This window comes from Acidocella facilis ATCC 35904 (genome assembly GCF_000687875.1).
GTDB lineage: Bacteria > Pseudomonadota > Alphaproteobacteria > Acetobacterales > Acetobacteraceae > Acidocella > Acidocella facilis.
This window is the reverse complement of record NZ_JHYG01000016.1, coordinates 1-42,554: the sequence shown is the minus strand read 5'-3', so window position 1 is coordinate 42,554 and position 42,554 is coordinate 1. Positions and strand designations below refer to the sequence as shown.

The window sequence follows — 42,554 nt, the reverse complement described above, 5'->3', positions numbered from 1 at the left end:
CCAACGCCGGAACCGCGCATGTACCGCCGTCCATTTGCCAAACATCTCCGGCAAATCTCGCCAACGCGCCGCATTGCCAGCCATCCATAAGATCGCATCAACAAAAAGTCGGTTGTCCACCCCGCTTCGGCCAGGGGTGCCAACACGGCCAGGCAAGTGACCCTCAATGCGGTTCCATTGTTCGTCCGTCAGTGTCCGTCTGCTCAAGGCAAGAACCCTCCTCAAGCCTTGAATCAGAAATCACAAACAAAGGGAATCTATGAATGCAGACACGACCTAGACCCTCAAAAACTTTTGCGACTTCAGAGCCGGGGGTTAGCGGCCGTTGGCCTTGCGCCAAGCTTCGTAGGCGGATTGGTTCTCGTCTTTCGTGCAGGGATAAAGCCCGATGATGCCGGCTCCCGCCTGCACCTGCTCCAGCACGAAATCCTCGAAACTTTCCATACCAATGCACTCATCGGCAATCTCATCGACGATCTCAGCCGGGATCACCATCACCCCATCCTTGTCGCCGACCAGCACATCCCCGGGAAATACCGGCGCGTCGCCGCAGGAGATCGGCACGTTGATGTCGATCGCCTCATGCAGCGTCAGGTTGGTCGGCGCCGAGGGCCTGGCGTAATAGGCCGGCATGTCCAGCTTGCCGATGCCCTCCGCATCGCGGAAGCCGCCATCAGAGACCACCCCCGCCGCACCGCGCAGCGCCAGGCGGGTGATCAGGATGGAGCCCGCCGTCGCCGCCCTGGCATCCTTCCTGGCATCCATCACCAGCACATGGCCGGGCGGGCAGGTCTCGATCGCCACGCGTTGCGGATGCTGCGGGCTGCGGAACACCGTCATCGGGTTGCGGTCCTCCCGCGCCACGATATAGCGCAGCGTGAAGGCGGGGCCGACCATGTTGCCCTCCTTCGGCGCCACCGGCACCACACCCTGGATAAACTGGTTGCGCAGGCCGCGCTTATAAAGCGCGCTGGCGATGGAGGCGGTGGAGACCTTGCGCAATTTCTCGCGCGTGGCGTCTGACAATGTCGGGTTGCTCATCATATCCTCAGAAAATATCCGGCTCGCCGGCGGCGGGGCCGAAATCGGATTGCAGGAAGTCGAAATCGCAGCCTTGGTCGGCCTGGGTCACATGGTTCTGGAACATGTAGCCATAGCCACGGGAATAGCGCGGCGCGGGGGCCACCCAGGCGGCTTTGCGGCGGGCGATCTCGTCCTCATCCACCAGCATATCCAGCCGGCGATTGGGCAGATCCAGCTTCACGATGTCGCCGGTCTGCAGCAGCGCCAGCGGCCCGCCGATGAAGCTCTCCGGGGCGACATGCAGCACGCAGGCGCCGTAGGAGGTGCCGGACATGCGCGCATCCGAAATCCGCAGCATATCCCTGTGGCCTTGCTTGATCAGCGCCTTCGGGATCGGCAGCATGCCCCATTCCGGGAAGCCCGGCCCGCCTTGCGGCCCGGCATTGCGTAGCACCAGCACATGGTCCGGGGTGATGTCGAGATTCTCATCATCGACCGCCTTCTTCATCTCCGGATAGCTGTCAAACACCAAGGCCGGGCCTTGATGGACGTGATATTTCGGATCGCACGCCGCGGGCTTGATCACCGCCCCATCCGGGCAGAGATTGCCGCGCAGCACCGCCAGCGATCCTTCCTCATAGACCGGGTTGGAGAGCGGACGGATTACGTCGTCATTATAGACCTTGGCCCCTTCCAGGTTTTCGCTGAGGCTCTTGCCGGTGACGGTGAGCGCACTGCCATCCAGCCGCGCCTCGATCTGCTTCATCAACGCGCGCAGACCGCCCGCATAGAAGAAATCCTCCATCAGATAATCCTTGCCCGAAGGGCGGATATTGGCGATCAGCGGGGTGACGCGGCCCAGCGCGTCGAGATCATCCAGCGTCATGTTCACCTTGGCCCGGCGCGCCATCGCGATCAGATGCACCACCGCGTTGGTGGAACAGCCGGTGGCCATGGCGACAATCGCGGCGTTGCGGCAGGAGGCTTCGGTGATGATCTTCTCCGGGGTCAGATCCTCCCACACCATCTCGACAATCCGCCGGCCGCAGGCGGCGGACATGCGTTCATGTCCGGAATCCACCGCCGGGATGGAGGAGGCGCCGGGCAGGCACAGCCCCATCGCCTCGGCAATCGCCGTCATCGTGCTGGCGGTGCCCATGGTCATGCACACGCCCGGCGAGCGGGCGATGCCGCCCTGGATGCCGCGCCATTCATCGTCCGAGATATTGCCGGCCCGGCGCTCATCCCAGTATTTCCAGGCATCGGAGCCCGAGCCCAGCCGCTTGCCGGCATAATTGCCGCTCAGCATCGGCCCGGCGGGCAGGAAGATCATCGGCACACCGGCCGAGATCGCCCCCATCACCAGCCCCGGCGTGGTCTTGTCGCAACCGCCCATCAGCACCACCCCGTCCAGCGGATGGCAGCGGATCATCTCCTCCGCCTCGATGGCGAGCAGATTGCGATAGAGCATCGAGGTCGGCTTGATGTAGCTCTCATCCACCGAGAGCGAGGGCAACTCCACCGGCAGCCCGCCCGCCTGCAACACGCCGCGCTTCACATCCTGCACCCGCTCGGGGAAATGCGAATGGCAGGTGTTCAGCTCCGACCAGGTATTGAGAATGCCGATCACCGGCTTGTCCTTGAAGTCCGGCTCATCGAAGCCGAGCTGCATCATCCGGGAGCGATGCCCGAAGCTGCGCAGATCATCCGGCGCGAACCAGCGCGCGGAGCGGAGTTGAGCGGGGGTTTTACGGCTCATGGACAAGGGCCTTTACGATAATGCCAAACCAACAGCGCCAAGCCGCGCGGGCCCACGATGCCGAGACACCCGGCATGACATGTTTCCTCCTGGCTCGTTTCACGCCTTGGACCCAAAAATGCACTAATATATTAGCTTGTCAAGCGCCCTGACATAACCGGCGGCCATTTCGTCCCCCGGAACGCGTTTTCCGCATTGAGCTTTTATTTGGCGAGCCATTTCAAGGGGTTTTCCCGGCCAGCGCCTGGGCGATCAGCCCCAGCGGGTGGCGCAGTTGTTTGCCTGCGAGCCGCTCCGCCTGGCAGCGGCAGGAGAAGCCGCTGGCCGCCATTTCTGCCCCGCCCTCCAGTTTTTCCCGCCAGGAGAGATCGAACAGATGCCGCGAGACGCGCTGATGGCGCTCCTGGTGTCCGAACAGCCCGGCCATGCCGCAACAGCCGGTGGACGGCGTCTCCACCTCCAGCCCCAGCGCCTCATAAACCCGCCGCCACAGCGCCCCGGCGGCCGGCACGGCGGTGCTTTCCGTGCAATGGCTGAACAGCCGCATTGGCGCGCTGCCGGCGGCCTGCGGGAATACCCGCCCTGCCTCCAGCTCCCGCACCAGAAACTCCTGCGGCAAGGCCACAGACGGCGGGATGAGCCCGGCCTTCGGGTAATCCTGGCGCAGCTGCATCACCAAAGCCGGGTCCAGCCCGACCAACGGCACCCCCAGCCGCGCCAGCGCCGAGAGCGCCGCGCATAGCCGCGTCGCCATCGCCATGAAGGCGGGCAGCGCCCCGAATGTCTGCGCCACCTTCCCCGCCGGATGCAGCTTGAGCAGCCAGGGGCGATAGCCCAGTGCCTCCAGCCCGGCGATGGCATCGCGCTGCGCGGCGCCGTCGAACAGGACACTGAACCAGTCCTGCACCAGCACCACCGGGCGCGCGCCCAAAGCCGTGGCATCCTGCGGCAATTTGTCCAGCCGGTAGCGGCGCAGCGGCTTCGGCGCGTAATGCCCCGGCAGATCCCGCATCCCCAGCCCGCCGCCCAATTTCGCCAGCATTGGCCAGAGCGGGCGCAGCACCGGCGCGCAGGCGGCCAAGGCGGGGCTCAGCCGCTCGCCCAGCAGCGCCAGCCGGTCGGCCAGCGGGCGGGCGTGGCGGGCGTAATAATCCGCATAGAAGGCGCTGCGCAGCCCCGGCACATCCACCTGCACCGGGCAGGTTGAGGCGCAGGCCTTGCAGCCCAGGCAGCCATCCAGCGTTGCCAGCAGCCCGGCCTCCAAAGCTGGGTCTGCTGGCCCGCTCTGGCGCTGGCGGTGCCAGTCCCGCAGCGCGTCCGCCCGGCCTTTCGGGCTCTGCCGCAAATCCGCCGTCGCCTTGTAGGAGGGGCACATCGGCGTGCTCGCCTCATAGCTCAGACATTGCGCATTGCCGTTGCAGCGAAACGCCCCGGCCAGCGCATCGCCCTCCGGCGCGTTGAAGGGCCGGAACGGGGTGGTGAGAATGCCCAGCGCCCCTTCATCCCCGGTGACGAGCTTGCCAGGATTGAACCGCCCTTGCGGGTCGAACGCCGCCTTCACCTGGCGCAGCGCCGCATAAGCCTCCTCGCCGATCCACGCCCGCAGATAAGCACCGCGCACCCCCTTGCCGTGCTCGCCCCAGAACACCCCGCCATATTTACGGGTGAGCGCGAACACCGCATCCGAGACCGCGCCCAGCTTTTGCCGGTCCTCCGCGCTGTCGATATTCAGCGCCGGGCGCACATGCAGGCAGCCGACATCAACATGCCCATAAATGCCGAATTCCAGCCCCTGCCCCTCCAGCACCGCCAGGAATTCATCCAGGAAGGCCGGCAGGTTTTCAGGCGGTACCACGCAATCCTCGACGAAGGCCACCGGCCGCGCCGCGCCCTGGATTTTGCCCAGCAGCCCGACGCCGGCGGAACGGATCGCCCAGAGCGCTTTGATCTCCGCCAGCCCCTGCGCCATATGCACCGCCCGGGCGCCTTCCAGCCCCTCCAGACAGGCCAGGCAGGCTTCCAGCCGCGCCTCCAGCGCCGGCCCGTCAGTGCCGTTGAACTCGATGAACACATAGGCCAGGCGCTGCCCCGCCCCGGCGCGCAAGCCGGGCGGCAGACGCGCCAAGATCCCGGCCTCGCCGGCCAGGGCCTGAACCCGCTCATCCATCACCTCGATGGCGGTGGGCGCGAACGCCATCAGCGCCCCGGCGGCGGCCAAGGCCTGGCGGAACCGGCCGAAGCCCACCACCAGCAGCCGCTTCTCCGGCTCGATCCGCCGCAGCTTGACCCGGATGCGCGAAATCAGCCCCAGCGTGCCCTCCGCCCCCAGAAACAGCCGCCACCATTCGAACCCGCCCGCCTCCGGGCAGGCGCGCTCCAGGTCATAGCCGGTGAAGCGCCGGTTCAGGCGTGGCGTATGGGCGATGAAGGCCGCCCGCCCGGCCCGCGCCGCCGCCTCTGCCCGCGCCAGCATTCCGGTCGCCCAGTCCGGCGGCGCAGCGAGGCTGGAGAGCAGCCCTTCCGGGCGCGCCAGTTCCAGCCCGATGATATTGTCGCTGGTCTTGCCATAAACCCGCGAGCCCTTGCCCGAGGCATCGGTGCTGACCATGCCGCCGATGGTGCAGCGTGTAGAGGTCGAGGTTTCCGGCGCGAAAAACCAGCCGCTCGGGCGCAGCGCATCGTTCAACGCATCCAGCACCACGCCCGGTTCCACATCCGCCCAGCCTGCCTGCGCATCCACCGCCAGCACCCGGTTCATATGCCGCCTGGTATCGACGATGACGCCCCGGTTCAGGCTCTGCCCATTGGTGCCGGTGCCGCCGCCGCGCGCCGTCACCCCCAGGCTGTGAAACGCTGGCTGGTCCAGCACCGAAGCCAGCCGCGCCATGTCCGCGGCATCGCGCGGGGCGACGATGACATCCGGCATGATCTGATAAACGGAATTATCGGTGGACATCGCCACGCGCAGCGCAGCCTCGGTCTCGACCTCGCCGCCAAACCAGGCCTGGCGCAGGGCAGAGGCGAAGCGCTTCACCTGATCCATCTCCACCCCCATACCGTCCATGCCCGCCTCCCGTTTACAAGTCTCTTGAAACATGAACGGAGTGTTCGTAAAAATAGAAAAATATGAAGCTAAATTCAAATAATATGAACATAAACCTGCGGCATCTGCGGGCGCTGCACGCAATCTGGGCGCAGGGCAGCTTCACCCGTGCCGCCGCGGCGCTGGGCATTGTGCCCTCCGCCCTCACCGAGACCATCCGCCAGCTGGAAGCGGAAGCCGGCGCGCCGTTGTTCGACCGCACCACCCGCCCGCCTGCCCCCACCTTGCTCGGCCTCGCCTTCCTGCGCGAAACCGCACCGCTGCTGGCCGGGCTCGATGATGCGGTGGAGAGACTGTGCGATCAGGCCCGGCTGCGAACCGGGCAGCTGGCCATCGGCGCCGCGCCTTCGGCCATCTCGCGCCGGGTCGCCCCGGCGCTGGCGCGGTTTCGCCAGCTCAATCCCGGCATCGCCTGCCAGCTGCATGATGATGTCGCCGAGGCGTTGGCGGATATGGTCTCCGATGGGCAGCTGGATCTGGCGATTGCCGGGCGGGCCAGGTCATCGCCGGATCTGCGGCAGACGAAAATCGCGCGCGACCGCTTCGGGCTGGTCTGTGCCGCCGCGCATAAGCTGGCCGGGCGCGCACAAGTACGGCTGCAGGAGATCGACCCTGCCAGCCTGATCTCGCTCTCCGCCGCAACCGGCACCCAGCAATTGCTGCTGCATTGTCCGCAGCTGCCTGAAGCCTACCGGCAGACGACGCTGCTGGCCCATTCCACCATCGCCCAGCTCTGCATGATCCGCGCCGGGGTGGGGGTTTCGCTGATGCCCGAGAATGCCGCGTCGCTGTTCGAGGATCGCTCGATCCGCTTCGTGCCGATCGAGGATCTGGAGCTGTGGCGCACGCTCTATCTGCTGGAACCGGCCTTGCGCCTGCCTTCGCCGGCCGCCGCCCAGTTCGCCGCCCTGCTCCTGCAGGATAGCGGCGCCGCGGACCGGCAAGCCCCTCACCCGTAACCGCGGCGGCGCATGGCCAAATCCCGTCAGGCCTGGCCGTGCTCGTCGCGCAGCGCCACCCCGGAGCGCCGGGCGGTGAGAGCGCTGACAATCCCCAGCGCGATCAAATTGACGATCAACGCGACGATGCCGACATTCAGATCCCGAACCATTTCCGGCAAGGCGGGGAAGAGCGTGCCCATCGTCTGATGCGCGAGGGAGAGATAGACCACGGTGGCGACACCGGCGGCGATGCCGGCAAAGGCGCCCCATTTTGTCACCGGGCTGTTCGGCAGCAGGCTGCTGACCAGTGCGGGAAACAGCTGGGTGACGAAGCTATAGCCCATCAGCAGCAACGCCACGATGGTGGAATTCCCGGCGATGGCAAAGCCAGCGCCGATCAGCGCGATCACCGGCACCAGGATTTTCGCCAGCAGCACCGTGGTCTCGTCGCTGATCTGCGGCCAGAGCGGCGCCACCACGTTACGCGCGCACAGTGTCGCCGCACTCATGATGATCAGCGAGCCCGGCACCAAAGCCGTCAACACCCCGGCGGCGCCGACAATGCCGACCACCGCCGGTGGAAAGCTGGCGACGACGATTTTCAGCAGCGCCGAATTCGTCGCCCCGCCTTTCAGCCCCGGCACCTGCAGAAACGCCGTGAACCCGACAAAGATGATGAACAGCATCACCAGCTGGTAGAGCGGCAGCACGATCGCGTTCTTGCGGAACACGTCGGCATTGCGCGCGGTGTAGCAGGCCCCCATGGCTTGCGGCCACATGAAGAAACCAAGTGCTGTCAGCAACACCGTGGAGACGAACCAGGACACGCTCTGCCCGCTGGCGGCAAAGGCCAGGAAGCCCGGCCGCGCCTTGTCCACCGCCTCGAACATATGCGTGATGCTGCCGTAATAATGGATCGGCAGGTAGAAGCCGAGAAAGGCGGCGACCGAGAGGATCATCACATCCTTCACCACCGCCGTCCAGGCGGTGCCGCGCACGCCGGAGGTGATCACATACAGCACCACCACCGCCGCGCCGATCAGCACGGAGGCGGTCTTGTGAATGGAACCGTAACTCGCCGCCTCGACAATCACGCCAAGACCGACGAATTGCAGCACCAGATAGGGAATCAGCGCCACGATGCCGACCAGGGCGACGAAGATTCCCAGCGGCTTGCTCTTATATTTATGCGCGAAGAAATCCGGCTGCGAGACCAGATTATGCTCGCGCGCATAGGTCCAGACCGGCGGCAGGATGAAATACGAGATCACGTAGGCCAGCGTGCCGTAGGCGACGATGTAGTAGCAGGGCGCGCCGAACCCGTAGGCATAGCCGGCGGCGCCGAGGAAGGTGAAGGTGGTATAGATCTCACCGGCCAGCAGCAGGAAGACGAACAAGGTGCCAAGCCCGCGCCCGGCCACCGTCCATTGCTGCAGCCCCATCTCATGGCCGCTGCGCGCGGAAACACCAAGCCCCAGCGCCACCAGGGCGGCCAGGGCCAGCAACAGCAGAGCGATGCTCATCGGCCAGCCCCCTCTTTGCGCGATTGCAGATGATGGATCAGCGCCATGATGGCGGAGGTGAGGAACACCCAGAGCACGATCCAGCCGAGGCTGAAGGGCATTCCTAGAATATAGGGTGTGACACTGTTATGGACGATCGGCCCAATTAACATGCCAATAAATGGAATAACAGCAAGCAGCCCGGGATGTTTCATCATCTCGCCCCGTTGAAAATTTTATTGATGACGCGGGCCGTGTTGCCAAGCGCTCCCCGCTGAGTGGCTCACACCATCAGCCTTCCTCGGCAAATTTAGTCTGCGGCGATTAGGGATGGGATGCAAGCCTTATTTCAACGGGATAAAGGCAATTGCTAGGGCCGAATCACAGCAGCCCCGCGCGCGGCGGCGGGGAAAGCAACCCTGCCGACGCCGCGATCCGACCAGAGAGAGCCCGGCAAAGATCGGCTGATTGGAGTTACTGCCCGAAATTGCCCGTCCCGCGCTTGCCCCGCGCGGGAGTGAACCGCGCCAGCTTTGCCGGAGGCGCCACCGCTTGAGAGATTTGAGTGGGCTAGCTTCCCAGATATAGCCGGGGCGGCGGTTCAGCATTAAGGCACGCACAGAATATCGCCGCGCCCCACAGCGCCAAGGAGACAAACACGGCCCAATGGCCCGTCCGGACTTCGTCGTTGGAGGCAAGCTGCGGCGAAAGATATCGCCTGTTGAACCAGATTGCGTTCGCAATACCAAGGGCAATGAATAGCAGCTTCGGCGTCAGCCAGTCATGGCTGCCAACCGCAACAGGATCGTAAAAGAACAATGTGAAGCCGGTTAGCAAGGCAAGTCCGAATGCCGCGTACACAACCGGCAACACCAAACGCAGCAATGGCCGAACCGGCAGGTCGGGCGCAAAACCCAGCAAACGCAGATCCAATATGCATAAGGCGCCAAAAAACACGCAAACCGCCGCCACATGCAGGGCCCGAATCAAGAACTGCCAGGGCTGAAGCGCCACCGTGATATCGCGATTATACAACGCCACCAGCCAGTTGGCCGGAATCCGATAAGGATCGAGCGCGTTCGCAACCTCAACACCAAAAGTCATACTGCATTATCCCAGGATAATATTTGCTCTAGCCACTTGATAACGAGAATCGTTTTCAATAAGTAGCTCTTACAGCAATCGATAATTATTTGCAATTGATGGAGTGCGGCTCTCATGGCAAGCAAAGCCATTTATTTCAGGTGTCTGGCCGTTGGGGTTGTAGCATCGCTGTTGCCCGTGGCCGGCATGGCAGCACCGCTCAGCTTGGTGCTGGAGGCTCACCACTTCACGCCGGACCATATCGTCGTGCCGGCGGGCAGCCGGTTTAAATTGCTGGTGACCAGCCACGATACCACGCCGGATGAATTCGAAAGCCCGGATTTGCGGGTCGAGAAAATTCTCCTACCTGGCCAAACCATCTCTGTGATGGCTGGGCCATTGAGCCCCGGGCGGTACAAATTCTACGATGATTACCACCCTGAAGCCGCGCACGGCATTGTGGAAGCCAAATAGATGCTGGCCAGCTTCATCATTGTGTTTCGTGAGGTCTTGGAAGCGGGGCTCATCGTTGGCATCGTCATGGCCGCGACAGCAGGGGTGCCGCGCCGGGGACGCTATCTTTGGGGCGGATTGTTCGCCGGTCTGGCCGGAGCAGGATTGCTCGCAGCCCTACTGGGCGAGCTTACCCAGATGTTCGCCGGCAATGGACAGGACGTATTCGACGCGGCGATTCTGATTTTTGCCGTGCTGATGCTGGCCTGGCATGCGGCCTGGATGGCCCGGCACGGCCGGGAAATGGCCACGCAGATGCGCGACATGGGGGCTGAGGTGCTGGCTGGACAGCGCACCATGAAGGCCATGGCCGTGGTCATCGCCATCGCGATTTTGCGGGAAGGCTCGGAGGTGGCGCTCTTTCTGTACGGCATTGCCACGGCGGCGAACCTCAGTGCCGCGTCGCTCATCAGCGGCGGCATTCTGGGCGTTCTGGCGGGCGGGGCGGTGTCCTGGACGCTTTACCGGGGGCTGCTGGCCATCCCGTTGCGGCATCTGTTCGGTGTCACCTCCACGCTGATTTCCCTGCTCGCCGCGGGGATGGCGGGGCAGGCCGCCGCCCTCTTGGCCAATGACGATTATATTCCGGCATTGGGCTATCAGCTGTGGAACAGTTCCCGGCTGCTCTCCACAGGCTCCATTGCCGGCAAGGCTGCCCAGGCCCTTCTTGGGTATTCAGACAGACCGATGGGGATACAGCTGCTGGCCTGGATTGTTACGCTTTGCGTGCTGCTCTGGCTGTCTCACCGGCCTTCAAAATCAAAACATTCTTCTGCAGGAAATTTGAATCATGCGTAAGCTTATCCCACTCGTCTCGCTGTTCAGTCTCGTCGCCATGGCTGCCCACGCCAAGGAATATTATATCGGCGGTCCTGACCACCAGGACGATATGGAAATCGTTTCATCCTATCTGCTCGGCGTGAAGATGGACCCGATGCCACCCGACATGCCGATGGGGCCGGATACGATTCATCTGGAAGTGGATCTGCACGCCACCGCGAATAATCGCTGGGGTTACGCTGATCAAGCTTGGATCCCCTACGTCAAGATAAGCTACACGCTCACAAAGGAGGGAACGAATTGGAGCCATAAGGGTGTGCTTCTGCCGATGTCCGCCGATGACGGGCCGCATTATGCGGATAGCCTGGCAATGGACGGCCGGGGAACATATCACGTTCTCTACAGCTTCGAGCCGCCCTCAGTGAACGGATATTACCGCCATACGGACGCCGCGACCGGGATTCCGCCCTGGTGGAAACCTTTCACGGAAAGCTTCAACTTTACCTATCCGGCCAAAGGCTGATCAGACCCAACGCCCCGCTTCGCCGGGGCGTTTTGGTATCTGTCCGACACCGGGGAGACGTTGGTCATTCCTTCGCGAATCAGTTCCGACGTCTCCCTACCCCACACTTTCAGAAAAAATTCAGGTATGATGCTTATCGGTCTCATCAGCCGTGGCCTTGAGGCGGTCAGTTGCCCAGAATATCGCGCTTTTTCTGCAGATATTCTTCGCGCTTGATTTCGTCGCGCGCGTAACGCTCATCGAGCGCGTGCAGGCCCGGCCCCCCGCCGCCGGTGGAGCGCATTTGCTGATGCGGTGCATGCGCCGTCCAGGTGAGTGCCCGGAAGATGAACAATAGAAGTGCCGCGATCAGAACAGCGGCAAAGATCATCATGAGCCATCCGCCGCCGCCCCAACCGCCATAGCCCATCATCGGCACACCACCGCCCCATCTGCCCATCATCCAAGGCCCTGGCCCGTAGCCGTTACAGCCTTGCCCTTGGAAGGCGGCATTGGCGTCGGCCGCCATATTCGCGGCTGGAGAATCAGCCCACGCGATGGGCGCGGTGATGGTGAATGCCAAGACTGTGGCGCTCGCTTTCCGAAAGAAACCAGACATGTTTGGGTCCCATCTTTTGAAGGATTCAGAGCGTGAGTTCTATATCGCGCGCCTAAAAGCCGCGCATTGATCTTGCTCAATGCGCGGCCCAGTCGCCGTCGTGAGAATATCAAGCTCTTTGCTTCATGCTTGCCGCTTCGGCTTGCGCCCGGTGAGATACAGCGCCGGCAGCAGGTTGGTGCAGAGCAGCGCGCTCCAGAGAATGCCGCCGCCGATGACCACCGCCAGCCCCTGCTCAGGCGCGGCGCCTGTGCCAAAGCCCAAAGCGGTGGGCAGCATGCCCAGGATCGCAACAGCGGTGGTGAGGAAGATGGGGCGGAACCGCACGTTCAGCGCCTCGTCCACGGCCTCCTCCGGGCTCATTCCCGCCGCCTCGTTGCGCTGGGCGCGGTCCAGCAGCACGACGCCGTGATTCAGACTCACCCCCGCCAAGGCCAGGAAGCCGATCAACCCGATGCCGTTCAGCCCCAGCCCGCTCGCCGCCAGGGCCAACCCGCCGCCGGTCATCGCCAGCGGAATCTGCGCCAACAGCAGCAACGGTACGCGCCGGCCAGAGAAGCGCAGAAACAGCACCCAGGCCAAAGCCGCGATGGCGGCGATGGCGGCTATGCCCACCCCCAAAGCAGCGCGCTCCAGCATCGGGTACAGCCCACCGAAAACGATCCGCTCGCCCGGCGGCAGCTTCAGCCCGGCCAAGGCGCGCCGCGCCTGGGCGATGGCGATATTGGGCGCTGTGGTGGGGGTGGCGAGAATTTCCAGCGCCCGTGCGCCATCAATATGCATGAACTGGTTGGGGCTGGTGGTGAGGGAGATATCCGCCAGCGCGCCCAGGGGCGTGGCGCTGTTTGGCCCCACCGGCAATGCCGCGAGCCCTTGCTGGGAGAGCAGGCGCGGATCTGGCAGGCGCAGATAAAGCGGCAGTGGCGCGGCGCCATCCGGCAGTTCCGTCACCACTTGTCCCGCCATCAGGGCGGAGACCTCACCGCTCAACACCGAGGGCGTCATCCCGGCCGCGGCGAGCGCCGCCGGGCGTGGGGTAATGCGCAACTGCGTTTCGGGATAGCCCTGGTCGTTGAACAGATCGCTCAGCCCCGGCACGCGGCCAAGGCGCTGGGCGATGGCCTGGGCGGTAGCGGACATCTGGGAAAGATCATCGCCGTATAAATCCAGGGCGAAGGGCTGCGGCAGGCCGTTCAGGCTCTCGCCCAGCCGTTCGATGGTGGGCGTGTCAATGCCGGTTTGCAGCGAGGGGAATTGCGTTTCCGCCTGCACGCGGTTGGCGATGGCATCCAGGCTGGCACCACCCGCACCTGGCTTGAGCCGGATGGTGATCTCCCCGGCATAGGCAGGTTCGGTATAGGTGGAGCCCGCCGCCGAGCCGATGCGTGCCAGCACGTGCTCAACCGCCTTGTCTTTCGCCAGCCGGGCGGAGAGACGGCGCATCACCGCGTCCGAATCCGCAAGCGAGGTGCCGGGGGCGAGGGTAAAGGATTCCAGCAGTACACCCTCATTCGGCAAGGGCAGCACATTTACCGAGACCAGGCTCATCGCGCCGAGGCTCGCCAGCAGCAGCGCCACGCAGGCCAGCACGACGCGTTTCGGGTAGGCCAAGGCGAGGCGGAACAGGCGGCGGTTCCAGCCCATCAGCCGGGTGAGCAGCACATTTGCCGCGCGCGGCGGGCGCACGGCATGGCGCGGCAGCAGCCCCAACCCCAGCGGAATCAGCGTCAGCGACACCAGCAGCGAGGCGCCGAGCGCGAAAATCATGGCCAGCGCGAAGGGGACGCAGAACAGCCCCGCCAGCCCGCCGGTAAAGAGCAGCGGCACGAACACCAGCGCGGTGGTAAGCGTGCCGATCATGTCAGGCGCCATGATCTCCCTTAAGCCGCGCCAGATGCCAGGCCAGGTTGCGTCGCCCGCTTCCCAGCGGTGGAAAATGCTCTCCAGCACGATGATGGAATCATCCGCCACCAGCCCGAGCGCCACGATGATGGCGCCGAAGGTGAGCAGGTTGAGGCTCTGCCCGGTGGCGTACAGCCCGGCGATGCCCAGCAGCAGCGATGTCGGCAGAGACAAGGCCAGCAACCAAGCCCCGCTGCCTGCCCCCAGCACCGCGAGCAGCCCGGCAATGGCCAGCACGCCGCCAATGAGCAGATTGCGGCGCAAATCATCGCTCGTGGCCCGCACCAGATGGCCCTGGTCGTAAATCCGCAGCACGGAAACGCCGTCCGGCAGAGTCACGGATTTGATCGCCCGCGCGAGGGCTCGCGCCACCGGTAAGGTGGAGGCGCCCTGCTGCTTGAACACAACAAGCGCAATCGCGGGGGTTCCATCCAGCAATTCGCGCTGATGCACCGGTTCCGTGCTGTGCAGGACGCGCGCCAGCGCGCCCAGCGGAATCGGGCCGTGCGGCCCCATCACCGGCGTTTGCGCCAGTTTTGCAGCGCTCGGCGCATTGCCGAAAGTGATGAGGGAGTCGACATGGCCAAGGCTGAGCGTGCCGCCCGGCACCAGCATGGTCTGCCCAGCCAGCGCCTGTTGCAAGGCCTGCACGGAGACCCCGGCCTGTTCCATGGCGGTGAGGTTGGGTTGTACCCATAGCGCCTCGCCGCCGAGCCCGGCGGAGGTGACGAGCTGCACCCCCGGCACGGCGCGCAAGGCCGGGACCAATTGCATCGCCACCGCGCGGGCCGCCCGCGCCTGTGATATGCCGGGGGCAATGCGAACCGCATAATCCGCCACCTCATTGATGGCATTGCCCATGATCTGCGTGAACGGCTGCACGCCCGGCGGCAGGCTGGTCTGGGCCCGCTCGATGGCGCCGTTCACCGCCTGCAAATCCGCCTGGGCGTTGGTGGTGGCGGCAAAACGCAGATCGGTCTCCACCAGCCCGTCGCTGATGGTGCTGCGGACATTCGAGACACCAGGTAAGCCGAGCAACACACCTTCCAGCGGGGTGGCAACCATCGCCTCCATATCCGTGGCGGTGGTGCCGGGCAGATGCGCCGTCACGCTGATCTCGGGATAGTTGAAGGCGGGCAGCACCTCTTCGGGGATATTGAACTGGGCGAACAGCCCGTAGCCGAGCAAGGCGGCATAGATCATCAGCCACAGAGCCGGGCGACCCAGCAGGCGGCGTAAAGCGGCGGGCATGGCGTTAATCCGGCGGCTGGTAAAGGCCAGCGATGCCGCGATGATACAGCAAGGCGGCATCCTGGACGATGACCTGATCCCCGGCCTTGAGGCCGGAGAGAATAGGCGTTTCAGGGCCTTGCGTTGCGCCCGGCACGACCGGGGCGGCGTGGTCGCCCTGTGCGTCATGCAGCATCACCCACCAGCGCCCGTTATCCAGCACCAGCGCTTCGCTGGGGACCAGCAGGACAGGGCGGGGCGGCAAGGAAAGACTGACCGCGCCGGATTCGCCGGGCTGAAGGCCGTGGCCCGCGAAAGCAAGGACCAGCCCGCCATCGGACTGCGTGGCTTGCACCCCGCGCAGCGTGATCGGCATAGCCGGCGCGCCATCGGCGGGCGTGAACCGGGCCGCCATACCGGGGGCAAGCGTTTCCGCCTGCGCGCCATACAGCACCGCCTTCACCCATGCGCCGGCGGCGGGTTGTATCACGGCCACTTCCTGCCCCGGCGCCAGGGCGGCGCCTGGCCCAACCGCGAGGCTTTGCACCTGCCCGGCCACCGGGCTTTGCAGGCGGGATGCGGCGCGCAACGCCAGGAGGCTGGCCCGCGCTGAAACCGCCGCCGCGCGTGCCTGCGCCACCGCGGCTCTCGTCCCGAGATGGTCCGCGAACTTACCCTGTTCTGCCGCCAAGGCGGCATTGGCGGCGTTGCTGGCCCCTTGCGCTGTAGCCAGTGCCGCGGCGAGCTGCGCCCCGCCAAGCAGGCCTATGGGCTGGCCAGGACGCACACTTTCGCCCGGCACCACGGCGAGGCTGGTGAGCACGCCGGCTTGCAGGGCGGTAATGGGGACCGGCGCGCCCGGTTGCACGCTGGCGAAACCGGAAAGAACCGGGGCGAATTGGCTGGTCCGTACTGTCACCCAGCCCCCAGGTGCCTGGGCGGTAAGCGCCAGCAGCGTCAGGACAAGGCCGAGCGGCGCGGATCGTAAGCGTCGAATCATCAGGCCTTGATAAGCGCGCCCTCTGGACGAAACGGCGCCATTTCGATGATAATTTTATCATTTTCACGCCTCCATGGACGGAAACTGCAAGCTCACGCATGTTCCCTGCCCTGGCACGCTCTCGATCGTCACCCGCCCGCCATGCAGCTCCATGATCGAACGCACGATAGACAGCCCCAGCCCTGAGCCTTGCGCTGCCTTGTGGCCGCGCGCCGGGTCGGTCTGGTAGAAGCGGTCGAACAGCCGGGGCAGATGCTCTGGCGCGATACCCGGCCCCTGGTCGGAAACAGAGATGTCCACGCCGCTGGCCGGGCTGCCCGAAATGGCCAGAACGATCTCCGAGCCCGGTGGCGCATGGCGCACGGCATTGGCCAACACATTGCCCAACGCCTGGCGGAGCAGCAGCGTATCCGCGTAGAACGTGGCCGCACCTGCGATGCGCAGGCGCAAATCCTTGGGGCGAGACTGAGCCTCATAGTGCGCCGCCACCCAGGCGCAGATTTCACTGGCCTCGCAACGCTCAAGGCGCAACGCGTGTCTGGGGTTCTCCACCCGGGCCAGAAACAGCAAATTCTCGATCAGCCCGGTGAGGCGCTGCGCGTCCTCGATCGCGGAAGCGATGGCGGCCCGGTATTCCGCCTCGTCACGGGGGCGGATGAGGCAGACCTCCAGACTCCCGGTGAGATTGGAAAGCGGGGTGCGCAGCTCATGCGCGATATCCGCCGAGAAACGGGAGAGACGCTCGAAACTGGATTCGAGATTATCCAGCATCTGGTTGAACACCTGCACCAGCCCGGTCAGCTCGCGCGGCCAGGGCGGGTCCTGCGGAATGCGCCGGGACAGCTGGGCGGGGGTAATGCTCTGCGCCACCTTGGCGATGCGCGTCAGCGGCGCCAGGGCATGGGTGGCGGCCAGCCGTCCGGCTCCCAGCAAAAGCGGCACCATCAGCAGGAAGAACACGGCCAGCGCGCGGTGAAAATCAGTCAGCAGGGCTTCATCCCGCGTGATATCCAGTCCGATTTGAAGGCTGACATTCTGTGGCCCTTGCAGGGGCAGGCTGGTCAGCAGCCAGGAGCTGTTGCCGGTTTGGTCGCGGATGAGGGTTAGAGCCTGCACGCCACGCTCGGCGGGAAATAAGCGCGCGGGCAGCAAGGCGGCCATGCCTGGCGTTTCGCCTGCCTGCTTGCCCGCCACCAGCACCCTGGCTTCATAGGAACGCAGGCGCGCGCCGTCGGTTTCCTTCAAGATCTCATTGATGAGCCGGTCTGGCTGGCCGCCGCCATCATTCAGATCATCCTGAAACTCCGCCGCCTTGGCCTGGAGAAAATCCCGATGCGCGACAGTGAAATTCGCCTCCAGCTTCCAGTTTGCCAGCAACGCGAACAGCCCCACCGCGAGGAGCGCCCCCAGCGTGTAGAGCAATGCGAGCCGCCCGCTGATGGAGGCGGGAGGAAGGACACGGCGCATCATGTATCCAGCACATAGCCGGTGCCGCGAATTGTGTGCAGCAAGGCCGTATCAAAAGGCGTGTCCAGCTTGGCGCGCAGGCGGCGGACCAGCGCGTCCACCGCATTGGCTTGCTGGTCGTGGAACAGGCCCCAGATTGCCTCGGCGATGAGCGTGCGCGAGAGCACCCGCCCCTGGTTGCGCGCCAGCAACAGCAGCAGCGCATATTCCTTGGAGGTCAGCTGCAGCCCCATGCCGGCACGGCTGACACGGTGGCGCAGCGTGTCGATCTCCAGATTCCCCACGGTCATTAGGCTGGAGCCGGGTGCCGCCTTGGGCAGACGCGCCAGATTACGCAGCCGGGCCAGCAATTCCGCGAAGGCAAAGGGTTTGATGAGATAGTCGTTGGCGCCGAGATCAAAGCCGCGCACCCGGTCCTCCACATGATCGCGCGCCGTCAGGAACAGCACCGGCGTGGCCCGCCCGGCGGCACGCAGACATTTGAGCACCTCCCAGCCATCGAGGCCGGGCATCATCACATCCAGGATGATCGCGTCAAATTCGCGGGCCAGCGCCAGGGCAAGCGCGTCCGCGCCGTTGCTGACGGCGTCCACAACATGACCTTCCTCACGCAACCCCTTGGTGAGGTAGTTGATCGTCTTCTGCTCATCCTCGGCTAATAGCAGCTGCATGGCCCGTTCCGTGAAAACATGGTGTCGTAAGCATACCAGCCCGCGCGCCCGTAGGAAGCAGGAATGAACAAACCCCTATTTCAGCTAGAGCAATATGTGTTGAGCTTGATGCGACAGCAAGTTAAGCCAACACGGCTTTGTCATCGAACTCCATAGGGCTGACATACCCTCCGCAGCATTCCAGCGGTGCTTAGCACCGCTGGAACCTTGGCTGCACCGCCTCGTTTCGAATGCCTGCGCCGTGGATGGTAGAATCGCTCGATATAGTCGAACATATCCGCCCTGTCCCCCCGTAAGCGCCCATGAGACAAACCTGTCATCTTGGATAGCGAAGCACAGTCTACGATCTTTGAGGCCCTCAAAGCGAATTAGCGGGGCAGGACCTTCGATCGGCTCCGCCTATGAATGGCCTTTCCCGACGGTTTCGTCCGAGCGTCGACTGGCGAAAACACCACTAGGATAAGGTCATTCCTCTTCCTCGCTTTCATGCGGGGGTTTGGGAAGCGCTCTTCAAAACCCTAACCAACACGCGGATTTTGAATATGTCCTGATTGATAGCACCATTTCGAAAGTCCATGCCGATGCGGCAGGGGCAAAAGGGGGGGGGCTGAACCTACCACCATCGGTCGTTAACGGGGGGCTGGCGACCAAGCTGCACGCGGTCGTCGATGCGCTTGGCTTGCCGCTGCGCATCCACCCCACACCAGGACAACACGGCGATTCCCCGCAGGCGCAAACCCTCCTGAAGGGCTTGCAGGTTGTCGGCCACGTCATCGCCGACGCCGCTTACGGCGCCGAAGACTACTGGATTTCATTGCCAATGATCTCGGCGCAACCACCCACATAAAAGCCAATCCCAGCCGCGCCATCACCCCGCCAATCGATTGGAGGCTCTATAAGGAACCGCGTCAGGTCGAGTGCTTCCTCAACAAACTCAAGCGCTTCCGAAGGATCACCCAGATGCGGAAAAACCACCACTGCTTTCATGGGCTTCATATATCTCACTTGCGCGATGATCTAGGACTAATCGACATTCAGGACTTTCGGCACGAGTAGGGATGGTGATTCATATTGTTCCAGACTAGATGATCTGGAGTCAGCATGGCCCCGAAGCGCTACGAACTTTCCGAGAAACAGTCGGTGCGCATTAGCCCGCTGATCGCGGGCAAAGCCTCTGATCCAGGCCAGATAGGCACCGACAATCGGTTGTTCGTGAATGCAGGTCTTTAGGTGATCCGGTCGGGCGCCCACTGGCATGACCTGCCGGAGCGTTACGGCAGGTACAAATCCGTGCATAAGCGGTTCACCAGCACTACAGTTGCATTTTATCGCAAGTTCTGAATCAATGGGTAACCATGATTCAAGCTCTGATAAGTGGCGGCGCATCTGTTGAAGACACATTAGAACTTTGGGCGTCGTCGCTCCGAGATGTGAAGGGACGGGTAAGACCATTGTTCACGCAGGCGCGTGTTGCGGCGTCGGCGGGCGATTTTCTTGATACGCTTCTTGGCAATGAGCCGCGCAAGACCGGGTGGATGCGCGCCGAGGCGGCGGGTGATCCTGGTCCATGGCGGCAGCAGGCGCTGCTTGGGCGGGGGCGCTGGGATGCCGATGTCTTACGCGATGTCGTGCGGAACTATGTTGTCGAGCATCTGGCTGGGGATGACGCGGTTCTGGTGATTGACGAGACAGGTTTCCTCAAACAGGGCCGCACGTCATGCGGCGTTGGCCGGCAATATACGGGCTCCGCGGGCAAGATCACAAATTGTCAGATTGGCGTATTTGCTGCGTATGTCTCGTATAAGGGCCACGCGTTCATCGACCGTGCACTATATCTGCCGAAAGCCTGGACATCCGATCCGGCGCGGATGGAGGCCGCGCATGTGCCTGACACGATCGCATTCGCAACCAAACCGACGCTGGCTTCGGCGATGATCGACCGAGCGGTTGCCGCTGGCGTTCCATTTTCCTGGGTTGCCGCTGACAGCGTTTATGGGGTGGGCGAAGTGGAGAAAACCCTGCGCCGGGCCGGTCGCGGCTACGTGCTGGGGGTGAATTCCAATCACTGGTTTGGCTCCTGGAGCACGGCGCCGCTGATCGCCGGCGAGGCCAAAGACATCGCCCAGGACTTGCCGGCGGAAGCTTGGCAACGCTTGTCGGCGGGGCTCGGCACCAAGGGCGAGCGGCTCTACGACTGGGCCTATTGTCCACTAGCGGATCTTGACGCCGAAGAATTCGACGCTCCCACGCCGGGTCTGTGGACGCGGGGACTGCTGATCCGGCGCGGCATCGCCGATGGCGAATGCGCCTATTTCACCACCTGGTCTCCGCACGGCACGTCAATCGATACGCTGGTCCGCGTGGAAGGAACACGTAGGCGGATCGAAGAAGGTTTCGAAACCGCCAAAAACGAACTCGGCCTCGACCATAACGAAACCCGCTCCTGGCACGGCTGGCATCGTCATGTCTCTCTCGTCATGCTCGCCTATGCCATGATGGCCGCTGTCCGCTATCGCGCCAACGCCATCACGCCGAAAAAAACGAAGCGCAGGACGGACAAGAACTCATCCGATGGTCCATCCAAGAAATCCGGCGCCTCGCCCTGAAGCTCGCTCAACGGCGACTTCCCGTCGAGCGCATCCTCAAATGGTCAATATTCAGACGAAGCCATCAAGCCACAGCCAGACATGCCCATCTCAAATCAAAAATGCAACTGTAGTGCTCGTACCTCTGCACAGAGAATTTGACGGGTTGCTGTTTGATTTCAGCGCAGAATTGGCAACGCCTCTGGTGCGATCATGAGTTGGATACTGCGGGCTATGCCCTGGTCACGTTTAATGAGGCCATTTCGTTCGAGGGTGAGTACCATTTGGTGGACGGTGGGTGCGGTGACCTTAAAGTGCCGCTGCATATCTGCTTCAGCGGGTGGGCGCCCGAGCACGCGCGTATAGGCATAGATGAAGGCCAGGTATTGCCCCTGCGTGGTGGTGAAGCGGGGCTCTGTGGCCGGGATATTTTTGTCAAAGAATTGATTCATTTTGGATTCATCTGAGCCTTGAACTGCAAGGAAACTCAGATGAATGTACGGTATCGGGTCGAACTCACGCAATCGGAACGTGATGAACTCACGGCGCTTTTGAGTGGCGGCCGGCACGCGGTGCGCAAGCTCAAGCGGGCGCAGATTCTTTTGGCGGCCGATGCGGGGACCAGCGATGAGCAGATCTCCGCGACCCTGAGGGTTAGCGGATCAACCATTTATCGGACCAAGCGCCGCTTCGTGGAAGCAAATTTGGAAGGGGCGCTGAGCGAGGAACCGCGCCGCGGCGCCGGACGTAAGCTGTCAGGCAAGGAAGAAGCGCTGCTGGTGGCAACCGCCTGCTCGAAGCCTCCGCCAGGTCGAGCGCGCTGGACCCTTGAACTTTTGGCCGGAGCATTGGTCAAGCTCACCGAGCATGAAGAGCTTTCTCGCGAGACGGTCCGCCGAAGGCTGGCGGAGAATGACCTGAAGCCATGGCGCAAGGACATGTGGTGCATTCCAAAGGTCGATGGCGAGTACGTCGCCCGCATGGAGAACGTGCTTGATCTCTACGCCGAAGTTCCTGATCCGCAACGGCCAGTGGTGTGCTTCGACGAGAGCCCAACCCAGCTCATCGGCGAAGTACGCCAGCCAATTGCGGCCAAGCCGGGCCACCTGGAGCGCTATGACTGCGAATATCGCCGCAATGGAACGGTCAACCTGTTCATCTTCCTTGATGCCCACCGGCCATGGCGCAGGGTGAAGGTCACTGACCGGCGCACCAATCTGGACTTCGCCCATTGCATGCGCGATCTGGTCGATCTCCATTATCCCGACGCCCCCGTGGTCAGGGTGGTGCTGGATAACCTCTCAACCCATTCTTCCGGGGCAATCTATGACGCCTTTCCCGCACCCGAAGCGCGCCGCGTGCTCAAACGGCTGGAGTTCCACCACACGCCGAAACACGCAAGCTGGCTCAACATGGTTGAAATCGAGATCGGCGTCCTGCGCAGCCAATGCCTCGACCGACGCATCGACAACAAAGATCAACTCGTCGCAGAAATTGCCGCTTGGGAGACGCAGCGCAATGCCGACAAAGCCCAGATCAACTGGATGTTCACAACCGAAAAAGCCCGTGAAAAACTCCGCAAGGCATACCCGGTCAAAGAGTCATAATCTCTGTGCAGAGGTACTAGATTGCCGCGGCAGCATCACTCTAAACATTTAAAACTAACAAGGCATCTCTCTCCCGGAATTGCGATGCCCAGCCGAGCGGTTGGGTGATCCGTGCCATGAAGCGGGCGTGCTGGTGAAGGGTTTCAAGTGGGGCCGTCTTATATATCCGCGCGGCGTACAGGACGCCATGAGCCCCTGTGCTGCACCGAATCAGGCGCTCAGGGCTGAGATGCGTGACGGGAGCCATGAGGTAACTCGCCTCCGGCCGAGAGCCAGCTATGCAAGAGCTTTTCCGTTTTGTATTATTTTTTTGTCTGACAATTATTCTTGCCACCTCGCAGATAAGGAACGCCGAATGCCCAAGGAGTTTACTACAACCAAGGTTGGCCTGTTCATCAACGGTGCTTCTCTTGATGCTGGGACATATTTCGAGCGAATCAATCCCCTTTCCGGCAAGGCCGTGACCCGCGCCGTGGCGGCGACAATCGCGCAGGCAGAGGACGCGGCGAACGCCGCAGGGGCGGCGTTTCCGGCCTGGGCGGAGCTGGGGCCAGGTGCACGGCGCGGCCTGCTTCTGAAAGCCGCTGACGCGCTCGCCAGCAAAGCTGATCAATTCGTAGCGGCGATGCGCGATGAGATCGGCGCCACCGAGGCGTGGGCGCGGTTCAACGTCATGCTCGCCGCCAACATGGTGCGCGAAGCCGCCGCGCTGACAACCCAGATCGCCGGCGAGGTGATCCCCTCTGACAAGCCAGGCTGCGTCGCCATGGCCGTCCGCGAGCCGGCTGGGGTGGTACTGGGCATCGCCCCGTGGAATGCGCCGGTCATCCTCGGCACCCGCGCCATCGCCACGGCCCTGGCATGCGGCAATACGGTGGTGCTGAAAGCTTCGGAACAATGCCCCCATACCCATGCGCTGATCATCCAGGCCTTTGCCGAAGCAGGATTTCCGGCGGGCGTGGTCAATCTGGTCACCAACGCGCCTGAGGCCGCCGCCGAAATTGTCGGCGCGTTGATCGACCATGCGGCCGTCAGGCGGATCAATTTCACCGGCTCGACGACCGTCGGGCGGGTCATCGCCAAGCGCGCGGCTGAAACTCTCAAGCCGGTGCTGCTTGAGCTTGGCGGCAAGGCCCCCTTCCTGGTGCTGGAGGATGCGGATCTCGACGAGGCGATCAAGGCGGCGGCCTTCGGCGCGTTCATGAATCAAGGCCAGATCTGCATGTCCACGGAACGCATCATCGTCACCGATGCTGTGGCGGACGCCTTCACCGCCGGCTTACAGGCCAAGGTGGCGACGATGAAGGCTGGCGATCCCGCACTTGGCCAAACGCCTCTGGGCTGCGTTGTGGATTTGAAAACCGTGACGCATGTGCAATCCCTCATCGCGGAAGCGCTGGCGGCAGGGGCGATGCAATTGAATGGCGGCGAGGCGGATGGCGTGATCATGCCGGCGCATGTGATCGACAAGGTGACCCCGCAGATGCGGCTGTTCCGCGAAGAGAGTTTTGGCCCCGTGGTTGCCGTGATCCGCGCGCGCGACGAGGCGCATGCGATCGAGCTGGCAAATGATTCGGAATATGGCCTGTCCGCCGCCGTGTTCACCCGCGATACCGCGCGTGGCTTGCGCGTGGCCAAGCAGATCAAATCCGGTATCTGCCATATTAACGGCCCCACCGTGCATGATGAGGCACAGATGCCGTTCGGCGGCACCAAGGCATCCGGCTATGGGCGCTTCGGCGGCAAGGCGGGGATCGACGCTTTTACCGAACTGCGCTGGATCACCATTGAGACCCAGCCCGGCCATTATCCGATATGATCAGACAAACCGACAAAAAACCCGGATCGGCCAGACAGGCTGATCCGGGTTTTCTTTGGCCGTCTCTGCCGCGTTGCGTTCAGCCTTCGCGCGGCGCCGGAACCGGCGCGTCATGCAAGCTGGCGTGGATCTGGCGAGTTTCGCGCATCGCCAGCCCTAGCAGCAACACCAGTACCATCCCCGCACTAGCCAGCACCAGCGGCGCGGCAAGGCCAAGATGCTGGGCCAGGACACCACCCAGCATTGGACCGCAGAGTGCTCCGCCAATTTCTCCGCCCATGCCTGCCAGGCCAATCGCCGCGCCTTTCAGGCTGGGCGGTACGGATTCCGCGGGGATAATGGTCAGGGTGAGTGCCGCCGTGATCGAGCCCGTGGCGGTGAGGAAAATCAGTGCCGCCAGAAGCCCGGTCATATGGTAAAGCCCCGGCACCAGAAACAGCAACGGCATCAACATGGCCAAGGCTGCGGCCACCAGCAAAGCCGGGCGTCGGCCGATTTTATCCGACACAGCGGGCCCGCAAAACCCCAGAACAAATGCGCCAATGCCGGAAGCGCCGATCAAGAATCCGGCCATGGTCGGGCTCTGCCCCATCACCCGGGTGATGTAGAGCGGGGCGAACACGTTGAAGGCCAGCAGCCAAGTTGCCTGGCCAATGGCGGCGAAGATGCAGAGCCATACGTTACGGTAGCGCAGAAGCCGCCCCAGATCGGCTTTCGCGGGTTCGCTGCGCAGATGCTTCTGTGGCTCGCGCACGAAAACCAGCATGATCAACGCCAGCACCAGCCCTGGAATGCCAGCAACAGCAAAAGCCCAGCGCCAGCCAACGGCACTGGCGATCTGCGTGGTCAGGATCGGCCCTAGGCCGCCGCCTACCAGCGCCGCGGCGCTGATGACGATGCCCATGTTGCGGCCGCGCCGCTCCTGCGGCGTGGCCTCCGCCACCAGCGCGGCGATCACCGTCCAGCACGGCCCTTCCGCCGCGCCGAGCAGGATGCGGATGAGCAGTAATTGTCCAAAATTCTGCGCCAGCCCGGAAACGGCGGAGAACAGCGAGAACAAAATCATCGCCGGAATCAGAACGGGTTTTCGTCCAACCCTGTCGGAGAGCTGCCCGAAGATAAAGGAGGAAATTGCCCAAGCGAAGCTGACACCCGCCGCCAGCACGCCAATCTGCGCCGGGCCGATGGCAAGTGCTTTAGCGATGTAAGGGCCCAGGAAAAGTTGCGCCATACGGTCCAGCATGACCGTGCCAATGCCCAAAAACATCAATATCACGAGGCGCGGCTCATATCCGGCTTTGATCTTAGTCATGCCTGTCTCCTCCATTGTTGAGTTTTTCTTTCAGGACATTGGCGGTTGCGGCAAGCCAAGGATCTGCCCGAGAAACACCACCAGCGTGGCGCCAAACACCATGCCGTTGCGCGGCAGGCGGGGCTGAAATGGATTGAAGAAGGCATCGGGATTGATGTAATATTGGAAGGTTGGCTGCAGTGCGATGCCAGGCAGCAGCATGTAGGAGCCGTTCACCTCGAACCGCCATTCATTGGATGAGCCCATCACATCCGCGCCGCCCGCGGCAATGCGGGCATCGCGCTGAAACATCAACTCTCGGCTGCCAATATCAGCATATTGGAGTTTCAGCCCCAGCGTATCCAGCGGCATGCCCGTGTGAAAATAATAATTGACGCCCGTATAGAACTGCGCCCGCACCGGGGCGCTCGCGGTGAAGGAATAGGACACACCGCCATAAACATCAGTATGAACCGGCGGCACGCCCGGCGGGGCGGCGGCTGACCAGAGGGTCTGGTTGAAACGCAGCACCAGCCCATCCGTCCCGGTATAGGTGACCGGGGCCGTGCTGGGGTTGAACACCTGGGAGGTGCCCGCGACGGTGATATAAGGATCCGGGACGGTTGAAGTATTGTGGAAATACATCAGCGAATAGGCGCCAGGGTGGCGGCTATCGGCAAAGCTCGTGTGCCGTGCCAGCTGAAACAGAATCTCCGCGCCGATGGCATGGTTGGTGCCCCAATCATAGCCGTTGGTCACGCGGGCATCGTAGAAATCATCCTCGAAGGCGCCAAGCTGAACATTGTCTTGCTTATCCAACTGCAACTGGGCCCTCCCGCCCCAGACGCCATAGGGATAAGGCGGCACATCGTTATCGATGAGAAAAACCGGGTCCTGACAGGTGAAGAAATTATCGCAATTCGGCGATGAGAAATGCCGTAGCGGATTCATCCGGCCGACTTCAATATCCAGCCGCCCCTGCAGCAACTTCTGTTCATAGGTCAGCTCGGAAAGATAAGTGTGTTTGCCCACAGCATTATACGGCAGCCCGGGAAGAATGCCGCCGACATTGGAGGTCATATTCTGACCTGAGACGAAGGTGAAGATCGCTTGCTCGAAATGAATGCTGGCCCCAGGGATGCCCGCTAACTTATTCAGATCGACATCGATATGCGGAATCAATGCTCCCGTGGAGGAGGTCGTGCCCGTATTGAAGCCGGTGCTCGGGTTGGCCATGAACTGGTTCAGATAGATCGCGCTGACATCGATCCCCTGGGATGCGAGGGCATTAGCAGGCTTGGACAAAAGCCCATCGGCATAAGCAGGCTGGAACGCACCCACCGCGAGCAGCGCGGTTGCCACGAAAAGTTGCTGTCGCATTTTGAACTCATCTCCCCTTTTTTCTTGGCTATCGCCGGGGCCGTAAAATCGGCCATCTTTATTGTCGGACAATTTAGTCATATTATATTGAATGATGATATGCAATGGCTTATTCATCTCTCCACAAGATGAATTCAACGGGGGACATCATGCCGGAGGGTAACAGCAATGATCTGGGCGAGGGCTTGATCCGGCTTTCAGGGGGCCGTGCGCTGGCGCGCGCCTTGCGGCCTGAGGGCATCGACGCCGTGTTCGGAATTGCCGGCGGCAAGATCGCGCCCTTTTTGCAGGCCGTTGAAGAGGAAGGGCTACGCTATATCGGCGTCCGGCATGAGGCCGCGGGTGTGATGATGGCGGCGGCACATTATGCCGCAACCGGGCGCATGGCGCTGGCCTTCGCGGAGCTTGGCCCGGGCAGCGCCAATGCCGTTGGCGGCCTGGCCTCCGCGCTGAATAACCGCTTGCCCTTGCTGTTGATCACATCGAATAACAGCCATGGCGCGGCATATCCGGCCAAGGGCGGGCTGATGGAGATCGATAGCGCAGCCATGCTTCGTCCGCTCACCAAATGGAGCGCTGTGGTGCATGACCCGAAGCGTCTGCCAGAGCTTGTCCGCGCCGCTTTCCGTGCCGCCCTCACCGGCCGGCCGGGCCCGGTCCATCTGGAATTGCCGCAGGATGTGCTGGAAGCGCAGACGGTTTTTCCAACCGGCGCGTTTGCGCGCGCGCCGGCGACCTACCGATTGACCACCCTGCCCAGCCCGCATCCCGATGCGGTTCAAGCCGCCCTCGCTTTGCTGCGTGGGGCGAAGCGTCCCTTGCTCATCGCGGGGGGCGGGCTCGCCCGTTCCGGCGAATACCAACCCTTGCGTGCACTTGCCAAAAGATTGAGCGCGGCGGTAACCACCACGCAATCGGGCATCGGCATGGTGGCCAGCGATGATCCTGATTTCTTTGGCCATGGCGGCGCCATTGGCGGCCCTGCCGTGTTGCGCGCGCTGCGCGAGGCGGATGTGGTGCTGGCGCTGGGCATGCGTGTCTCCTCCTGGTTCTGGCGCAAGGGAGAATGGCTGGGGGCTCCGGGCCAGGCGATCATCCAGGTGGAAAGCGATCCCGAAGCGCTCGGCCAGAATACGCCGCTTAGCCTGGGCATTCTGGCCGATGCGGCCGCCACGGTCAGGGCATTGGCGCAAGCCTGCCCGGGGCCCGGTATTGCCGACCCGGCCTGGGTGGCGGGGCTTGCTGCGGAATGGCGGGGTTATCAGGCGCAGCTTGGCGCCGATGCCAGCGGGCCGGTGATGCACCCGGCGGTTCTGGCACGCGCCCTTGGCGCGGCGCTGCCGCCAGACGCACTCGTGGTTTACGATGGCGGCCATACAAGCTTCTGGAGCAACGACCTCACTCCAGTGCTTGAGCCGCGCACGCGCTTTCACGAAGCCGGCATGGCGCAGCTCGGCTTCGGCCTGCCCTATGCACTGTCCCTCGCGGCGCTGCATCCCGGCCGTCCGGTGGTGAACATCACCGGGGATGGCAGCTTCGGCTTCACCCTGCAGGAGCTGGACACCGCACGGCGCTACGGGCTGAACGTGGTGAATATCGTGCATAATAACGCCTCCTGGGGCGTGATCGCCGCTGGCCAGACCCGCAAGGGGTTCAGGCTGGGCGTGGATCTGGAGGGTACGGATTACGCGGCCATCGCGCGCGGGTTCGGCGGATTCGGCGAAACGGTGACAACCCCGGAGGCGCTTGCCCCTGCCCTGGCGCGCGCCTTCGCCGCGCAAGCCCCGGCGGTGCTGGATTGCCGAGTGAGTTTCATGCCGCATCCCATGCTGCGGGCCATGGGGGAGATGTTCGATGTCTGAGCCGATCTTCGCAGATTTGCCGCTGGAAACCGCACAGGAGATTCTCCGCGGCACATTGGCGGCGGGGCGGGAAGCTGAGTTGTTGCCGCTCGCCGTTGCGGTACTGGATGCGCGCGGCGTGCTGAAAGCCTTCGCGGCGGAATCCGGCATCGCGCTAGGGCGGCCGGATCTGGCCATCGGCAAGGCGAATGCCGCGCTGCAATTCGGGCTGGATACGCGCGAGCTGGCGGAACGAGCAAAGGCGCTGCCACAATTCTTCACCGCTGCGGGGCAAAGCCTGCATGGCGGCTTCGTCCCCAATCCCGGTGGCATATTGATCCGGCGGGAGGATGGCGCGCTGCTGGGGGCCATCGGTGTTTCGGGAGATATCGGGGACCGGGACGAAGCGGCGGCATTGGCCGGGTTGCAACAGGCCGGGCTGCTTCGTGGCTGACACTCTTCCGGCGGCGCGGACCGAGTGCTAGCCTTGCCGCAATGGCAGCCTCTGAGACAATGGACGTAACAGCAAATAACGATTCAGTCGTGGATATTGCGGCGCAGGCCATTCTGCACGGCATCAAGGCCGGGCACTATGCCCCTGGTCAAAGGCTGATCGAGGCGGAGCTGATCAAACGCTTCAGCATCAGCCGTACCGCCTTGCGGGAAGCTTTTCTGCGGCTGCAAGGCGATGGCCTGGTACAGATCGAGCGCCATCGCGGCGCCATCGTCCGGCATCTGAGCAAGGATGAGCTACGCTGGACCTTCGCGGTGCGGCGGGAGCTGGAGGGGTTGGCTGCGGCTTTGGCCGCGCCAGTGCTGGCGGCGGACCCGACTGAGCTATGCCGGCTGTGCGACATCGCCGCCGAGGCCGCGCGGAAAAGCGACATGCAGAGCTTCAGCACCGCCAACGACGCGTTTCATAAGCTCATCCGCACCGCCAGCGGCAATCCCGTGCTGGACCAAGCGGCGCAGAGGCTGGGCAACACCATCCTACTGGCGCAGTTCCGCGGCCCCCTGGAGCAGGAGATGATGAGCGGCAGCTTGGCCGAGCATGATGCGATGGTGCAGACCCTGCTGACCGGTGATGCAGCCGCCGCCCGCGTTGCGGCCGAAGCGCATGTTGATGCTTCGCTGCAACGCTTTCTCTCTCTGCCCAACGGCTTTTTCGCGACGCCCTGACCTGCGCTGCTTCAGGGGGGATGAGATTGTGCAACAGACCGAGCTCGCAGAGCTTCATCCAGAACGGTGGATTGCGCTTGCCACCCATGCCCTCAGGCGTAGCACCGACAATCACATCGCCAGGTTCCTGCCGGGTGAGCCGGAGCAATATTCGAGCTGGTGCGGACTATGAAGCAAACTTGACTTGCTACTGTCTGGCTAATTTAGCCAATCGGCAATTTAGGATTATATTCCTAAATCAACTTCGCTAATGATCCACCCACCGAAGTCAGGATTTCCTCTCACCGTCTCTATAGTAGAGGGCTTGGGTACCGGATCGCCATCTTCTACAGCAACCTCAATGGCGCAATTATCCATGCTGCTGGAGGGGATCGACTGGCGCGCGCCGGTGCGCAGCTTTACACTGGAAACGGCCTGCTGATTCGTAAAAACTCGTGATATTTTCATGCGATTCGGCTAGATTAAAAGCCGATGGATGCCGCTGCCGAGATTGTCAGCCTGCGAGCCCAACTTGCCGAGCGCGAAGCAGAGCTGGCGACGGCGCACCTGCTTATCGAGCAGTATAAAGCGCAGTTGCACAAGCTGCGGCGCATGCAGTTCGGGCAATCGTCCGAGGCGCTGGACACGCAGATCGAGCAGTTGGAGTTGCAGCTCGAAGACCTTGAGGAAGCTGAAGCCGCACGGGTAGCAGCAACCCCGCAGCCACGTCCGGCCCGCTCACCGGCGGTGCGCAAACCTTTGCCGGTGCATCTGCCGCGTGAGGATGTGGTGTACCCAACTGCCGAGGTCTGCCCCAATTGTGGCGGCACGCATCTGGTCAAACTCGGCGAGGACATCACCGAGGTGCTGGAGAAAATCCCGGCCCGGCTGAAAGTCATCCGCCATGTGCGGCCGAAAAGTCATGGGCGCATCCTGGCAGCGCTGTCGGGTGCATTGGATGAGGAACGCGCTGTCCTATGTCCCGAAGGCCCAGCAGAACATGGCATCCGCCGCGTTGCGCCAGGCGTTCATCCAGCCTGACCGCGCCAATGCCAGCCAGACCCTGCGCCATGTCGCCGATCAGCTCCGCGGCAAGTGGCCAAAGCTCGGCACGTTTATCGATGACAGCGAGATCGACGTGCTGGCGCACATGGATTTTCCCACCCAGCACCGGACCAAAATCCACAGCACCAACCCCTTGGAACGCTTGAACAAAGACGTCAAACGCCGCGCCGATGTCGTAGGCATCTTTCCAAACGAGGCAGCGATCATCCGGCTGATCGGTGCCGTGCTGCTGGAGGCAAACGATGAGTGGCAGACACAAAACCGGTATATGCAGATCGAGGGAATGGCTGAACTTACACCCCCGCTGATCAACGCTGAACCAAACCAGATTTCCACCGCAGCCGCATGATCGATGGCCACTTCAGCTACACCAGAATGTCCACCACATTGACGGACGCTACCCTCCTTTCTAAACCAGTTTGTCTCAGTTCAACTGGTTCAAAAATCCCCACGCAGGCCACTTATCTGAGTGAGCACAAGCCGGGCCGAGCTTGACTCTGGCAGCGCGCCAGCGCCGCCTCGGGCACGCGGGTCCAGGCAGCGGCACGGGCGAGGGTTGCGGGCCACAAAGCGGCGCCTGCGAACAGAACGGGGCCAAGCAGCGGGGCGCTCAGCGCGTGATGCAACGCCCCGGCACGAAACACCTGCCACCTTACATCGGTCCGCAACTGCTGGTGATACGTCTGCGCGCTCGCACCGGCGATGATTGCAGCCGCCGCCAGGGCTGCGCTGTGCAGGGCGATCGCCAGCCCGTCCCCGGTGAAGGACTGGATGACCGCCGCCTGGTCGCCCAACCGGAACAAATCGGGCGGGTCCGCGGCGTGGGGCCGATGCAGGAAGCCGAACGGCATGCCAGCGATGGCGAGCGGCTCCGGCAGGCGGTCAGCCGCCTTGTCCAGCCTTGAAGCCAGATGCGGGATAGTGCGCTGCAGCCCGGCCAGCAGCGCCGGCCATTTATTGCCGGCCTCGCGCAGCACCGCCTTGTCGACCAGCAAAGAGAGGTTGGCGAGTCCGTCCTCAACCATCTGCAGACCGGCATAACCGCCGCGGAACATGATAAGCTCGACATGCTGCACGAGTTCTGACTGCGGACCGGCGGCCAGAGAGAAATAGGATTTGAGCCCGACCAGCCGGCCGGGCCGGGCCGGGCGCGCCGCGCCACGCACCTCATGCTTGCCGCTGGCCAGCACCAGCGTGGCAGGATGCAGAACCTCGCCGCCGACCTCAACGCTGATCCCGCCGCTGTCGATCCGCCGTACCGCCTGGCCGCGCCGCACACGCACCCCGCTTTGCTCGGCCACATCCAGCAGCGTCTCGTCCATGCCCCGGCGCCGCACGCCGCGCCCGGCGAAGGGCAGCGGCGCGGTGATGGTACGGCCGCCGCGCACCAGCCGCAGTCTGGTGATCGGCTGTCCGCCCAGCAGCGCCGGGGGCAGCCCGAGCCGGGTGAGGTAGGCCTGCGCCTCGGCGCTGACGAACTCGCCGCAGACCTTGTCGGTGGCGGCGGGTTCGCGCTCGATCAGCGTCACCGCCCGTCCGGCCTGCGCCAGGGCAATGGCACAGGCCGCTCCGGCCGGGCCGCCACCGACCACCAGGATCATGTCGACACCGCGTGGCGGAACAGCGGCTGCCAGGTAATGCGTGCTTGCACCCCAGCCCGCGCCAGCAACACCACCCACTCGGCCCTGGTGAAACCGCGGGCGATGGAAATCTGCCCGTCGACACGGACGATCGGGTGCCAGCCGAACAGCCGGGCGAGTAGTGGATAGCCGTGATAGGCGAACCAATGCCGGTGCAGGTCGGCAATATGCCAGCCTTGCGCGGCATGCGCCTCTAGCCAGCCGAGTAGCTGGACGATCTGGTCATCCGGCAGATGGTGGGTGAATTGCGAGGTGACGATGAAATCCGGCTTGCGCGGCGGCTGGAAGGCGAACACATCGCCGGTGAGGTATGTGATCTCCTCCCCCTCTCCGGCGGCGCGCGCCGACGCCGCGCTGCGCGGGTTCAGATCCAGCCCCATGAGGACGACGGGCCTCTGCCGACGCCGCGCCCAGTCAGCGATGGCGCGCAGTAGATCCCCCTGCCCGCAGCCGACATCCAGCACTGAGATTTCTCTCCCGCGCGGCAGGGCTCGGGTCTTGCCCGACAGCCAGCGCAGGGTCGCTCGATGGGTCAGCGTCACCCGGTTGACCCCCGCCAGATCCGCCAGGCAGCGCCGATACGCCGCCTCGTCCATGGCCGGATCATCCATGGCCTCACTTTGGGTCGAGCGCCGGGACAAATCCATCAGCGGGCGGTGAATCGGAAGGTTTCGGTGACCATGCCGGGGCCAAAGGCCATGGCCAGCCCGCGCTGGCCGGGTGGCGCGGTTTTCAGCATGCCGGCCAGGACAAACATGATGGTAGCCGAGGACATGTTGCCATGCGCGTCCAGCACCGCGCGCGACGGCGCCAGCGCCGTTTCCTCCAGACCGAAGGCGCCCTCCACCGCATCCAGCACGCTGCGCCCGCCGCCATGCACGGCCCAGAGCTGCAGCGCCTGCGTGCCTTCGCCGCGCAGGATGAAATCCGGAGCAGCGCGCAGCGCGGCGGCAATGCGCCCGGGTACCTGCCCGGAGAGATGCATGACGAACCCCTGGTCGCCGACATGCCAGGAGATGAAATCCTCGCTGTCCGGAATCAGGACGCTACGGAAATCCTCCAGCGCGAAGCCGTGCGGCTCAGCAGTAACCAGGGCCGCCGTGGCGCCGTCGCCGAACAGCAGGAAAGTCAGCGCCACCTCCAGCGCGTCGGTCTCCTGCATGTGCAGGGTACACAGCTCGAGATTGACCACCAGCACCCGCGCCGCCGGGTCTGCCAGCACTGCCGCCTGGGCGATGCGCAGCGCCGGCACCGCCGCCGCACAGCCCATGAAGCCGACCATGGTGCGCTGCAGATCCACGCGCAGCCCCAACCGGGCGGCGAGGATCTGGTCCAGCCCGGGGGCCATGAAGCCGGTGCAGGAGGCGACGACGAGATGCGTGATCTCCTGGGCCCGGCCCTGCAGGTCGAGCTGGCTGACAGCCTGTTCCGCCAATGCTGGGGCATGCGCGGCGTAGGTTCGCATGCGCGCCGCGGTGCCCGGAAAGGCGCCGCGGCGGTAGAAGCCCGGCGTCGGGGCGGCGGCCTCCACCATGCCGTCCTGGTGCAGCACGGAATAGCGGTGCGAAATCCCCGCCCGCCTGGCCATCCGGTGAAACAACGCCCGCTGCCGCTCATCGGGCAGACCGCGAGCGGTGTAATCCTGGAAAGCGGCGTGGACGTCATGAGGCGGCCGCGCCGTGCCGATCCTGTTGATATACGCCTGGGTCATTTCCTACTTCATTGTTGTTGGGAACCGCTTCTATAAGCAGGATCCGCGCGCTGGTTTACGACCAGCACAATACGGATCGATCATCTCGCAGCATGAACCCTTCCCACAACCGAGTCCACCGGCGGCTAGACATGGGTGCCGAACTAATCACTAAATACTGAGAATTACGACACAGTTTTCGATTGTATTTTTCTGCATGAGGGCCCATCTAGGAGAAGGATATCTTGTTTATCCGGATGTTGTGTGCCCTTGAATGCGATGCTCATCTGGTGGCTTTCCTCTCTAGAGAACAATTCGATCCACACCATGTGGATGCCAACGTATGATGGAGATGCACCACGCCACAGGGTATAGTTAAATGGACCAATTTACAAAAAAGCCTTGGCTTTATTATGCTTGATGACAAATCAGAGGATGTGTTCGTCCATATTTTCGTCGTCGAGCGTTCGGGTCTCGATCATTGGAATGACGGCCAGAAGATCACCTATCATCTGGAAGATAGTCAATATGGTAAAGTATCGGCAATTAACTCACAAGTTACCTGACTTCGGGTGTCTTGTTATTGAATCGGAACAGATTGAAAAGGTGATTATGACACAACATAAGTTCGCTATCGGGCAAACGGTCGACTTCAGGCCGGGGCCGCACGAACCAAACGCCAACCGTGGCCTCTATACCATTCGTCGTCAGATGCCTAGTGAAACACGTGATTTGCAATACCGCATCCAGAGCAATGAAAACGGACACGAGCGTATGGTTCGTGAAAGCCAATTAAGCGACACCGGCCCGCAGATATTCAGGACTGAGCGCGCGAAGGTCGACTGACATTCGGATCTTTCCAGCATGAATATGAACAACGGAGTACGCCGCAGCTTTTTTTGCGGCTCGTGTCTCCGTGAAGGACGAAATATCTCCTTGATCGACCTAAATGCTGCACACTCATGAACGGATCATGTTAAAGCTGGATTGTACCGCTCTGATCACGCAGTGATTTTTACGATGATCGCTGTGAGCTATGCACTTTTTGCATTTAATTCGATCACGGGATCTTGAGGGCGACTATTGTTCAGCAAGGTTAACCAATGATATTTTCAACGATCTCGCGGATCTCGGCTTGTGTAAGTTTGAACGCAGGTACTTTCCTGGTGTACTCGGTCTGAATATCCGGATCGGGTATTGCGCGGGTTATAATTGTACGGCTGACACGCATGTTCTGCGCTTGCGTACGAAAATTAGGGTAAAGCAGGTCGTCTTCCTTGGCCGGCGGTCAACCGACAGTTTATGGTGGGGCCATTCGTAAAGAAACGAATAGCAGATGTGCTACACTCTTCACGGTCAAATAATGAAGATGAGAATAAAAGGAGCTTATCGTGCGATGCACTTAAATTGCATGGCGCCGTCCAATCGATAGTATCGGGAGTCCGGAATCACGTCTTCACTAGGCAGAGAGCTTTATAGATAAGGCGGCATGGGCCGTCTTATCTATCCGGCGGGATTTACAGCTTAGGCAATGGCAAAATTGCTGACGCTTAGACAGCCGCCAGATTATCCACTGCTTTTTTACCGCTACGGCGGTCCGTGACGATTTCGAAGCTCAACTTCTGCCCTTCTGTGATGACGCGCATGCCAGCACGCTCTACAGCCGAAATATGTACGAAGACATCATCGCTTCCGTTATCGGGTTTGATAAAACCAAACCCCTTGGCCGTATTGAAGAATTTTACGGTTCCAATATTCATGACGATTCCTTTCAATCAGTCACACGGTTCAACCCGCGGCGCGGAATGCGCCACAAGCTATTCAGATCGACTTTGAGGAGGAAGATCGTCAACAACGCGATTAACGCGGGAAACAAAGTTCAGTAGCAAGATCGATAAATGGTAGTATGGGCGGCTCCGCTGTGAATTGCAAGACCGCGCCATGGTACCGTGGCATCAGACACAAACTCGGCCATGCCGGGTTTCAGAAAACGGCGACAATCCCATCAGGGCCCCGCGCGCACGGCTACGGCTCCACTGACGACGCATCCACCTCATACGTCCAGATCCGGAAAGATTTCAGCACATGCGGGCCGAAGGAGTTGATCAAGGGTACATCGGCCGCGTCCCTGCCTCGGGCAACAACGATCCGGCCGATCCTTGGAACATTATTGCGTGGATCGAAGCTATGCCATTTTCCACCGATAAACACTTCGATCCAAGCGCTGAAATCCATGGGATCAACCACCGGCACACCGATATCTCCCAGATGACCGTTCACATAGCGTGCGGGAATATTCAGGCAACGGCAGAAGGTAACCGCCAGATGCGCGAAGTCCCGGCACACCCCAACGCGCTCATTGAAGGCTTCCAGCGCCGTGCGGGTCGCGCGTGCCTGCATATAGTCGAACTTAATATGACCATGGACAAAGTCGCATATTGCCTGCACGCGCGCCCAGCCGGGCTGGATCTTGCCGAATAAGTCCCAAAGCCTGGTCTGGTGTCCCGCAGAACCGCGCCAGCGCCGCACTCATCTCATTCGCCAGCTCCTGGCTCGCGCAGCGCAGCCTCCAGCCGGCTGCCTGGCCGCTAATGCCGACATCCAGCACGAAATCCTGAAAGCCATTTTCCACCACGCAGCGCGCCTGCGCGGCTTCGATCAGCGCCGCAGGATAGATGGCGGACTGGACCGATAAGCCATCCATGGATGCCAGGAATACCAGCCCGCGGGGCGCATCGAACGCCAGCCCACCGCCGCGCGCGAAAAAGCTCTCGCTCTGCGAAAACCGCCCGGCGAAGGGCGCCAGGCTCGCTTGCAGCCGCTGGGATGTTGAGCGCGTCATCTGCTGCTGCAGCCATGCACCGGCCCCCAGCCAGGCGCGGGTGGGCAGCGAGGCGACAACGCACAGCACCAGCGTCAGGCTGATGAAAACCCAGTGGAATGTGGTCGCGGCAAAACTGTAATGCATCTCACACCTCGAAATTGAATGGAAACAACATTCAGTCAATCACCGCCATTCACAATGCCTGATATAGGCCATCATATGACAGAATAACAGTGAAAAGCTGGCATTACTGCCATCAATTTCGAATTAAATGCATTCAATTTAAAGGTTAATACAGTCAATCAGACACGACTTGTACCGACAGCGCTTGGCGGATGATCTTGCCGGATTTCGTGCGCGGCAGCTCCTCCACCAGCACGATCCGTCGCAGCCCGACAAACGCCCCCAACCTCTCGCGCACCAGGGCGATGATCTCTTGCTGCAGCTTGGCTCCTGCCTCCGGATGCGGCACCACGAACCCGACCGGCTCCTCCCCTCGCAGCCGGTGCGGCGCGGCGATAACGGCGCAGGCCATAACCCCCGGATGATCTGCGATGGCCGCCTCGATCTCTCCCGCCCCCAGGCGCCGACCGGCGATGTTCAACACGTCATCCGTACGGGAGAGGATGCTCACTCCCCCATCCGGCGCGATGACGCCGTAATCGAAACTGCGATAATAGCCGGAATAGGAGAAGCAGGTTGGCGTGGCGCCCCACATGCCGGTCAGGCAGCCCGGCGGCAGAGGCAAGCGCACGGCGATCTCCCCGGCATGACCCGGCGGCAGTTCCTGCCCCTGCACGTCCAGCGCGCAGAGCTCATAACCCGGCGCGGGGCGCAAGCTGCTGCCTGGCGCGGCATAATCACCCAGACCGGCGAAGCTTCCCGCCATGGCGCTGCCGGTTTCGGTCTGCCACCAATGGTCCAGCACCTTCACCCCGGTGGCATGCGCGGCCCAAGCGCTGTCGCCTGCATCCGCCCGCTCGCCCGCCAGAAAGATGCGCCGCAGCGGCGGCAAGGGCGGCGGCGCGGCCTTGGCAAGACGCAGAGCGCGCAGCACCGAAGGCGACGTAAACAGCACCGCCACCCGATGCCGCTCGCAGATATCCCACACCGCCCGGCCCACGGCGCCTTCGGCCAGCACGGTGGCGCAACCCGCCAGCAGCGGCGCATAGAGCCCGTAGGAATGCCCCACCACCCAGCCTGGATCTGCGGTGGTGAAGAACACCTCACCGGCCCCGAGTCCATAGACCGTGCGCATGGACTGCGCGAGTACCACGCCATGGCCGCCAGTATCGCGCACCACGCCTTTTGGTCGCCCCGTGGTGCCTGACGTGTGCAGGATATACAGCGGCGCAGTGGCGGGCATCGGCACCGGCACGATCGGTTCGGCGTACTCGAGCGTGGCGAAGTCGCTCTCTGCGGGGCCGAGCAGGGCCGGCGCGCCTGGGCGCTGCACCACGACCAGCTTGCGCTGCGTCGCCTCCCGCACGCCGGGAAGCAGCGGCGTGGCACGGCCGGCGCGGTAGGTGGCGCTGGCGGTGATCACCAGCTTCGGATCGACATCCTCGATCCGCCGCGCCAGCTCAGCCGGCGCGAACCCGGCGAAGACGACGACATGCACCGCACCCAGCCGGGCGCAGGCCAGCATGGCGACGAAACATTCCGGAATCGGCGGCAGGCAGATCACCACCCTGTCCCCTGGCTCGACCCCGGCCGCGCGCAGCCCCCCGGCAAACCCGGCCACACGCGCCAGCAGCGCCGCGTAGGTGAACATATCACTGGCACCGCAGGCGGGGCTCTCCCAGATCAAGGCAGCCTGCTCGCCGCGCCCGGCGGCGACATGCCGGTCCAGCGCATTGGCGCAGAGATTGAGCACGCCGCCGGGAAACCAACCGGCCTGGCCGTCCGGGCGCAGCACAAACCCTGCCTGAGGCGGGCGCACCCAGTCGAGCACCCGCGACTGCGCCATCCAATAGCCCTGCGGATCCTCCAACGAGGCTGCATATTCGGCTTCGTAGGTGCTGGGCCAAGCTGTGCCGTCCATCAGACGCTCGCCCGCGCGGTGACGATCTGCTGCACGATGAAGGCGGCATCCCGCGCCACGCCAGAGAAGCGCCCCGAGCCCCATGTATGCAGCCAGGGCAGGCCAAGGAAATACAGCCCCGGCTGCGCGGTAACCCCGCGCCGATGCGCCGGGCGCCCGGCGCCGTTGAACACCGGCGCATCCAGCCAGCCGAAATCGGGCTTGAAGCCGATGCTGCGCAAGGATCTCGGTCTGAGTGTTTCCCAGCTTGGTTTGATTTTCAGCATCTTTTTCCTGGGCTACGCCGCTTTCAATTTCATCGGTGGCTATCTATCAGACCATTACGGCCCCAAGCGTATTTATGCACTCGGCATGGGTGTCTGGTCGCTGTTCAGCGGGCTGACCGCCATCGTCACCGGGTTCTGGCAGCTGATGCTGTTCCGCATCGTCTTCGGATTCGGCGAAGGGCCGATGGGCAGTGTTTCCAACAAGACGGTGCGTAACTGGTTCCCCCGCAATGAATCCGGCTTCATGGTCGGTGCTGCCACGTCGGGTGGAAATCTCTTCGGCACGGCGATCTCCGGTCCGATCGTCGGGCTGTTAGCGCTGGAATTTGGCTGGCGCGCGGCCTTTGTAGCCACCGCCGTTTTGGGCCTCGTCTGGCTGTTGCTTTGGCTTTTCTTTATGCAGGACAAGCCGTCGCAAAGCCGCTTCGTGAAATCAGGTGAGGTTGCCTACATCGAGGCTGGCCGTCCCGCCGCGGCGCTTGCAGCCACCTCCGCGGCGCCGCTGCGGACCTACCTGGTCTCGGCGACAATTCTAGCGATTGCGCTTGCCTTCTTTGCCGCAAATTATACGCAATATTTTCTGCTCTCCTGGATGCCGAGCTATCTCGTCAGCGCCCGTGGGCTGAATATAAAGACGATGAGTATAGTCAGCGTCATTCCCTGGCTGGCGGGGCTGGTTGGTTGTGTGCTCGGCGGCATGCTGTCGGACCGTCTGGTGCGCAGCCATCGCGGGCCGATCTTTGCAAGAAAATTCATCATCATCGCCACATTGCTGCCAGTGGCGGTGTGCCTAGTGCTGTTGATGTATGCGCGAACAACCTTCCAGGCGGTTGGCTTGATGGCGCTGGTGCTGTTCCTCGAAGGCATGACGCCGATGGCCTGCTGGGCGACCATCCAGGATCTGGTTCCGGCCCAACGCGTTGGCGGTGTCAGCGGGTACGTGCATCTGCTCTCGAACATTGCCGGCATCATCGGGCCGGCCCTGACCGGCTTCATTATCCAATATGTCGGCGGGTATGGCGCGGCATTTCTGGTTGCGAGCGTTGTTGCCGTCATCGGCGCCGGCGCGGTGGCGCTGCTGGTGCGCGCCACCGGCAAGGCGGGGCAGGGGGCAGGGGTGAATCTGCCCGCCCCCGCCGAGCATTAGTCTTTGGCTGTCACATAAAGCGCGCCGCCGGCCTCGGGTGAAGGCGGCGCACATCGTCTCCAGCCGCTCCTGGCGTTTTGCTTCGGCGCGGATATCTTGGCTGATCTTCATCGAGCAGAATTTCGGCCCACACATTGAACCGAAATGCGCGTTCTTATGCGCCTCCTTCGACAGCGTTTCATCGTGAAAGGCCCGCGCCGTATCCGGATCCAGTCCGAGATTGAACTGATCCTCCTTAGGACGGCATAGCCAGCCCGCGTGAGCACATGTTCACGCGTCGCTCACCTTTCATCCCGTGATCCGCTGACAGGCGTAAGGCCGGCATCGGAGTATTTGGCCGACTTTCTGCCCTGATGTGGCATGAAGTGAAGCCAGGATGGCAAATCATGTCTCGCCGGCGGCCTTCAACGAAGCGGCGATATCGCCGATCGACCGGAACAGCATGAGCGCATTGTCTTTCGACGGCAAAAACCCCCGGCGGCGCCAGAACGCGGCGGCCTCATCATCAATGGCGTTGACCATCACCGCCCGCCCGCCGATCAGCGCGGCCCCATTCACGCTGCGGGCCAGCGCATGGTTGAGCAACCCAATACCAATCCCCTGCCCCGCCCAGGCCGTGTCTGTGGCAAGCTGGCCGAGTAGAATACACGGCATCGGGCTCGGCGGCTGGCCGGTGCGGATGGCGCGTGGCAGGGTGGCTGGAACAACAGCGGTAGGGGCCAGGCCGTAGTAGCCCACCACTCCGCCCGCCACATGGACCACCATGACCACGGAGAATCCTTTCTGCTGGTTGGCCAGCGCCCGGTTCTTCAGCCAATGATCGAGCGAAGGCTTGCCGCAGGAGAAGTGGGATACATCATGCCCGGCATGCAGAAGCTCCGGTGCGGAGAGCAATACCTCCCCCATCAACGCGTCGTGGTATCTTTTTCCCACGGCGCCTTGCGGCGCAGAGAGGCCACCATTTCCGGCACGGGCGCCGCGGGGGCGGACACGGCTTGAACAAACGCCTCAAACCCTTCCGGGCTCATACGCACCAGCGTGCTTTCCATCAGCACCTCCTCGGCCGCCCGCACCGCGGCTTCCCGCACAAAATCCGTGCGCGAGCGCCCGCGCAAATCCGCCGCACGGTCGATAATCGCGATATCGCCTTCCGGCAAACGCATCGAGAGCGGATGGTCTTTACGCTTGGGCGAGGCGGTCATGGCGGTGGTTCTTGTCATGAGCGGAACATAGTTGATTGTAGCGCTTTATGCAATACAAATTAGCCTTTCTCTCACCACCCGCGCCGCCGCAATTGCCGGGGTTGATCCACCCACCCGGGCCCTCGCTCGGCCCGCTGGCCAAGCTCACGCCAGAATTCTACATCACTCTGGCGGCTTGCCGCCTGGCGGTGGCTGAGGCCGGCAAGCATTTCCGCCAAATTCGCGCCAATACGAGCCACCCGCCCCAGCGTCCCACCATGGCACCGGAGTTGTGCCACCAAGCCAGACATCTGCTTCTCAAATGCCTGCGCAATCCGGCGGCTCAACATCCTTCCCCGCAGCATCGAAGCCTGCTCCAGGTGGACCCCATCATCGAAGGGCGGCCGCATGAAGATGGCTGAGCAAGTTATATCACTACTGAAAGCACTGCGCGTTCTGATAGTGGAAGACGGTGCAATTATCGGATCGCTGTACATCGATCTTATGGAGGAGATGGGCCACACCGTCTGCGCGATCATCGCCACGGAGACCGTGGTAGTGGCAGCTGCTGCACGGTGCAAGCCGGATTTAATGATTGTTGATGTCACATTGAGTGAAGGCAGCGGCATGTCGGCGGCTGAGATAATTTCAGCGACGGATTCGTTCCGCATGTGTTTGTCAGCAGGATTGCCGCATCGGTGCGGCCCGCACGATGAAGCGCGATCATGATGCAGAAGCCCTTTCAAAGCTCGGACTCGGCACACGCCATTCAGCGCGCTCTTGCCGCCGCATCCCATGGCTGAAACTCCCGACAACGCCCACATAGTTAAGGCATCTCTGAATAAGGGTTGATTTTCAGGCCCGGCATTTTTGTCCGTTGGCGGAACGTCATTGGCGACGTCTTGGCTGATTGGTTTCGTT

40 protein-coding genes and 6 pseudogenes are annotated in these 42,554 nt (G+C 62.7%); 19 read left to right on the top strand and 27 right to left on the bottom strand.

From position 1 onward, the window contains the following. From T331_RS19580 to T331_RS0114885, 4 genes are all read right to left on the bottom strand, one after another. A partial coding sequence (locus tag T331_RS19580; RefSeq protein WP_155992739.1) for a transposase occupies positions 1 to 207 on the bottom strand: 207 nt, incomplete at its 3' end. A 108-nt stretch (positions 208 to 315) separates the two neighbouring features. Further along, positions 316 to 1,041: a ribonuclease activity regulator RraA gene (locus T331_RS0114895; RefSeq protein ID WP_026440599.1), complete on the bottom strand. Its 726-nt coding sequence runs from the start codon at positions 1,039 to 1,041 to the stop codon at positions 316 to 318. A 7-nt stretch (positions 1,042 to 1,048) separates the two neighbouring features. Continuing rightward, positions 1,049 to 2,782 carry an L-arabinonate dehydratase gene (gene araD / locus T331_RS0114890; RefSeq protein WP_026440598.1) on the bottom strand — a complete coding sequence of 578 codons (1,734 nt, stop codon included), beginning with the start codon at positions 2,780 to 2,782 and terminating at the stop codon, positions 1,049 to 1,051. Positions 2,783 to 3,002: 220 nt separating this feature from the next. Next, positions 3,003 to 5,846: an FAD-binding and (Fe-S)-binding domain-containing protein gene (locus tag T331_RS0114885; protein WP_035180339.1), complete on the bottom strand. Its 2,844-nt coding sequence runs from the start codon at positions 5,844 to 5,846 to the stop codon at positions 3,003 to 3,005. 83 nt (positions 5,847 to 5,929) lie between these two features. Between T331_RS0114885 and T331_RS0114880 the strand changes: the two genes are divergently transcribed. Further along, positions 5,930 to 6,844, top strand: coding sequence for a LysR family transcriptional regulator (locus T331_RS0114880; protein ID WP_244876973.1), 915 nt, complete (start codon positions 5,930 to 5,932; stop codon positions 6,842 to 6,844). Positions 6,845 to 6,870: 26 nt separating this feature from the next. Here the strand turns inward: T331_RS0114880 and T331_RS0114875 are convergent, their stop codons facing one another. The 3 genes from T331_RS0114875 to T331_RS19260 form a co-directional block, all read right to left on the bottom strand. After that, positions 6,871 to 8,349, bottom strand: coding sequence for a sodium:solute symporter family protein (locus tag T331_RS0114875; protein WP_026440595.1), 1,479 nt, complete (start codon positions 8,347 to 8,349; stop codon positions 6,871 to 6,873). Further along, a complete protein-coding gene (locus tag T331_RS0114870) occupies positions 8,346 to 8,543 on the bottom strand; it encodes a DUF3311 domain-containing protein (RefSeq protein WP_026440594.1) in 198 nt (65 codons plus the stop codon). The genes T331_RS0114875 and T331_RS0114870 overlap by 4 nt, the downstream gene beginning before the upstream one ends. 355 nt (positions 8,544 to 8,898) lie before the next feature. Further along, entirely contained in the window at positions 8,899 to 9,432 is a 534-nt protein-coding gene (locus tag T331_RS19260) for a hypothetical protein (RefSeq protein ID WP_051622412.1), read from the bottom strand. 114 nt (positions 9,433 to 9,546) lie between these two features. On the opposite strand from T331_RS19260, the gene T331_RS0114860 reads away from it, so the two are divergent. Genes T331_RS0114860 through T331_RS0114850 form a run of 3 tightly spaced genes read left to right on the top strand, consistent with a single transcriptional unit; the run spans position 9,547 to position 11,227 of the window. After that, complete coding sequence (locus T331_RS0114860) at positions 9,547 to 9,885, top strand: cupredoxin domain-containing protein (RefSeq protein ID WP_008495334.1); 339 nt, start codon at positions 9,547 to 9,549, stop codon at positions 9,883 to 9,885. Further along, positions 9,886 to 10,722: an FTR1 family iron permease gene (locus T331_RS0114855; protein WP_008495333.1), complete on the top strand. Its 837-nt coding sequence runs from the start codon at positions 9,886 to 9,888 to the stop codon at positions 10,720 to 10,722. Further along, positions 10,715 to 11,227, top strand: a complete 513-nt coding sequence (locus T331_RS0114850) for an iron transporter (protein WP_026440592.1) — start codon at positions 10,715 to 10,717, stop codon at positions 11,225 to 11,227. Before T331_RS0114855 ends, T331_RS0114850 begins: the two co-directional genes overlap by 8 nt. A gap of 166 nt (positions 11,228 to 11,393) precedes the next feature. Here the strand turns inward: T331_RS0114850 and T331_RS0114845 are convergent, their stop codons facing one another. From T331_RS0114845 to T331_RS0114820, 5 genes are all read right to left on the bottom strand, one after another. Then, positions 11,394 to 11,789, bottom strand: a complete 396-nt coding sequence (locus T331_RS0114845; protein WP_211248738.1) for an SHOCT domain-containing protein — start codon at positions 11,787 to 11,789, stop codon at positions 11,394 to 11,396. Between the two features lie 159 nt (positions 11,790 to 11,948). Continuing rightward, positions 11,949 to 14,978, bottom strand: a complete 3,030-nt coding sequence (locus tag T331_RS0114835; RefSeq protein ID WP_035180337.1) for an efflux RND transporter permease subunit — start codon at positions 14,976 to 14,978, stop codon at positions 11,949 to 11,951. 4 nt (positions 14,979 to 14,982) lie between these two features. Continuing rightward, positions 14,983 to 15,957 (bottom strand): efflux RND transporter periplasmic adaptor subunit, encoded by a 975-nt coding sequence (locus T331_RS0114830; RefSeq protein WP_081822281.1) that lies wholly within the window; start codon positions 15,955 to 15,957, stop codon positions 14,983 to 14,985. 63 nt (positions 15,958 to 16,020) lie between these two features. Next, complete coding sequence (locus T331_RS0114825) at positions 16,021 to 17,427, bottom strand: heavy metal sensor histidine kinase (protein ID WP_026440588.1); 1,407 nt, start codon at positions 17,425 to 17,427, stop codon at positions 16,021 to 16,023. Further along, positions 17,424 to 18,095, bottom strand: coding sequence for a heavy metal response regulator transcription factor (locus tag T331_RS0114820; protein ID WP_026440587.1), 672 nt, complete (start codon positions 18,093 to 18,095; stop codon positions 17,424 to 17,426). Before T331_RS0114820 ends, T331_RS0114825 begins: the two co-directional genes overlap by 4 nt. A gap of 485 nt (positions 18,096 to 18,580) precedes the next feature. On the opposite strand from T331_RS0114820, the pseudogene T331_RS20050 reads away from it, so the two are divergent. The 3 genes and pseudogenes from T331_RS20050 to T331_RS0114810 all read left to right on the top strand — a co-directional run. Further along, positions 18,581 to 19,116, top strand: a pseudogene (locus T331_RS20050) (IS5 family transposase); the annotation flags it as partial. 80 nt (positions 19,117 to 19,196) lie between these two features. Next, positions 19,197 to 19,403 (top strand): annotated as a pseudogene (locus T331_RS20480) (transposase); the annotation flags it as partial. A 47-nt stretch (positions 19,404 to 19,450) separates the two neighbouring features. Next, positions 19,451 to 20,701: an IS701 family transposase gene (locus T331_RS0114810; RefSeq protein ID WP_026440586.1), complete on the top strand. Its 1,251-nt coding sequence runs from the start codon at positions 19,451 to 19,453 to the stop codon at positions 20,699 to 20,701. Between the two features lie 158 nt (positions 20,702 to 20,859). On the opposite strand, the gene T331_RS0114805 is transcribed toward T331_RS0114810, so the two are convergent. After that, positions 20,860 to 21,132, bottom strand: coding sequence for a LexA family protein (locus tag T331_RS0114805; protein WP_026440585.1), 273 nt, complete (start codon positions 21,130 to 21,132; stop codon positions 20,860 to 20,862). A 39-nt stretch (positions 21,133 to 21,171) separates the two neighbouring features. On the opposite strand from T331_RS0114805, the gene T331_RS0114800 reads away from it, so the two are divergent. Together T331_RS0114800 and T331_RS0114795 are read left to right on the top strand one after the other, a co-directional pair. After that, a complete protein-coding gene (locus T331_RS0114800) occupies positions 21,172 to 22,287 on the top strand; it encodes an IS630 family transposase (protein WP_026440584.1) in 1,116 nt (371 codons plus the stop codon). A gap of 388 nt (positions 22,288 to 22,675) precedes the next feature. Then, on the top strand, positions 22,676 to 24,106 hold the full coding sequence (locus tag T331_RS0114795; RefSeq protein WP_280512649.1) for an aldehyde dehydrogenase: 1,431 nt from the start codon (positions 22,676 to 22,678) through the stop codon (positions 24,104 to 24,106). Between the two features lie 79 nt (positions 24,107 to 24,185). Here T331_RS0114795 and T331_RS18570 read toward each other — a convergent pair whose 3' ends face one another. Together T331_RS18570 and T331_RS0114785 are read right to left on the bottom strand one after the other, a co-directional pair. After that, positions 24,186 to 25,418: an MFS transporter gene (locus tag T331_RS18570; protein ID WP_162173915.1), complete on the bottom strand. Its 1,233-nt coding sequence runs from the start codon at positions 25,416 to 25,418 to the stop codon at positions 24,186 to 24,188. Between the two features lie 30 nt (positions 25,419 to 25,448). Further along, the gene (locus T331_RS0114785; protein ID WP_162173914.1) at positions 25,449 to 26,777 is read right to left on the bottom strand and encodes a carbohydrate porin; all 1,329 of its coding nucleotides are present in this window, start codon (positions 26,775 to 26,777) and stop codon (positions 25,449 to 25,451) included. A 128-nt stretch (positions 26,778 to 26,905) separates the two neighbouring features. On the opposite strand from T331_RS0114785, the gene T331_RS18565 reads away from it, so the two are divergent. The 3 genes from T331_RS18565 (at position 26,906) to T331_RS0114770 (ending at position 29,797) form a co-directional block, all read left to right on the top strand. Then, positions 26,906 to 28,639, top strand: coding sequence for a thiamine pyrophosphate-binding protein (locus T331_RS18565; protein WP_051622409.1), 1,734 nt, complete (start codon positions 26,906 to 26,908; stop codon positions 28,637 to 28,639). Further along, the gene (locus T331_RS0114775) at positions 28,632 to 29,072 is read left to right on the top strand and encodes a GlcG/HbpS family heme-binding protein (RefSeq protein ID WP_026440581.1); all 441 of its coding nucleotides are present in this window, start codon (positions 28,632 to 28,634) and stop codon (positions 29,070 to 29,072) included. The genes T331_RS18565 and T331_RS0114775 overlap by 8 nt, the downstream gene beginning before the upstream one ends. An 89-nt stretch (positions 29,073 to 29,161) precedes the next feature. Beyond that, positions 29,162 to 29,797 (top strand): GntR family transcriptional regulator, encoded by a 636-nt coding sequence (locus T331_RS0114770; RefSeq protein WP_026440580.1) that lies wholly within the window; start codon positions 29,162 to 29,164, stop codon positions 29,795 to 29,797. A gap of 225 nt (positions 29,798 to 30,022) precedes the next feature. On the opposite strand, the gene T331_RS20045 is transcribed toward T331_RS0114770, so the two are convergent. After that, the gene (locus tag T331_RS20045) at positions 30,023 to 30,244 is read right to left on the bottom strand and encodes a type II toxin-antitoxin system HicB family antitoxin (protein ID WP_155992737.1); all 222 of its coding nucleotides are present in this window, start codon (positions 30,242 to 30,244) and stop codon (positions 30,023 to 30,025) included. A gap of 24 nt (positions 30,245 to 30,268) precedes the next feature. Here T331_RS20045 and T331_RS20570 point away from each other — a divergent pair. Together T331_RS20570 and T331_RS18560 are read left to right on the top strand one after the other, a co-directional pair. Continuing rightward, positions 30,269 to 30,640: pseudogene (locus tag T331_RS20570) on the top strand (IS66 family transposase); the annotation flags it as partial. 52 nt (positions 30,641 to 30,692) lie between these two features. Continuing rightward, positions 30,693 to 31,190, top strand: a pseudogene (locus T331_RS18560) (transposase); the annotation flags it as partial. A 112-nt stretch (positions 31,191 to 31,302) separates the two neighbouring features. Here T331_RS18560 and T331_RS18555 read toward each other — a convergent pair. The 3 genes from T331_RS18555 to T331_RS0114735 are packed head-to-tail and all read right to left on the bottom strand — an operon-like array spanning position 31,303 to position 34,192. Beyond that, positions 31,303 to 32,442 (bottom strand): NAD(P)/FAD-dependent oxidoreductase, encoded by a 1,140-nt coding sequence (locus T331_RS18555; protein WP_051622408.1) that lies wholly within the window; start codon positions 32,440 to 32,442, stop codon positions 31,303 to 31,305. After that, positions 32,439 to 33,092 carry a methyltransferase domain-containing protein gene (locus tag T331_RS0114740; RefSeq protein WP_205619825.1) on the bottom strand — a complete coding sequence of 218 codons (654 nt, stop codon included), beginning with the start codon at positions 33,090 to 33,092 and terminating at the stop codon, positions 32,439 to 32,441. The genes T331_RS18555 and T331_RS0114740 overlap by 4 nt, the downstream gene beginning before the upstream one ends. 35 nt (positions 33,093 to 33,127) lie before the next feature. Then, positions 33,128 to 34,192 (bottom strand): type III polyketide synthase, encoded by a 1,065-nt coding sequence (locus tag T331_RS0114735; protein WP_008495317.1) that lies wholly within the window; start codon positions 34,190 to 34,192, stop codon positions 33,128 to 33,130. A gap of 392 nt (positions 34,193 to 34,584) precedes the next feature. On the opposite strand from T331_RS0114735, the gene T331_RS19560 reads away from it, so the two are divergent. Next, complete coding sequence (locus tag T331_RS19560) at positions 34,585 to 34,737, top strand: cold-shock protein (RefSeq protein ID WP_244876970.1); 153 nt, start codon at positions 34,585 to 34,587, stop codon at positions 34,735 to 34,737. After that, complete coding sequence (locus T331_RS20040; RefSeq protein ID WP_008495315.1) at positions 34,700 to 35,017, top strand: hypothetical protein; 318 nt, start codon at positions 34,700 to 34,702, stop codon at positions 35,015 to 35,017. Before T331_RS19560 ends, T331_RS20040 begins: the two co-directional genes overlap by 38 nt. Positions 35,018 to 35,721: 704 nt before the next feature. Here T331_RS20040 and T331_RS0114725 read toward each other — a convergent pair. From T331_RS0114725 to T331_RS20170, 5 genes and pseudogenes are all read right to left on the bottom strand, one after another. After that, positions 35,722 to 35,931 carry a cold-shock protein gene (locus T331_RS0114725; protein WP_026440578.1) on the bottom strand — a complete coding sequence of 70 codons (210 nt, stop codon included), beginning with the start codon at positions 35,929 to 35,931 and terminating at the stop codon, positions 35,722 to 35,724. 265 nt (positions 35,932 to 36,196) lie between these two features. Next, positions 36,197 to 36,571: a transglutaminase-like domain-containing protein gene (locus T331_RS18545; RefSeq protein ID WP_008495312.1), complete on the bottom strand. Its 375-nt coding sequence runs from the start codon at positions 36,569 to 36,571 to the stop codon at positions 36,197 to 36,199. 10 nt (positions 36,572 to 36,581) lie between these two features. Then, positions 36,582 to 37,139: a hypothetical protein gene (locus T331_RS20035; protein WP_008495311.1), complete on the bottom strand. Its 558-nt coding sequence runs from the start codon at positions 37,137 to 37,139 to the stop codon at positions 36,582 to 36,584. A 154-nt stretch (positions 37,140 to 37,293) separates the two neighbouring features. Beyond that, positions 37,294 to 39,039, bottom strand: a complete 1,746-nt coding sequence (locus tag T331_RS0114715; protein ID WP_035180332.1) for an AMP-binding protein — start codon at positions 39,037 to 39,039, stop codon at positions 37,294 to 37,296. Then, positions 39,039 to 39,251 (bottom strand): annotated as a pseudogene (locus T331_RS20170) (MSMEG_0569 family flavin-dependent oxidoreductase); the annotation flags it as partial. The gene T331_RS0114715 and the pseudogene T331_RS20170, both read right to left, overlap by 1 nt. On the opposite strand from T331_RS20170, the gene T331_RS18530 reads away from it, so the two are divergent. Further along, entirely contained in the window at positions 39,250 to 40,452 is a 1,203-nt protein-coding gene (locus tag T331_RS18530) for an MFS transporter (RefSeq protein WP_051622407.1), read from the top strand. The pseudogene T331_RS20170 and the gene T331_RS18530 sit on opposite strands and share 2 nt — an antisense overlap. On the opposite strand, the pseudogene T331_RS19555 reads toward T331_RS18530, so the two are convergent. The 3 genes and pseudogenes from T331_RS19555 to T331_RS0114695 form a co-directional block, all read right to left on the bottom strand. Further along, positions 40,449 to 40,686 (bottom strand): annotated as a pseudogene (locus tag T331_RS19555) (phosphomethylpyrimidine synthase ThiC); the annotation flags it as partial. The gene T331_RS18530 and the pseudogene T331_RS19555 overlap by 4 nt on opposite strands. Before the next feature lie 150 nt (positions 40,687 to 40,836). Next, entirely contained in the window at positions 40,837 to 41,358 is a 522-nt protein-coding gene (locus T331_RS0114700; protein WP_026440576.1) for a GNAT family N-acetyltransferase, read from the bottom strand. Then, positions 41,358 to 41,672, bottom strand: a complete 315-nt coding sequence (locus T331_RS0114695; protein WP_240376722.1) for a type II toxin-antitoxin system TacA family antitoxin — start codon at positions 41,670 to 41,672, stop codon at positions 41,358 to 41,360. The genes T331_RS0114700 and T331_RS0114695 overlap by 1 nt, the downstream gene beginning before the upstream one ends. Positions 41,673 to 41,701: 29 nt before the next feature. Here T331_RS0114695 and T331_RS20030 point away from each other — a divergent pair, with 29 nt between their 5' ends. Beyond that, a complete protein-coding gene (locus tag T331_RS20030) occupies positions 41,702 to 42,055 on the top strand; it encodes a hypothetical protein (RefSeq protein WP_155992734.1) in 354 nt (117 codons plus the stop codon). After that, positions 42,042 to 42,362, top strand: a complete 321-nt coding sequence (locus T331_RS18525; protein WP_211248737.1) for a hypothetical protein — start codon at positions 42,042 to 42,044, stop codon at positions 42,360 to 42,362. Before T331_RS20030 ends, T331_RS18525 begins: the two co-directional genes overlap by 14 nt. Positions 42,363 to 42,554 lie beyond the last annotated feature (192 nt).

Bases quoted from the DNA above. Each gene is read 5' to 3' on its own strand.
- T331_RS0114700 (WP_026440576.1), bottom strand. From the start codon at position 41,358: ATGGGGGAGGTATTGCTCTCCGCACCGGAGCTTCTGCATGCCGGGCAT.
- T331_RS0114880 (WP_244876973.1), top strand. From the start codon at position 5,930: ATGAACATAAACCTGCGGCATCTGCGGGCGCTGCACGCAATCTGGGCG.
- T331_RS0114785 (WP_162173914.1), bottom strand. From the start codon at position 26,777: ATGCGACAGCAACTTTTCGTGGCAACCGCGCTGCTCGCGGTGGGTGCG.
- T331_RS18565 (WP_051622409.1), top strand. From the start codon at position 26,906: ATGAATTCAACGGGGGACATCATGCCGGAGGGTAACAGCAATGATCTG.
- T331_RS20030 (WP_155992734.1), top strand. From the start codon at position 41,702: ATGCAATACAAATTAGCCTTTCTCTCACCACCCGCGCCGCCGCAATTG.
- T331_RS0114820 (WP_026440587.1), bottom strand. From the start codon at position 18,095: ATGCAGCTGCTATTAGCCGAGGATGAGCAGAAGACGATCAACTACCTC.
- T331_RS0114735 (WP_008495317.1), bottom strand. From the start codon at position 34,192: ATGACCCAGGCGTATATCAACAGGATCGGCACGGCGCGGCCGCCTCAT.
- T331_RS18570 (WP_162173915.1), bottom strand. From the start codon at position 25,418: ATGACTAAGATCAAAGCCGGATATGAGCCGCGCCTCGTGATATTGATG.
- T331_RS0114715 (WP_035180332.1), bottom strand. From the start codon at position 39,039: ATGGACGGCACAGCTTGGCCCAGCACCTACGAAGCCGAATATGCAGCC.
- T331_RS18530 (WP_051622407.1), top strand. From the start codon at position 39,250: ATGCTGCGCAAGGATCTCGGTCTGAGTGTTTCCCAGCTTGGTTTGATT.
- T331_RS0114800 (WP_026440584.1), top strand. From the start codon at position 21,172: ATGAATGTACGGTATCGGGTCGAACTCACGCAATCGGAACGTGATGAA.
- T331_RS18555 (WP_051622408.1), bottom strand. From the start codon at position 32,442: ATGATCCTGGTGGTCGGTGGCGGCCCGGCCGGAGCGGCCTGTGCCATT.
- T331_RS0114695 (WP_240376722.1), bottom strand. From the start codon at position 41,672: ATGACAAGAACCACCGCCATGACCGCCTCGCCCAAGCGTAAAGACCAT.
- T331_RS0114810 (WP_026440586.1), top strand. From the start codon at position 19,451: ATGATTCAAGCTCTGATAAGTGGCGGCGCATCTGTTGAAGACACATTA.
- T331_RS0114860 (WP_008495334.1), top strand. From the start codon at position 9,547: ATGGCAAGCAAAGCCATTTATTTCAGGTGTCTGGCCGTTGGGGTTGTA.
- T331_RS20035 (WP_008495311.1), bottom strand. From the start codon at position 37,139: ATGCATTACAGTTTTGCCGCGACCACATTCCACTGGGTTTTCATCAGC.
- T331_RS0114895 (WP_026440599.1), bottom strand. From the start codon at position 1,041: ATGAGCAACCCGACATTGTCAGACGCCACGCGCGAGAAATTGCGCAAG.
- T331_RS0114825 (WP_026440588.1), bottom strand. From the start codon at position 17,427: ATGATGCGCCGTGTCCTTCCTCCCGCCTCCATCAGCGGGCGGCTCGCA.
- T331_RS0114740 (WP_205619825.1), bottom strand. From the start codon at position 33,092: ATGGATGATCCGGCCATGGACGAGGCGGCGTATCGGCGCTGCCTGGCG.
- T331_RS20040 (WP_008495315.1), top strand. From the start codon at position 34,700: ATGGTAAAGTATCGGCAATTAACTCACAAGTTACCTGACTTCGGGTGT.
- T331_RS0114775 (WP_026440581.1), top strand. From the start codon at position 28,632: ATGTCTGAGCCGATCTTCGCAGATTTGCCGCTGGAAACCGCACAGGAG.
- T331_RS0114870 (WP_026440594.1), bottom strand. From the start codon at position 8,543: ATGAAACATCCCGGGCTGCTTGCTGTTATTCCATTTATTGGCATGTTA.
- T331_RS0114835 (WP_035180337.1), bottom strand. From the start codon at position 14,978: ATGCCCGCCGCTTTACGCCGCCTGCTGGGTCGCCCGGCTCTGTGGCTG.
- T331_RS18525 (WP_211248737.1), top strand. From the start codon at position 42,042: ATGAAGATGGCTGAGCAAGTTATATCACTACTGAAAGCACTGCGCGTT.
- T331_RS0114875 (WP_026440595.1), bottom strand. From the start codon at position 8,349: ATGAGCATCGCTCTGCTGTTGCTGGCCCTGGCCGCCCTGGTGGCGCTG.
- T331_RS0114855 (WP_008495333.1), top strand. From the start codon at position 9,886: ATGCTGGCCAGCTTCATCATTGTGTTTCGTGAGGTCTTGGAAGCGGGG.
- araD (WP_026440598.1), bottom strand. From the start codon at position 2,782: ATGAGCCGTAAAACCCCCGCTCAACTCCGCTCCGCGCGCTGGTTCGCG.
- T331_RS19560 (WP_244876970.1), top strand. From the start codon at position 34,585: ATGCTTGATGACAAATCAGAGGATGTGTTCGTCCATATTTTCGTCGTC.
- T331_RS0114885 (WP_035180339.1), bottom strand. From the start codon at position 5,846: ATGGACGGTATGGGGGTGGAGATGGATCAGGTGAAGCGCTTCGCCTCT.
- T331_RS0114725 (WP_026440578.1), bottom strand. From the start codon at position 35,931: ATGAATATTGGAACCGTAAAATTCTTCAATACGGCCAAGGGGTTTGGT.
- T331_RS18545 (WP_008495312.1), bottom strand. From the start codon at position 36,571: ATGCAGGCACGCGCGACCCGCACGGCGCTGGAAGCCTTCAATGAGCGC.
- T331_RS20045 (WP_155992737.1), bottom strand. From the start codon at position 30,244: ATGAAAATATCACGAGTTTTTACGAATCAGCAGGCCGTTTCCAGTGTA.
- T331_RS0114850 (WP_026440592.1), top strand. From the start codon at position 10,715: ATGCGTAAGCTTATCCCACTCGTCTCGCTGTTCAGTCTCGTCGCCATG.
- T331_RS0114805 (WP_026440585.1), bottom strand. From the start codon at position 21,132: ATGAATCAATTCTTTGACAAAAATATCCCGGCCACAGAGCCCCGCTTC.
- T331_RS19260 (WP_051622412.1), bottom strand. From the start codon at position 9,432: ATGACTTTTGGTGTTGAGGTTGCGAACGCGCTCGATCCTTATCGGATT.
- T331_RS0114830 (WP_081822281.1), bottom strand. From the start codon at position 15,957: ATGATTCGACGCTTACGATCCGCGCCGCTCGGCCTTGTCCTGACGCTG.